Below are 47,963 nucleotides of genomic sequence, written 5' to 3'. Positions count from 1 at the left end.
TACAAGAACCTAAACCAGAGGCAGGTGAACTTTTAAATCTTTCTAATTGAAGTTCATCAAGTTCTGAAAGATTTATTATTTTTTTATTTAAAATACCTTCTATTCCGTTTAATCCACCATAAACATTTTCATATAAATTAAGTTTTTTATTTGCTTTAACTAGACCATAAACACTAGCATTTATTACTGAAGTAGGTCCACCAGATTGAGCTATAATACAATTCATTTAAAAAATCTCTCCTTTATATTGATCACATTAATACAAAAGTGACTAAATATGCTATACTATTAAACTTAATGTAATACTCTATTTATTAATATACACTATATTAAATAAAAAATAAAGAGTAAATTTTAAAAAAATATATCTTTTGAAAAAGAAAACAATAGCAAAAGTTTTTATATTGCTTGAAATTACTAAGTTTGTTTTAGATGTAAATTTATCTTTGAATATGATATGCTAATTATAAATAGAGTATTCTAAATGAAAATGTTTTCGTGAAGTGTGAGGTGAGTAAAAGATTTTACAAATATATTTTTGTTGAAGTTTTTTTATGTGATATAATTTATATTAATGATTTAAATATTTGTTTAGGAGATTGGTATGGAAGTAAAAGAAATATTTAAAGCTAATGGTGTGAAAGTTACCAAAGCTAGATTATTGATATATGATTTATTAAAGGAAAGTGATAGAAGTGTTACTGCCGATTATATATATAGTAAATGTAAAGAGATAAATTTATCTACTGTTTATAGAACTCTAGAAGTGTTTTTAGAGAAGGATTTAGTAGATAAGTTTGAATTAGGAGATGGAAAAAGTTCTTATAAATTAAAAAATAGAAATATTCATAAACATATTTTAGAATGTGATTTATGTCATAAAGAAATAGAAGTTCCATGTCCTATGCAACAGATTGAGGAGCTTTTAAGAAATCAAACAGGATTTAAAGTTAAAGAGCATAATCTTACTTTAAAAGGTATATGTGAAGAGTGTATAAATAATAAGAAAGAATAGTTTTTAATAAGACTATAAGCTATGAATTAGTGAATAAAAATATTCATTATTTTATAGCTTTTTTTATTAAATTGTATGAACTCACAAAAAAGAAACTATAAAGAAAATCTTAATAAAAACTGAAATTTATTCATTGTTTAAAGTAATTAGATTACTTAAAATGAGGTAAAAAGGAGTTGGTATTATATGATAAAATTTGAGAAAAAAAAGAAAAATAATATTACTATAGTAAATATATATAATTTTATAAGAAAAACTGTTTATCCAAGTGGAGAGTTTGTTGAAGATGATTTTCAGACAGTAATTCAAGAAGTTGAATTAATAAAACAATATGGTTTTCCTGCAACATATGCATTGAAATATGATGCTTTAATGGAGGAAAGATTTGTGAAATTTATAAAAGAATCTATAGATGAATATGATGAAGTCGGAGCTTGGTGGGAAATAACTGAGGAGTTAGCAAAGAAGGCTGGGGTTAAATGGAAGGGTGAAACTCCTATTGATGATCATGTTGATAAGGGATATTCACTTGGTTACAGTCCTGAGGATAGATTTAAAATGGCTGATATTTATATGGCTGATTTTAAGGACATATTTGGATATTATCCTAAGACAGTTGGTTCTTGGGTCATAGATATAAGAACCTTAACATATTTAAATGAGAATTATGGAGTAATAGGAGGAGCTATTTGTAGAGATCAGATTGGAACTGATGGATTTACTCTTTGGGGAGGATATTTTAATCAAGCTTATTATCCAAGTAGGTTAAACGAATATATTCCAGCTCAAAGTAAAGAAATGCAACTTAATTTACCTTTGTTTAGGCTTTTAGGCCCAGATCCAATTTATAATTTTGAAGAGGGATTACGCAAAGAGTTAAAAGGTGTTCATACTTTAGAGCCAGCATGGATAATTGGACAAAATAAAGAATGGGTTTATTGGTTTTTTGAATGTTTAAATGAAGAAGAGACCTTAGGATTTTCTTATGCTCAGGTAGGTCAGGAAAATACATTTTTATGGAACACCATGTATAAGGGGTATGAAGTTCAAATAGAACATATATCTAATTTGGAAAAGGAAAAAAAGCTTAGGGTTGAAACTTTAGCTGAAAGTGCCCTTTGGTATAAGAAGAAATATAGGTTAACTCCGCCTACTACTTTTGGAGCTAAAAAAGATTGGAACACTTATAATATGAAAACTTTATGGTATAACAGTAGGTTTTATAGAAGTAGTTTTTTATTTGAGAATAATGTTTTAAGTATAAGAGATATTCATTTATTTAATGAAAATTATAAATCACGATATTATGATAACTATTTAAATAGCAATGAAAGTGTATTTGACGCTTTGCCTTTAATGAGACCTCATTATTGGAAAAATGAAATAGATGAAAGACCAGAAATAAGCTTTGTTAAATTAAAAAGAATTGGTGTATATGAAAAAATTAAAGGAGATAGTATAGATTTTAAAGCAATTAATGATATTGGATGCGAAATAATATGGGATTTAAATAATGAAGAAAGTATAAAAATACTTTGTGATGAGGATAAGATAAATATTAAATTTAATGTGAAAAATTCTAAAGAATATATGCTTTGTTTAAATACCTTACCAGTTCTTAAGGAATTAAATTTAAATACGATTTTATGTAAGCACAATGATTTTAAATATAAAATTTCCCTAATTAAGGGAGAATTTTCAGTAGATGAAGAAGCTAGGATATTAATAATTCCAGAGGAGAGAGAAATAGTTTTAGATTTAAATACCATCTGTAAAAGACCTAAGGAAAAAGATTTCTTTACTGAAGAATATCTAAAAAATAGAGAGGATATAGATGGATATATACCAGAATATAAAAGATATAAGAAAAGTAGCAAGGTTAAACTTAGAGCTTTTAGACCAATTGTAAACATAGATACTTTACTTATGAATAAACCATTTTCTCAAGAAATTCTTTTAGGAAAAAGAGATAAAAAGGGAGAGATTAGATATACCTTAGATGGAAGTGAGCCAAATGAAAAATCCTTATTATATAAAAATCCAATAGTTGTTAATGATAGAGCTTTTATAAAAGCTAAGGTTTTTAAAGAAGGATACAATCCTAGTAATACTGTGGAAAGTAGAATATATGTAACTTTACCAATAGCTGATATTAAAGGATTAACTAAGCCGACGGATCATTATATGTATAATAAAAGAGGAGTTTATGATTTAATAGATGGTGAAAAGGGAAGTTTACATTATACTGATGGAAAATGGCTTGGATATACAGAGGATATGGAAGTAATAGTTGACTTAGGAGAAGTAAAAGAAATAAAAGAGATAATGGTTGGATTTTTACAAGACACAAGAGCTTGGATTTATTATCCTAAGTTTGTAGAGTTTTATTCTTCAATAGATGGAGAGGAATTTACTTTAGTAACAAGAGAAGAAAAGAATAAATATAAAAAAAGAGAGGAAGTAGGTAAAAAGGATATTACATCACAAAGAGAAATTAAGGCTAGGTATATTAAAATATTTGCAAAAAATGAAGAGGTATGTCCAGCTTGGAGTATAATGCCAGGAGAGGGACCTACTTTTATGTTTGTTGATCAAATTACTGTTATATAAAATATGAATTATAATATGTGAGAATAATTTTTTAGATATACAGGGGGAAAAATGGACAAGCGAATTGATTTAACTGAAGGAAAAATAACAAGCAACCTTATAAAACTTTCGATACCTATTATGGCTACCTCTTTTATACAAATGGCTTATAACATGGCAGATATGATATGGGTTGGAAGGATAGGAAGTAGTGCAGTGGCAGCTGTTGGTACTGCAGGATTCTTCCCTTGGCTTGCTATGGCCTTTATAATGATTTCTAAGGTGGGAGCTGAGATAAAAGTAGCACAAAGCTTAGGAAGAAATGATATAGAGAGTACAAAGGACTATATAAAAAGTGCCTTTCAACTAAATATTATATTAGCTATTTTTTATTCAATGATATTACTTTTATTTAATAGTCAGTTAATAGGATTCTTTGACTTAGGTGATATTGAAGTTATAAAAATGGCTAAGACATATTTAATTGTAGTTGCTTTAGGAATGGTATTTAACTTTTTAAATCCAATATTTACAGCTGTCTTTACTGGATCAGGAGATAGTAGAACACCTTTTATAGCTAATACTATAGGATTAATTTTTAATATAGTTTTTGATCCAATATTAATCTTTGGTATAGGAGTATTCCCAGAGATGGGGATACTAGGAGCTGCTTTAGCTACAGTTTTAGCGCAGGTTATAGTTACAGGTACATTTCTATATATAATGATAAGAAGCAATGCTGAATACTTAAAAATAAATATTTTAAGTGGAATTAAAATAAATTATATGAAAACTTTATTTCATATTGGATTACCTGCAGCTTTGCAAAGTGGATTATTTACTATTTTTTCAATGTTTATAGGAAAAATAGTCGCAGTATTCGGTCCAGTGCCTATAGCTGTTCAAAAGGTAGGTTCACAGGTTGAAGCCATTTCATGGATGACATCAGGTGGAATATCTACTGCCTTAAGTACATTTGTGGGACAAAACTATGGAGCGGGAAAGCTAAAGAGAATAGTAAAGGGGTTTAATATAACTATGATAATTTCTATTATAGTAGGAGTATTTGCTTCATTATTATTAATTGTATTTGGAGAAGATATATTTAGGGTATTTATACCAGAGGTGAAAGCTATAGAGCAAGGAACGGTTTATTTAAGGATACTTGGTTATTGTCAGATTTTTGTTTGCATAGAAATAACAACAACAGGAGCATTTAATGGATTAGGAAGAACGTATATACCATCATTAATAAGTATATTATTAACAGGAGCAAGAATACCAATGGCTTATATTATGTGTAAGCCTGAGTTCTTAGGATTAGAGGGTATTTGGTGGGCAATAAGTATAACAGGAGCTTTAAAAGGTATATTGGTATATTCAATATATAGATATTTATATAATAAAAACAAACTCTTTAAAGTTTATAAGAATGAAAATGGAGAGGAATGTATAAATATATAACTTTTAAGTTATATATTTACTACTCTGTTTTAAAAATAAGGGGTTGTATAAAAAGGTTAATAATAAAACTTACAAACGATATGAAGAGAATATCTAGATGAAATTTAAAATTTAAATTATTAGTGAAATCTAGTAATTCTCAGAATATGTTTGTAAGTTTTATTATCTTTTTATACAACCTATTTATATTAGTATTATAATTTTTTTCTATTTAAAATTAATGATAATATAAGTACTATTACTGATGTTAAAGATATAGTTCCTCCTGGAGCTAAATCAAATAGAGAAGCTAGAAGTAGCCCGCTTAAGACATCTATAACTCCTATTACCATTGAAATAATAAGTGATTTAGTAAATCCTTTTTTAAATTGCATAGCAGTAGCTGCTGGTATAACAATTATTGATGAAATAACAAGTATTCCCATAACTCTAATTGAAACAGAAATAGTAGCTCCTACTATAATTGTAAAAATATAATTTATAAGTTTTGTATTTATTCCAGAAACTTTAGCACCCTCTTCATCAAAGGTAGTATAAACTAATTTATCATATAATGAAAAGATACATATAAAACACAATAGAGAGACTAAAGCTATTATTATTAAGTCAGTTTTTGAAACTGTTAATATACTTCCAAATAAAAAAGAATTAACTGTTGTACTAGATTTGCCGCTACTAACTAATATTAGTGCTAAACCTAAACTAAAGGTAAGTATAATAGACATAGATAATTCTGCATATTTTTTATAATAATTTCTTAATAACTCTATAAGTAATGCACAAATAGTAGTAAATAAAAAGGCTGTTAAAAGAGGGTTAAATCCAAATACTAGTCCAATTGCAACTCCTGCAAAGGAAGAGTGAGAAAGGGTATCCCCTATCATTGAGTATCTCTTTAACACAAGAAAAAGTCCTATACAGGGACATAAAAGAGATATTATAAAACCGGCCATAAATGCATTACGCATAAATTCAAATTGAAACATATTTTGTATAATAGACATTTTTAAAAATAGCCCTTTCTATATAAATTCATTATTTATTTCATCTAATTTTTTTAAGTATTCATTATTTTTAAATAAAGTAGCTTTAGAATCTTTTAATTCAAGAATATATGATGAATACTTAAGAGATTTTCTTATATTATGTTCAACACATATAATAGTCATTTTCTTATCTTTATTTAACTTATAAATAAGTTCATATATATCTTTTTGAGTCTTTTCATCTATTCCTGTAGAAGGTTCATCTAATATTAATATATTAGGGTGGCCTATTAAAGCTCTTGCAATAAAAACTCTTTGTTGTTGACCTCCAGAAAGAGAACCTATTAATCTATCTTTAAATTCTAGCATATTAACAGCTGAAAGAACCCTGTCTATTTCACCTTTATCCTTTATTTTTAATGTTTTTAAATGTATTTTTAATATTTCATAAACCGTAATTGAAAATTGGGAGTTAAAGTTATCAACTTTTTGAGGAACATACCCGACGCTATTTAAGTTTATCTCTATGCTTCCTTTAATAGGTTTCAAGTATCCTAAAAGAAGTTTTAAAAGAGTAGTTTTAGAACTTCCATTTTCTCCTACTATAGATATAAATTCATTTTTAGGTAAGGTTAAACTTATATCATTTAATTGATAGGGTTTTTTACCACTGTAGGAAAAGGAAAGATTATTTATCTTTATCAAATCGTATCACTCCTAGTATAATTCTAAATAAATTATACATTGATTTTAAGTCAAGTGCAAATAATTTGCATTTTAAGTTAGCTTTTCTATTTCTTTTAAGTCCCAGACTGAATTTTTCTTTTTTTCAAAATAAGCTTTACAAAAAATAGATTGATGAGGTTTATCATAACTAAGCCCATTAATTTCAACTACAGCAATATCATCATCTAAAAATGATAATTCAAAATTTTTAATTGTTAAAAGGCTATTTTCAAAAGTTCCTCTTGTTGTTAAATATTCAGTTGCAAAGTATAAATCCTTACATTTTTGCTTAATATAAATTTTATTAATAATAAAAGCACTTGAAAATATAATAATAAAAAATAGGGATACTCCCAAAATAAGTCTTCTTAACACAAATTTATTCATGAAAATCACCTCTATTACATAATGTTATACAAAATATATTACCATAATTTTACAAGTGTATAAAGATAAATAGAAAGACTTTATTTATATATGCACTTGCAAATATAAAAAGAAATTTTATAATTAGTATATATATATTAAAAGAAGAAAGGATGATATAAGATGGATTTTTCTTCATTAGTTATAATGGAAAAAGATAAAGAGAATGGAGTTATAAAGGGTGAATTAGGAAGTTATTCAGTTTTAGAAGGAACTAATTTTGTTAAAAAGTTATATTGCATAGATGGAGATGTAAGTCTTTTTTTTGATACAGATAAGGATGTTTTAGAATGGGAATTTTCAGCAATATATGATTTGTTCAATGTAGAGGCCTTTACTTCATTAGGATATATAGTAGAAGAGTTTGATGAAGAATATAATCCAACTTGGGTGGTTAAATTTAAATTTGACGAAGAGCATGAGGAAATGAGAGCAGTTTTAAACGAAGTTTGCTCTATTATAGATAAACAAATGAAAAAGGTTTTTGAGGATATAAAGGGTAAAGAAGAAGATTATAAATAATATTTGAAAGGAGAATTAAAATGAATGAGGTTAAAAAACTTAGAAGAAGAGATGAAATTCTAGAATGTGATAAGTGGAGAATTGATAAAATTTATGAAACTCCCGCTAAATGGAGTGAAGAATTAAATAAGTTAAAAGAGGAGGCTCCAAAATTAAAAGATTTTGAGGGGAAGTTAGCAAATAAGGAAGAGTTAAAAGCTTTTCTTGTATTAAATGAAAAATTAAGTAGAAAACTTGGTAAACTATATGTTTATGCTCACATGAGAAGTCATGAGGATACATCTAATCCTGAAATGCAAGCTTTAGTGAATAAAATAGATCCATATTCAGCAGAGTTTTCAAGCTATACAGCATATTTCGTTCCAGAAATACTAAGCTTAAAAGAAGGAACAATAGAAAATTTCATAAATGATGATAAGGATTTAGAAAAGTATAAAATATATTTTGAAATGATATTAAATGAAAAGCCACATGTATTATCAAAGGAAGTTGAGGCTATTTTAGCTTCTGTATCAGATTGTTTAGGAGCTCCAGAGAGTATATATTCAATGCTTACTAATTCAGATATAACTTTTGGAGAGATACTAGATGAAAATGGTTTAAAAGTAGAATTAACTGAAGGGAACTATAGTTCTTTTATAAAGAGCAAAGATAGAAAGGTAAGAGAGGCTGCCTTTAAACTTTTATTTGGAACATATAAGAAGTATGAAAATACTTTAGCAACAAGCTTATCAAGCTCTATTAAAAACTTTGTTTTTGAAAGTAAAACAAGAAAATATAACAGTTCTTTAGAGGCTTCTTTAAAACCTAATAATATTCCAGTAGAAGTTTACTATAATGCTTTAAAAACTGTAGATGAAAATATAGAGGCTCTTCATAGATATGTTAGAATTAAGAAAAAACTTCTTAACTTAGATGAAATTCATATGTATGATTTATATGTTCCAGTTATAGAAAGTAAAAAAGAACATTTAGAATATAAGGATGCCATAAGTTTAGTTAAAGAAGGATTAAATCCTTTAGGAAAAGAATATTTAGATATATTCAATGAAGGAATAAATGAAGGTTGGATAGATGTATATGAAAATAAAGGAAAGAGAAGTGGAGCTTATTCATGGGGATCCTATGATACTATGCCATATGTATTATTAAACTATAATTATGAGTTAAATGATGCTTCAACTTTGGCTCATGAAATGGGTCATTCAATACATTCTTATTATACTAGAAAGACTCAACCTTATATTTATGGAGATTATAGTCTTTTCTGTGCAGAGGTTGCTTCAACAACTAATGAAATTTTACTTATACATCATTTAATAGAGAAAGAAACTGATAAAAATAAAAAGTTATATCTAATAAATCAAGAACTAGAGCAAATAAGAACAACTGTCTTTAGACAATTAATGTTTGCAGACTTTGAACTAAAAACTCATGAAGCTATTGAAAAGGGAGAATCTCTTACATCAGAAATTTTATGTAAAATGTGGAAAGATATAAATATTAAATATTTTGGTGAAGATATGAATGTAGATGAAGAAATATCTATAGAATGGGCTAGAATACCTCATTTTTATTCTGACTTCTATGTATATCAATATGCTACAGGATATTCAGCAGCAGCTTCATTTGCAAATTCAATTCTTACAAAAGGAGAAGAAGCTGTTGAAAAGTATAAAGGTTTCCTAAAGGCTGGAGGGTCAATGTATCCTATAGATACATTAAAAATGGCTGGGGTAGATATGACAACTTCTAAGCCTCTTAAAGATACATTAGATAGATTTAATGAACTTTTGGATATGTTAGAAGAAATTATTTAGAAAATTAAGGAGAGGCGATGAGTAAATTTGAGCAAGATTATTTTAACTTACTTATAAATAATTATGGTTTTTATGTAGAAGACTTAAAAGGAAAACAGGATAAAGAATTATGGATAGCTTTAAAAACAGTTAAAGATGATGGGAAATATGCAGTTATAATATCAAAGTCTTATGAAGAGGAAGAAAATTTAAAAATTGCAGAAGATTATTTAAGAAGTTTAGATAAACCATATTCTCTTCATAATATAATTCTTTATAAAAGCTATGATAGCACTGAAAAAAGTGATGAAGACTTTTCTATAGATGAGAATTGTCATAGAATAGTTGTAGATGTTCAGAAAAAAGAGGTTTTAAATAGTGATAGGAACTCTGAGCCTCTAACAAAAATATTAGAATTTTTATTGAAAAAGAAAGAAGAACCAAAGGTTCCTTGGTATAAGAAACTAAGATGTGGAAAAGTTACAGGAATATTGATTGGTTTAAATATTTTAGCCTTTTTAGTTTGTCTTATAATAGCTACTGCTTTAGGAGCTGGATTCTTTAGAAATATAGTAGCGGTAAATCCACAAATTTTATACTGGATGGGTGCTAAGCATAATAATGCAATAATATTCCATGAAGAATATTATAGATTAGTAACATCTATGTTTTTGCATGGTGGAATAGCCCATCTTTTATTTAATATGTATGCCTTATATATATTAGGAGATTTCATAGAAAGAGTTTATGGAGCGAAAAAATATTTAGCTATCTATTTTGTTTCAGGTATAGTAGCGAGTATATTTAGCTTATATTTTTCACCAGTTATGGGAGTTGGAGCATCAGGAGCTATATTTGGACTTTTAGGAGCAGCTTTAGTTTTTGCTTATAATGAAAAAGATAGGATTGGTAAAGGGTTAGTAACTAACATAATAGTTATTATATTGTTAAATGTATTTATCGGTCTAGCAATGTCTAATATAGATATATATGCTCATTTTGGTGGATTTATAGCAGGAGCTATTTTAGGGCTTTTCTTCCATAATTATAAAATAATAAGAAAATAAAAACAAAAACTCTTCTGTTTTAATAAGTGCAGAGGAGTTTTTTTATTTATTTAACAGGAATTTTAATATATATATAATTAATATTTAGCTTAATTTTTTTAGAGTTTATATTATTTATTCCCTAATAGAAATTCCATAGTATAATTTACCTTCAAAATTAAAAGTAAATACTATATACTAAAAGATGAATAATTATTAAATAATAAGGGGAGAATTATTTTGCAAATTTCAAATTTAGATATAAAATTAACTTCAGATGACTTAATGAGCTTTATTAATGATTTTGTAAAAATTAAAGGTTTAGAAATAAAGAGTTTAAAAATAAATAATAGCATAGAAGTAGAAGGCGTATTCAAAAAGGTTCTTGCTTTAGGATTTAAGGCAACTTTGGATGTTTTAGGAGTAGAAGGAGATAATCTTGTTGTAGGATTTTCAAAAGCTAAACTTATGAGTGTTGGAATTTTAAAGCCTTTTAGAAGAATAGGTTTAAAAATAGCTTTAAAAGGTTTTAAAAATCAGGGAATCTTAGTTAAAGAGGATAAAATACTTGTAGGTTATAAAACAATATTAGGTAAGATATCTTTCTTAAATTTAAATTTTAAGGACTTGAAAATTGAAGGAGATATTTTAGATATTGGATTAGAAAAAATAGATTTAGAGCTTTCAAAGATTAAAGAACCTGTTTTAGAAATAGAAGTAAGAGGTGATATTGAAGAAGAGCAAAAGAGTGATGATTACATAATGAGCATAGATGTGCAAAAAGTTCAGGATATGTACACAAGTAGCAGAGAATATGTGGTTAATTATATTCCAGAGAAAGCTAAAGATTATAAGGATTATATTATGTTTTTACCTGATATAGTAGCTTTAATATTTAGACTTTTAAAAGATAGTAGGGTTCCTATTAAGACTAAGGCTGTAGTAGGTGCTTCTTTAGGGTATGTAGCTTGTCCTTTTGATATATTACCAGATAAAATACCTTTCATTGGTGCATTAGATGATTTAAGTGTAGTTTTCTTTGCTTTAAATAGAATAATAAATGATGTGGATATAAATGTTATATTAGAAAATTGGCAAGGGGAAAATGAATTTGTAGTTATTTTAAGAAAGACTGTAGAATTCCTTAGTGGATTTACAGGTGCTAATAATTTGGATAATATATATGAAGTTATAGATGTAATAACTAATTAAGAAGAGGTGAAATAATGGCTAAAAAATATTATGCTATAGCAAAAGGAAAATCAGGTATTCCTAAGATTGTTGAAACTTGGCCAGAATGTCAAAAAGAAGTAATAGGCTTTAAGGGAGCTAAGTATAAGAGTTTTACTTCAAAGGAAGAAGCAAATCAATTTATTGCTATTAATGAAAATGGAGGAAGCTTTACAGAAGTTAAAGGAAATGAAGAAGTTAAGGACGATTTAATTTATATTTATGTAGATGGTAGCTTTATGGTTCATAAAGAAAATTATTCTTATGGCTTTTTAGTAGTAAAAAATGATGAAATTTTATATGAAGATAATGGAGTTGGATCTGATAAAGTAGCAATAGCCTTAAGAAATGTATCAGGAGAAGTTGAAGGAGCTATGAAAGCAATTGAATATGCAATAGAAAATGGATATAAGGATATAGTCCTTTGCTATGATTATCAGGGAATAGAGAGCTGGGCTTTAGGAACTTGGAAAAGAAATAATATAATAACTCAAAATTATCATGAGTTTATGCAAGAAAAATTTAAAGTTATAAAGGTTAGATTTAAAAAAATAAAGGGACACAGTGGAAATAAATTCAATGATAGAGCAGATATACTTGCCAAAAAAGCATTAGAAAGTCTTTAATTCTATGAATTACCTCTAATAAAAATGATTTAATTAGACAAACTAGATATGAAATCATTATTAAAAGAGGTGATTATTATGGCAAATAAATTAATGACTACTTTAGCCATAGGTGCTGTTGGAGCAGCTGTTGGTATGATGGTAACTCCAAATTTAGACAGAAAAACTCAAAGAGCTATTAAAAAGGCTTCAAGAAGAATGATTGATGCAGCCGGCGAAAGTATGGGATGGATGGAATAACTTATAAAAAAAGCAGCTTTAAGGCTGCTTTTTTTATTTATAGAATTTTTTATTGTGTAGAGAAATTTTTGATTATAATATATAATATTTTAAAGAATAATTGTATATATTAAAAAAATAAAAAATATAATTTATTAAAATTAAAGTATGTAATTAAAAATGTTAAAAAATGCACAAACACATAGATTTTTTTACAAAAATACTGAATAATTGACATTGAAACCTAAATTTATGATATAATTTAATTGGTTATGAATGTTAAAATAATAACAGTAAGAGGATGATTTAAGCTATGGAAATATTATCATTGGGAGAAAAAATAAAAAGAAGAAGAAAAGAATTAAATATGACTCTTAAGGAATTAGCTGGAGAGAGAATAACACCAGGACAAATAAGTTTAGTAGAGTCAGGAAGATCTAATCCTTCAATGGATCTGTTAGAGTATATTGCAATCACATTAAATACTTCTGTTGAATATCTAATGGAAACAGAAAAAACACAAGCGGAGAAGATATGTTTATATTACGAGCAAATAGCAGAAAGTGCTATTTTAAATGATGATATAAAAAAAGGTGATAAATTTATAGAATATGCAATATATTATGCTGATAAGTATGATTTAATATATAGAAAAGCTAAAAACTTAGCATTAAAGGCTGAGATGTATTTAAAAAGCGAAGAATATGTTTTAGCACAACAATATTTCTTATCTGCAAATATGTTATTTTTACAAATAAATAGTAATATAGATATGGTAAAAACATATTTAAATATAGCAAAAATAAGCTTACATTCAAAAGCATATTATTCAGCTAATTCATATTTAAAAGAAGCTGAAAAGATATATATAAATAATAAATTAACTGAAGATTTGCTTTTAGGAGAAATATATTATTTAATATCAAAAACATACTTTTTTATTGAAAATTTACCGAAGGCAATAAATTTTGCGTTTTTATCAAAAAGTGAATTTGAAAAAGTTTACAATAGGAAAGCTTATGCTAAGAGTTTAGAATTACTAGCAGAAGAGCATGCTAAAGTTGGTGATTTAGAAAGTGCAATAGCATATTCAAAACAAAGTCTTAACGTTTATAAAGAATTAGAACAATTAGATAAAATAAGTTCAATAGAAGATTCTTTAGGAAAATTATTTTTTGAATTTGACAATATAGAAGAATCATTTGAGCATTATAATAGAGCTATGAAAATAAGAGAAGAAAATACTGATTCTAAACTTTTAGATACTTTATTTAATTTATGTGAAAATCATATTAAGACAAAAAATATGGTTAAATGCATAGAGATTCTTAATGAAATAAAAAATAAATTAAATGTAAGTGATGTTAATAGATTAATAGAATATAAGATTCTGACTTTTAGAATAGAAGTCTTACAAAATAATATAAAAGAAGCAGAAAATATTTTATTAGATACACTTGAAATTGCTAAGAGAAATGATATGAAAAAGAAAGAGGCAGACATATCTATAAGACTAGGTAAATTTTATTTAGAGCTTAAAAGAGATTATGAAGCGGCTAAGTACTTAGAAAAGGGTATAAATAATCTGAAAAATTTGGGTGTAATTAAAAGTTAAGGTACAGGTGAGAGTGATGGATTTTTTATCTACTGGAGAGAAAATAAAAAGAGCTAGAATATATAAAGGTTTAACATTAAGACAACTTTGTGAAGATGATGTATCTATATCTAGAATGAGTTGTATAGAAAATGGAAAAGTAAAAGCAGATAAATGGGTGCTAGAGTTAGTTTCTAAAAGATTAGATTTAGAGCTTGATTATCTTTTATGTGATGATATAACACAATTAAATAAGTCTATTGATAAATATATTGATAAGAAAGTTTTAACTGAAAGTGAAGCTGATGAACTAAAAGATTACTTAGAATATTCTTTAAGTAAAGAATATGAAGATATTTCTGTAAAACTTATGCATATTTTATTTATAAATTATACTAATATTAGGGAATTTAAAAAAGCAAAGGATTTATTAAATGAGTATTCAAACATATACGAAAGTAATAAAGATAGTAAAAGATTATATTATGAGGATTTAGCTTTATACTTTACAGTAAGAAAGAATTTTGCAGATGCAATAACATATTATAACATGCTTTTAGATTTCTTATTAAAAGATGGAATAGAAAAAAATAATGAAATTTATATAAAAAATGCTACAGCGTTAGCAATATGTAATTATAGAGTTGGAAATATAGAGAAGTGTAGAGAAATAATAAAAGATATTTTCTGTATTGAGGGGATTGATCTTAATAGTAAGTATTTAGGAGAAGCTCAAGGTATTTTAGCTATTTTAGAATTGTTACAAAAAAATAGTGAAGAGTTTGAAAGAAATTATAGTTATTATAAAAAAAAGATAGATTGCAATTCTTACAATTGGAAAAGAATAAATAGTCTTATTATTGATGCTTTCTTAAAATGTGGAAAATATGAAGAAGCCCAAAAGCTTACTGAAGAATCTATAGAAAAGATTAATAAAGAAGATAAAATAGGATATATAGAGCTTTTATTATTCATAATAAATGTATATAATGCTAATGGATGTATAGAAAGTGTTAAGGAATATTGTGAATTATCACTAGAGCTATCAATAAATAAAAATAATATGTTCTTTATAGAGAGAAGTTATTACTTTAAAGCAGAATTAAGTAAAAATGAGAGAAATGATATGCAATGGGAAATGTATATGAATTTAGCAACAGATCTTTTACTTAAGTTTGGTACATATGAAGAGAAGAGAGAAAGATATTTAGAAATGGCTGATCTTTATCACTATTTAGATGACACTAATGAAGCTTTAAAATATTTAAGTTTTTCCATAAAAGAAGTAGAGAATTTATATTAATATATAATTAAGTAGTTGTATTAAAATTATCAATATACTTTAAAAAGTTAATTTGATACAACTTCTTAATTTTATTTTAAAATGAAAGAAGAGCTAGAATATTAAATTCTAGCTCTTTTAATATATATTTAATCTCTATAAAATAAGTCCATTGTTTGTTGTAAAAAACTTAATTTGCAATTAAAACAATTTAAATTAATCGGTCTAAAAAATTTTTTTAGCCTTGCCATAAAAATACCTTCTTTCATATATTCTCTTTTCTTTTATATTTATATTATATATCTATTTTCTTAATAAAATAATTTGCATTTATGTTTAAAAAAATGTACAAATGTAAGAAAAGTTTTTAAGGAAAATATTTGAAAAAGGCAAAAAAGTACTCTTTTTTCATGGTTATTATACAATATTAAACTTTTTTTAGTATAAATAGTTCTGCACAATATCCTTGAAGTGTTGTTTGGATATTTAAAATAGTATTTTTTTTTGCGTACTTAAACTCTATTTTAGGATATGAAGCTTGGAATAATATATCCTTTTCTGCTTTTTTTAATCTTTTAGGTTTTCCCATGGAAAGCCAGTAATTAAATGAAGAGCCAAAGTTTTCCCCAATGGTGTATTTAGTTATTCTAACATCATTATCTAAATCAAGTAAGTTTAAGGAAAGTTTTTTATCTACTAAGTCTTTAACTCCTCTTAACTTAGTAAAGTTTTTAAAATCTATAAGAGAGTCAATTTCATCGTTATAGGTATATATAAGAAGTTGATATTCATCCTCTGACTTAGTTAGTATATATCCATCTCCTTTATAAAGAAGAGTATTTCCTAATTTGCTTAAAAAATAGTAAGCATAATAAGATGGTTTTTTAATTCCTTTATCATTTACCATTGCTGGATAGCCAAAGAAAACTTCATTTGTAATATCAATTTGTCTATCTAAGGCATCAAAGGCTTTTATAAAATTCAATTTGCTTCCTGAACTTATAGTATTGTGAATTATAAATGGAAGCATATAAGCAGTATCATATATTAAATCTATTTTATTGTTTGGAGTATATAGTTCATTTACTAAAGATAAATCTTTAGATTGAAATAAGCCAATTAAAGAATTTTTTAGCTCTTCATTAAATGTAGAGGTGAATTGGAATTTTAAATCTGTCAATTCAAAACTTTCTACCTCACTGAAAAAGTCTATGAAGGATTTTATAACATCTAAAAAATTATCATTAGAATATCCAGAATCATCTAGAACTATTAAAGGTATTAAATCTAATGAAGATATATATTCAAAAATATCAAAGGTCCTAGTCCAGTTAAAGAATTTTGAGCCAGGGAATATTCCCATGTCTGATGAGAATACATTTAGAAGTCTTATATAGTTATAACCTATATGATCTTGAATGTCTTCAACAATATCTTGGTTATCTTCTAATAATAAATCAAAGGCATCTCCTACATTAAGAACCTCTTTAAAGTACTTATTAAATTCAGTGCCTTCAGTATTCATGTTAAAAGTAAGTTTATGAATCTTATCTTCATAATTAAATCTTGGATAATCATCTAAATAATAAGAAAGTTCTTCAAGACTATCAGATAATGGATAGTATGTTATTTCTTTTTGTTTGTTATATTCCTTTTCGCTTATTTTATGTTTTTTTCTAAATTGAAGAGGAGTGCAATTATAATAAGCCTTAAAATGTTTATTAAAATAACGAGTATGAGAAAAGCCTATTTCATAGGAAATTTCAGATAATGATTTATCAGTATCTAAAAGAAGTTTTACTGATTCTTCAACTCTAGTTAAGTTTAGAAGGTCTGTAAAGCTTAGTCCGGTTGCATATTTTATTTCATGGGAAAGGTAGTGAGTACTAAGAAACTCAGTATTAGCAATATCTTTTAAAGTTATATTTTTATTATAGTTATTATATATATATTTAGAAATTCTATGATATCTTTCTAGTAGCATATTATTCTCATGAATTTCATCATTATCATATAAAAGATAGTGGAAATTATTTAAAAGGTGAAATAAAAGCTCTACTAGGGATTTCTCTATATATTTATCATAGTCATCTACTTTTTGAGCTTCTTCACATAATATAATGGATAAAAATACTCTAAGTTTATCGTAAGATTCATCACTTTGAGCACCTTCATCAGAGGTGTTAGTATAGAAAAACATATTTTCTATATCACTATAGTATTTTTCAAAAAAGTGTGGATCTATTTTAAATATTAAAACTCTATTATCCTCATTAGAATAAATTCTATGAGTTTGTTCTGTGTTTACTATTTCAATTTCATCTTCTTGTAGCTCATAACTGTCAGTATCTATATCTACTTTTATGCTACCTTTAAGAACATAAATTATTTCTATTGCATCATGCCAATGCAATGGGTAGTTTTTTATGTTTACATAAGATATGGTTACAGGTATGTCTGAAGGAAAATTAACATATTCTTTTCTCACTAAAAAAACTCCTTTATATAATGGGATTAAACCAAATTCTAAATAATATTTGTTTATATAAATTTAGTTGAATTTACTTAACAGAATTAATTTTTTAAAAGATTTTTATACTAATAATCTAATCAATTAGTGTAAAATTAAATAAAATCTTTTTTATTAATATTATATCTTAATAAATTTTAAAAATAAAATTTGTTAAATAATTTTATAGAGTCAGTTGATAAAAATATTAGTATGATTTAATATTAAAAATGGTGATTACTTTGAATTATGTTTATATTTTAAAATGCAAAGATGAATCTTTATATACTGGATGGACTAATAATTTAGAAAAAAGAATACAAGCACATAACAATGGGGCTGGAGCTAAATATACTAGAGGAAGAGGACCAGTAAAACTTGTTTATTTTGAATCTTTTGACAATAAGAGAGAGGCTCAAAGTAGAGAATATTATATAAAGAAACTTACAAGAAATCAAAAGTTAAAACTAATAAGTAGTAAGAGTATTAAGGAGGAAAATTATGAAAAAGAAATTAACCTATGATATTTATTTTGAAATTATTTTTTATATTTTACTTTTAGGGTATTTAATATATGGAATAATAAATAAAGATTTGATTTTATTATACTCAACAGGTTTAACATTTATAACCTTAATTTTACCTAGACTTTTATGTAAAGTTGCAAAAATAAAATTATCTCCATTTTTAAATTTTATAATTATAGGCTTTATATTTATTTCAATGTTTTTAGCTAAGGTAAATAACTTTTATGCTATACGACATTGGGATACATTTTTACATACAGTATCTGGAATATTGACCTTTATACTTGGATATATGTTATTTTTATATCTTAATAATTATAAAACTGATAATGTAAATTCTTTGGTTATAGCTATTTTTTCTATGATATTTGGAATTGCTTGCACAGCAATATGGGAAACATGGGAGTTCTTTACTGATCAAACCTTTGGATTAACTGCTCAAATAAGTTTATTTGATACTATGAAAGATATAATAACAGGAAGTGTATTTCCTATAATTTTAGCTCCATCTTTAAATAAGTTTTTAAAGGGAAAACAAAATAGATTATTTCAAGATTTAACAGACTTTATGAGAGAAAACAATAAAAGAAAATAGATTAAACAAGAAAATGATGTATCAAAATAATTAGATTATAAGTTTTAGTTTTGGTACATCATATTTTTATATAAAAAAATATTGATTTATTAATTAATTTCTATTATTTAATTAAGTTTTGTGTTAAATTAGATTATATTGTTTTTGAATACTAAGATTTTTATAGAGTGGGAGATATTATGAAAACATTAAGTATTGATAAATTAAAAGGTATAAGTTTCTTTTCTGAACTTAATGATGAAACTTTGAAATATATAGAGAAAAATTCTAAAGTTTTAAAAAAGAAAAAGGGAGAGCATATTTTTAGAGATAAAGATAAGGTTCAAGAGATTTTTATTATTTTAAAAGGAAAAGTAACACTATATAAAATGAATGAATACGGGCAAAAAAGAATAGTTTATATACTTGGAGAGGAAAGCTTTTTAAACGAAGTAATAGTTGATGATTTGTCTTCATCAATAAATGGAGAAGCTTTTGAAAACTCAATAATACTAAGTATAGATAAAAATAAATTATTGAATATAATGAGCCAAGATTTTGAACTTACAAAGATTGTCTTAAATGAAATGAGCAAAAAGGTAAGAAGATTATATAGACAAATGAAAAATGTAACTCCAATAAAATTAGAAAAAAGAGTAGCAGCAAAGCTTTGGAAATTAAGTAAGGATTATGGAAAAGAAGTGTCAAGTGGTACACTTATTGATTTAGATATAAGTATAACTTACTTAGCAGATATGTTTGGTTCTCCACGGGAAAGTGTATCTAGAGCTATTAAAACTTTAAGAGATGAAAATTTAATAATAAAAGAAAATAAAAAGATAATAGTACCTGATAGAGAGAGAATTGCTACCTATTTTAAATCATTAACATAAATAATATTTTAAAAATTAAATGTTATTAGTGTTTACTTATTTTTTTGTTTTGTAATTTAAGAATTTTTATAGTGTAACAAAAATCACATACTCAATAAAACTTTATTCTTATAATAGACTTTGTTAAATTCTTAATTATCAAAATGTTATAAACAAATGAGAGAAAAATCTTTCATTAGTATAATCTATTAGAATTTATTTAATTTCAAAATAAAGTTAAATTTAAGAGGTGTTTTATTATGGGTTTAAGGCTTACAAAAGACAATTTTGATAAGATAATAGACTGTTTAAAAAAAGAATATAAGATATACGCTCCTAAAGTTATGGAAGGTAAAGGTAGATTTTCAGATACTGACATGACAAGATATGGAGAAATAGATTCTATAAATGATATTGAGTTTTCAAAGAAGTCAGATTTCTCATATAAAGAAGTTTTACTTCCGATAACTCAAACTTTATTCTTCTTTACTGAAGATAAGTTTATGGAAGCAAGTGTAGAGGAAAAGAATATATTAATTTTCTTAAGAAGCTGTGATATGCATTCATTAAGAAGAATTGATGATATATATTTAAGAAATGGTTTTGAAGATCCTTATTATAAAAAACTAAGAGAAAAAGCTAAATTTATAGTAATGGGATGTGAAAACAGCTTTGATAATTGTTTCTGTGTAAGCATGGGAACTAATAAAACAGATGAATATTCAGCATATATAGGATTAGATAATGATGAAATTTTATTAGATATAAAAGATGAAGAATTATTAAAAATCTTTGAAGCAGTAGAAAGTAATAAAGAAGAAGTTTCGCCAAAGTTTGTAGAAGAAAATGAAACTAAGGTTGAAGTTCCAGAAGGAATTGATTTAAACATAATCAAATCAACTGTATGGAATGAATACTCAGAAAGATGTATAGCTTGTGGAAGATGTAATTTTGTATGTCCAACATGTACTTGTTTCACAATGCAAGATGTATTCTACAAAGATAATGAAAATGCAGGTGAAAGAAGAAGAGTTTGGGCTTCATGTCAAGTAGATGGATATACAGATATGGCTGGTGGACATAGCTTTAGAAAAGATAAAGGTCAAAGAATGAGATTTAAAGTTATGCACAAAGTATATGACTACAAAAAGAGATGGGGATACCATATGTGTGTTGGATGTGGCAGATGTGATGATATCTGTCCAGAATACATATCTTTTTCAGAATGTGTAAATAAACTTAAAGATGCTGTAGAAGAGGTGAAAGATAATGCATAATGAATATACTCCTTTTATATCAAAAATATTAAACGTAAAAAAACATACTGATATAGAATATACTTTTAGAATGGAATTTAAAGGCGATGTTAAACCAGGACAATTCTTTGAAGTTTCTCTTCCAAAGTTTGGAGAGGCTCCAATATCAGTAAGTGGTATAGGAGAAGACTATGTGGAACTTACAATAAGAAGAGTTGGAGTAGTAACAAATGAAATATTTGAAAAATACGAAGGAGATAAACTTTTCTTAAGAGGACCTTATGGTAATGGGTTTGATGTTAATAACTATAAAGGAAAAGAAGTTATAGTTGTTGCTGGAGGAACTGGTCTTTCACCAGTTAAAGGAATAGTAGATTATTTCTCACAAAATCCACAAGATGCAGAAAGTTTTACTCTTATAAGTGGATTTAAAGGACCAAATGATATTCTTTTCAAAGATGACATGAAAGAATGGGAAAAGAATATGAATATGATCATAACTGTTGATGTAGCTAAAGAAGGTTATGAAGGAAATACAGGACTTGTAACTAAGTACATTCCTGAACTAGAAATAAAAGATATAGATAACGTTCAAGTTATAGTTGTTGGTCCTCCAATGATGATGAAGTTTACAGTTTTAGAATTCTTAAAAAGAGGAATTAAAGAGGAAAATATTTGGATATCTCAAGAAAGAAAAATGTGTTGTGGATTAGGTAAATGTGGACACTGCAAAATTGATGATACATACATATGCTTAGATGGACCAGTATTCAACTACACTAAGGGTAAACTTTTAATAGATTAGGAGGAAAAGGACTATGTCTTTAGATATAAATACTAAAAAACTTAAGAAGAACGCTTTTAGGGTAACTAAAAGAAGAGGATATACAGCATCAAGAATAAGAGTTCCAGGTGGACATTTAGATGCTAAGTTATTACTTAACATTCAAGAAATAGCTGATACTTATGGAGATGGTACAGTTCATATCACTACTAGACAAGGTTTTGAAATACCAGGAATAGATATGAAAGATATACCAGAAGTAAATAAAAAGCTTCAACCTATTATAGAAGCTTTAGAAATAAATCAAGAAAATCCAGGAGAGGGATACAATGCAGCAGGAACAAGAAACGTTTCAGCATGTATAGGAAATAATGTTTGTCCATTTGCTAATTACAATACAACAAATTTTGCTAAGAAAATAGAAAAAGCAATATTTCCAAATGATTTACACTTCAAAATAGCTTTAACTGGATGTCCAAATGATTGTATTAAAGCTAGAATGCATGACTTTGGTATTATAGGTATGACAGAGCCACAATATGAAAGAAATAGATGTGTATCTTGTGGAGCATGTGTTAGAGCTTGTAAAAAGAAAGCTACAGGAGCTTTAAGTTTTGAAAACTTTAAAGTAGTTAGAGATGGAAGCAAATGTATTGGTTGTGGAGAATGTGTTATGAATTGCCCAACAAATGCATGGACAAGAAGCAAAGAAAAATACTACAGATTAGCTATAATGGGTAGAACAGGAAAGAAAAATCCAAGATTAGCAGAAGATTTTATCCTTTGGGTAGATGAGAATAGTATAATAAAAATTATTTTAAACACTTATAAATATGTTACAGAATATATTGATAAAAATGCTCCAGGTGGCAAAGAGCACATTGGATACATAATAGATAGAACTGGATTCATGGAATTTAAAAAGTGGGCTTTAGAAGGAGTAACTTTATCTGAAAAAGCATTAATGAAAAACAATATTTATTGGAGCGGAATACATTATACAAATGGGTTTTAATAAAAGTTTAGACTTTTATTTAGCTAGATATTGATTTAAATGGCATCTAATAAAAAGCACTCTATGATTATAGAGTGCTTTTATTTATATAAGTTATCAATTATAATAAATATGTATTTTTAATATAACTAATATAATTATTTCATTGGGCATATATAATTTTTATGATATTATAAAATAAAGTGTTTTAATAAAATTTTAACAGATGATATAGAAACTTAGGAGGCAGTTCATGATAGGAGTTATAGGGGTTAAAAGGAATGTAGAAATAGAAATAAGAGAAAAATTAGCCTTATATCCTAAAAAACATAAGAAATACGTAGAGGAATTATTAAATTCATTTAAAGAGGTTGTAATATTAAATACTTGTAATAGAACAGAGATTTATTTTAATTGCACTGAAAAGGTTTCAGAGGATGAAATTTTTAAAAAGATTTTTAGTGTGTTTAATTGGAATGATGATTTGAAAAAATATATGTTTTTATCAAAAGAAAAGAGAGCAGTAACCCATCTTATGGAGGTTATTTGTGGCTTCCATTCAAGAATTTTAGGGGAAGATCAAATTCTAGGGCAAATTAAAGATGCGTATAAAGTAGCTATTTCAGATAATAGTATTTCATCAGAATTACAAAAAATGTTTGAAATAGCTATTGGTTGTGGTAAAAAATTCAAAACAGAGTGTAAAATGTTTGAAGTTCCAGTTTCATCAGTATCAATATCCATAAATAGTGCTTTATTAAAAGGATGCAAAAAATTTATGGTATTAGGATATGGAGAGATTGGTAAATTAGCAATTAAGCATCTTTTAAGCCATAAAGTAGAGTGTATTTATTTAATAGTAAGGGATAAGAGTAAGGCAAGGGATTTAGATGGTAAATTTGTAGAAGTTTTAGATTTTAATGAAAAGAATCAAGTTATAAATGATGTTGATTGTATAGTTTCTTGTACAGCATCACCTCATACAGTGGTGAGAAATGAAGATATAGAAACTGAAGGTGAGGCAATACATATATATGATTTAGCTGTTCCAAGAGATGTTGATAAAGAATTATCAGAAAAAGAGAGAGTAATTCTTAAGGATATAGATGAAATAAGTAAGATTGATGATAAGAATAAAAAAATAAGAAAAGAAAGAATGGAAGAATATAAGAATATAGTTGAAGAAAGCGTGGAGGAGTTTTTAAACTGGCTTAAAATAAGAGAAGTTTCAAGTAGAATAAGAAGTATAAAATTAAGAGAAAATGAAATTTGTAATGAAAGAATAAAGACTTTTTCTAATAAAGGAAATGGAGAAAATGCTAAATTAGCAGAAAAAATGATAAAAAGTACAGCTGATGCTTATGTTAATAGGGCTATAGAACTTTTAAAAAGTGAAGCTTTAAAGGGAAGTGATAGTTCTTGTGTAGAAATAATAGAGAAGATATTTTTAACTTAGTACCAATAAATATTATAAGTAGTAAATTTCATGTTAAGGTAATAGGTGGAGGGAAAGCGGCCACCATAAAAGTTAAAGGATTATTAGAAAAAGGTTGTTATGTACATATTTTATCTAAGGATTTTTCAAAAGAAATTTTAAACATTGAAAATAAAAATTTGAAACTTGAAAAGGGAACCTATTATAAAGAGTTTATAAAAGAGGCTCATCTTATAATAATAGCTGTAGATGAAAGTTCGTTGGTAAATAAAATAAGCAAGGATTGTGATGATGAGTATAAACTATATTTAAATGCAGCCAATTATAAAGATGGTATGGTAGCTATTCCTTACAGTAGATGTTATGAAAATCTAGGCTTTAGCATAAGTAGCAAATTAGGATCACCTAGGATAACTAGAGCTATAGGAGAACAAGTATCAAATATTATTAAGGAAAATGACATATATTCAATTAAGGCGGCTATTATTAGAGAGAAAGCTAAAAAAGAAGAATTAAAAGATAATATAATAGAGGTTATTTCAAGTGAAGAATTTAAAAATGCTATTTTAGAAAAAAGAGAATATGAATACTTAAGAAATGTTTTAGGAGAAAAATTAGCTAATTCATTAACTGAGGATTAAAGTAAATATAACACTATGATGTATGAAAATATAAAAATAATCAATGTGAGGGTTGGATTAATGGAATTAATAATAGCGACTAGAAAAAGTAAGTTAGCACAAGTGCAAACTGAAAAAGTTATGGAACTTTTAAAAGAAAAAGAAAATGTAGATAGTAAGAAGCTTTTAGTTATGACAGAAGGTGATAGAAGACTAGATGTTTCATTAAATAAAATAGGTGGTAAGGGTCTATTTGTAAAGGAGATAGAACTAGCTCTTTTAAATAAAGAAGCCCATGGGGCAGTTCATAGTATGAAAGATGTTCCTTTTGAACTTCCTAGTGAATTTGAGCTTGTTGCAATGCCTGAAAGAGAAGATATAAGAGATGCCTTTGTCTCTTTAAATGGATCAACTTTATCTAACTTAAGAAAAGGAGCTAGAATTGGAACTAGTAGTATAAGACGTGCAGAGCAATTGAAGTTATTTAGAAACGATTTAGAGATTGTTCCAATTAGAGGTAATGTTCAAACTAGAATAAAAAAAATAACTGAAGAAAACTTAGATGGAATAATTTTAGCGGCAGCAGGATTAAAAAGACTTGGTATGGAAGATATAATAAGTGATTATTTTGATCCAAAGGTATTTTTACCTGCTATTGGTCAAGGCGCTTTAGGAATAGAGTGCTTAAAAGGTGGAGAATTTAATAATTATTTTAAAGAATTAGATAGCAAAGAGGTTAGAACTACTGTTGAAGCTGAAAGAAGCTTTATGAAGGTATTAAACGGAGGATGTCACAGTCTTATAGGTGCTTATTCAGAAGTTAAAGATAGTGACTTATATATGATAGGTACATTTACTGTAAATAATAAAATAGTCAAAAAAGATATATTAGGAAATAAAGAAGATAATATATTATTAGGAAAAAAACTTGCAGAAAAAATATTAGGAGAGATCTAGGAGGAAATATGAGTAAAAAAGCATATATAATAGGAGCAGGTCCAGGAGATGAAGAGTTATTAACAATTAAGGCAATAAATGCATTACAAAAATGTACAGCTGTCTTATATGATAGATTAGTTGGAAACAATATACTTAATTATTTAAATGATGACTGTGAGATTTATTATTGTGGAAAAGAGCCAGGATGTCATTATAAAACACAGGAAGAGATAAATGAAAGTATAGTTGAACTTGCTAAAAAAGGCCATGTTGTTGGTAGAGTAAAAGGCGGAGATCCATATGTTTTTGGAAGAGGTGGAGAGGAAGTATTAGCCTTAGTAGAAGAAAACATACCTTTTGAAGTTATTTCAGGTGTTACTTCGCCTATTTCTGTTTTAAATTATGCTGGTATACCAATAACACATAGAGGATTAGCACAGAGTTTTCATATTGTGACAGGTATGTCAGCAAGAACTTTAAATGTAAATTGGAAAGCACTAGCAAAAGAAAATGGAACATTAGTATTTATGATGGGACTTTCAAATTTAGAGACAATTGTTGAAAAACTTTTAGAAAATGGTAAAGATATAGAAACTCCTTGTGGAGTAGTAATGAGAGGAACAACTTCAAATCAAAGAAAGGTTATTGGAACATTAGAAAATATTTGCAAAAAGGTTAGAGAAGCTAAGTTGGAATCACCTTGTATAATAGTTGTTGGAGATGTCGTTTCGTTAAATGAAAAACTTTCATGGTATGAAAATTCACCTCTATTTGGAGCTAATATTTGCTTAACAAGATCTAAGGAACAATCTAAAGAGATTAAATGGAAACTAAAAGAGTTAGGTGCAGAAGTAACAGAAATAAACTCTATAAAAATAAAAGAAACTGCTAAGAATTTAGATGAATATATTAATACTTTAGAAAAATATGATCGCATAGTATTTACTTCAGTAAATGCTGTTAATGTATTCTTTAATTATTTAGTAAAAAATCAAGTTGATATAAGAAAAATAAAAGCAGATTTTGCTGTTCTAGGAAAAGCAACTAAAAAAGCTTTAGTAGCTAGAGGAATTGTCCCAACTATAGTAGCACGTTCATTTACAGCAGAAGGTTTATTTGAAGTTTTAAAAGATGATATTAAAGAAGGAGAAGAAGTATTAATTCCATGCTCTTCTCTAAGTAGAGAATATTTGTTTGATAATTTAGCTACTTTAGGAGCAAAATGTCATAGAGTTAATATTTACGATACTATATGTGGAGATATTAAAAATCCAAGAGCTTTCAATGAAGTGGATATTGTATTATATACAAGTCCTTCAACTGTTAAAAACATGATTAATATGATTGGACTTGAAAATCTTAAAGAAAAAATAAGTGTAGCTATAGGACCTGTAACATTAAAAGCTTTAAATGAAAGTGGAATAGAAGGGAAAATGTGTAAAATACATACCGGAGATGGATTTTTAAGTGAGATTGAGGAGATATGGCAAGAGGTTAAAAAATAAATTTGTGGTAAAATTAATTTTATAGGCAAATTACAAACAAATTAGGAGGAAAGATTATGATAAAGAGAGGAAGAAGACTTAGAATAAACAAGGAAATGAGAGATCTTGTTAGAGAAAATATTTTAACAGCAAATGACTTTATATTTCCTGTATTTGTAGTTGAAGGAAGTAACATAAAAAAGGAGATAAGTTCTCTGCCAGGAAACTATCATGTATCTTTAGATAGATTAAATGAAATAATTGATGAAGTGGTGGATTTAAATATAAAAGGTATTATTATATTTGGGCTTCCAGATCATAAAGATGCTTGTGGATCAGAGGCATATTCTGATAATGGAATTGTTCAAAAAGCTATTAGAAAATTAAGAGAAGATTATAAAAACTTATTAGTAATAACTGATGTTTGTATGTGTGAATATACTAGTCATGGTCATTGTGGAATAATAGAAGGAAAAGATGTAGATAATGACAAGACTTTAAGTTTCTTAAATAAAATAGCAGTTTCACATGCTAAGGCTGGTGCTCATATGGTAGCTCCTTCAGATATGATGGATGGAAGAATATTGTCTATGAGAAATGCTTTAGATGAAGCTGGATTTTTTAACGTTGGAATAATGAGTTATTCTGCAAAATATTGCTCAGCTTTCTATGGACCTTTTAGAGAAGCTGCTAATTCAGCACCACAATTTGGGGATAGAAAAACTTATCAAATGGATCCTGCAAACTCAAGAGAAGCTATAAAAGAAGTAGAGCAAGACATAGAAGAGGGTGCAGATATAGTTATGGTTAAACCTGCCTTATCATATTTAGATATTGTTAAGGAAGTAAGAAATAAAGTAGATGTACCAGTTTGTGTTTATAATGTAAGTGGTGAATTTGCTATGGTTAAGGCAGCAGCTAAACTTGGACTTATAAATGAAAAGCAAGTGGCTTTAGAAATGCTTTTATCAATGAAGAGAGCTGGTGCAGATATGATAATAACTTACTATGCTATAGAAGCTGCTAAATGGTTACAAGAATAGTTTAAGACTATAGTATAATCAAAAATATATTTGGTTAACAATCTTATAGTTAGGAGAATGAATATGGACAGAAATAAAGAAATATTTGAAGAATCAAAAAAATACATGCCAGGTGGAGTTAATAGTCCTGTAAGATCTTTTGGAAGTGTTGGAATAAATCCTCCAGTAATAAAAAGTGGTAAAGGAGTTATTATAAAGGACGAGAATGGAAATGAATATATTGACTTTGTTTTAGCTTGGGGACCAATGATATTAGGCCATTGTGATGAAGATGTGGTAGAAGCAATAAAGAAAACATCAGAGGAAAGTATAGCTTTTGGTGCTTCAACAAAATTAGAATTAGATTTAGCTAAATTTTTATGTGAAACACTGGACAATGTTGATATGATAAGAATGGTAAACTCAGGTACAGAAGCTACTATGAGTGCTGTAAAGTTAGCAAGAGGATACACAAAGAAAGATAAAATAATTAAATTTGCAGGATGCTATCATGGACATTTTGACGGATTCTTAATAGAAGCTGGGTCAGGAGTATTAACAGAAGGAATTCCAGGGTGTTTAGGTGTTCCAGAAGAAAGTATAAAGAATACTTTAATAGGAATATACAATGATGAAAAGCAAGTTGAAGAACTATTTGAAAAGTACGGAAATGATATTGCTGGAATAATAATAGAGCCAGTTGCTGGAAATATGGGAGTTGTTAAATGTGATCCTAAGTTTATGAGAAAACTTAGAGAATTATGTGATAAATATGGAGCGCTTCTTATATTTGATGAAGTTATGTGTGGATTTAGAGTAGCTTATAAAGGAGCACAAACTTTATTTGATGTTAAGCCTGATTTAGTAACTTATGCTAAAATAATGGGTGGTGGTCTACCTTGTGGAGCATATGGTGGAAGAAGAGAGATAATGGAAAACTTATCACCACTAGGTGGAGTTTATCAAGCTGGAACAATGTCAGGAAACCCAATAGTAATGAGCGCAGGACTTACAACAGTTAAAAAACTTTATGAAAATCCATCATACTATGATCATATTGAAAAAATAGGATTAAAACTTGAGCAGGGTGTTCTTGAAATAGCAAAGAAAAAAGGCATAGGCCTTGTTGTTAATAGACAAGGTGGAATGATAACTTTATTCTTTACTGATTTAAAAGAAGTTAAATGTTACGATGATGTAAAAACTTGTGATGGAGAAAGATTTAAAAGATACTTCTTGCATATGTTAAACAAAGGATTTAACATACCACCATCACAATTTGAAGCAATGTTCTTAAGTGTAAAACATACAGAAGAGCATATAGATAAATTCTTAGAAGCTTTTCAAAGCTTTGAAGGATAATAAATTTTAAAAAATTTTAAATGAATGCTGATTTTTAGGTATATGTTTAAGGAAAGAACTTAATTTAATAGGGAGCTTTATTACAAATCAATATATTTATAGGTTTGTAGTAAAAATTTTCTTTTTAATTAATCTATTTACATACCTATAAATCAGCTTTAATTTTATAAAGAAACTTTAATTAAATTGGGTTTTTATGATAGAAAAAATGAAATTAAAAAAAGACAAATAATATGATGTTTTTGTAATATGAGCTAGAATTGTAGGGATTATGTCAGCAATATAAGCCTCTAATAATGGTCAAAAGGTAAGTGTATCGTTTAAAGAAAGTTAATTTGATATATTCTTTTAGTTACGGCTATGTTTTAATTATAATTAATAATAGTTTAAAATAGAGAGTTAATATAAATTAAAAATTTATAATTTAATATATAAAAAGTTTATCAGTCTAAAAATTTTTATATATTAGACTGATAAACTAAAAATATTATCTTATATATATTTGTTCTAAAAGTTCATTTATGTTGATAGTACAATTTTCAGGGGTAGATGCTAAAAGTTTTATTCCTTTATAGCTTATTCTAAGTTTAGATTTGCTATTTTTAAGTTCACTAGCAAATTCTAATATTGAATTTTTATCCAAATCCATATTAAAGGAACTTAATATAGTAATATAAAGATATTCTGTATAAAGATATTTATGGCTTTCATAATTTTCGTAAGAATCTATACCTTCACATAAAAATTTAACATAATCATCTATATGACTAAATATTTCAGAAAGTTTATCTCTATAAATAAATTTTATAGAGTTAATTTCTAAGAATGCTTTATTTAAAGAGAATAAAATATGATCTTTTATTGTTGATACTTCTTCAGCTGAAAAGGTTAAATAAAGGTTTAAATAGGAATCCCTATTAGAAAAAATAGTTTCTAAGTATCTTATAAATGAATAAAAATCTTCTCTATTGTTACCAGGCTCTATTTGAAATAGTATTTTAAAAAATAAGTTCCAATGAAAATCATAATTCATAGCATGAGCTAGTTTATTTCCAATTGAATTAGAAAATTCTGAGTCAAAGAATAAAGGTTCAACACCTATAGATAATTTGTTTTTAAAAGATATGGAATCCTTAAAAACTTCGTTTAATCTTACTGAAGTATTTACGAAAGTATTGTAATATTCTTGAGAAGTATTACAATTGTTTTTAGTAAATATATAATCTATTATTATGTCGCAAGCATTTCTAAAATCAACAGATATACCTAAATCGTGTTTTACTTTAGAAGAGTATATATCATATATCATTTTAGAAAGTAGAATTTCAATACCTTCTTTTTTTAACCCAACGCCATTAGAATTATCCATGTGAGAATTAACATGGTTGAATATAGTTAGAAGTTGATTATCGATTAAACATAAATTATTTTTTATAGAATTAAGGATATTTTTATAAAATTTATCTCCTAAAATCATATTATAGTTTTTATATATTATTTTATGTTCAATTTCACCCCAAAAATTATTTACCATAGATTTTATTTGAAGTTCAAAATTAAATTTTTTTTCTTCATTTAGAATAAAACCGTCTATTCTATATAATTCAAAACCATTTTTTTGTTTCAAAGGTTGATTTTCTCTAAGGTCTAAAAATATATTTGGATTTTGTGTTGAATAAGAAAATCCATCTTCATTATTACAATTAAATATTGTTTTTATAAATTTAAATATATGCTCCTCATCTTCTATAAATCTACATTCTATTCTTACACCTATTAAATCAGATAGGTTTTTAAATAGATCATTAGGTGATTCATATTTTATATAATAATTGTGTCTTATGATTTTCTCTTTTAGACTAGAAGATGATTTTACTCTAGTCGATATATTAAAAAATCCTTCACAAGAGTTCTCTAGCAGGGAATAGAAAAAATCATCAAGCAAATTTGCACTGTATGCTAAATCTTTTTTCATCTCCTTAAGTAATTCTAAAGTACCTTTTGTGAATTCAAAAACTTTTAATTCCAAATTTAAAACACCGTCCTTGTTAGTTTATAAGTAAAGTCAGCATAGTTTAATAATACCAACATATAATAAGTATAACAATAGAGTGATTTTAAATAATATTATATTTGAATACTTTTGTAAAAATGGACAATTTGTTAATTAAATAAGCTTATAATTAAATATTAATCATATAAATGATTAATTAATAACAATTTGTAATAAAAGAATAGTATTAATTAATAAATTCTGAAAATTTAAAATAGACTTTGACTTTCTTTGACTTTTATAGTATTATAATTACATAAGATAGAAAAAAGAGAATATTGAGGTGATAAAATGAATGCAGATAAAATGACATTAAGAGTACAACAAAGCTTAAACGATGCTTATGAAATAGCAGTTAAATATAACAATCAACAATTAGATATAATTCACTTATTTTCAGCATTAGTAAATCAAAAAGATGGTTTAATTCCTAATATATTTGAAAAAATGGGTGTTAACATAGATTCATTAAAGAGAGACATTCATGTACAGATAGATAGAATGCCTAAGGTTTTAGGAGAGGCGGCACAATCATCAGGGGTTACTGCTACAAGAAGAATAAATGAAGTATTAATAAAAGCAGAAGAAATTTCAAAACAATTTGAAGATTCATATATAAGCGTTGAGCATGTAATGCTTGCAATAATGGATATAGATAAAAATGGAGCTGTAGGAGAAATCTTAAGAAAAAATAATATAACTAAAGATGGATTCCTAAAAGTTTTAAATGAAGTTAGAGGAAGTCAAAGAGTTGATTCACAAGATCCAGAAGGAACTTATGAGGCTTTAGATAAATACGGTACTAATTTAATAGAACTTGTAAAACAACACAAATTAGATCCTGTTATAGGAAGAGATGAAGAAATAAGAAGAGCTGTTAGAATTCTTTCAAGAAAAACTAAAAATAATCCAATACTAATAGGAGAACCTGGAGTTGGTAAAACTGCTATAGTTGAAGGATTAGCAGAAAGAATTGTAAGAGGAGATGTACCAGAAGGATTAAAAGATAAAGTAATTATCTCATTAGATATGGGTGCATTAATAGCTGGTGCTAAATATAGAGGAGAATTTGAAGAGAGATTAAAAGCTGTATTAAAAGAAGTTCAAAGTTCAGAAGGAAAAATAATTTTATTTATAGATGAAATTCATACAATTGTAGGTGCTGGTAAAACAGATGGTGCAATGGATGCAGGAAACTTAATTAAACCTATGCTTGCAAGAGGTGAGTTACACTGTATAGGAGCTACAACTTTTGATGAATATAGACAATATATAGAAAAGGATAAAGCTTTAGAAAGAAGATTCCAACCTGTAATAGTTGAAGAACCAACAGTTGAAGAAACTATATCAATTTTAAGAGGACTAAAAGAAAGATTTGAAATTCACCATGGAATTAGAATACATGATTCAGCAATAGTAGCTGCTGCAAAACTTTCTCATAGATATATTCAAGATAGATATCTACCAGATAAGGCTATAGATTTAATAGATGAAGCTGGTGCTATGATAAGAAGTGAAATAGATTCTCTTCCAACTGAATTAGATATCATAAGAAGAAAGATTTTAATGCTTGAAACTGAAAAAGAAGCTTTATCAAAAGAAAATGATGATGCATCTAAGGAAAGATTAGTTGCTTTAGAAAAAGAGCTTGCTGACCTTCAAGATAAAAATGATGAAATGACAATTAAATATGAAAAAGAAAAAGCTCATATTTCAGCAGTTAGGGATTTAAAGGCTGAGTTAGACGAAACAAGAGGATTAGCTGAAAAATATGAAAGAGAATATGATTTAAATAAAGTTGCAGAACTTAAATATGGAAAAATTCCAGAACTTGAGAGTAAAATAAAAGAACAAGAAGAAAGTATGGAAAAAGATAATGAAAATGCTTTATTAAAAGAAGAAGTTACTGAAAATGAAATTTCAGAAATAATTTCAAAATGGACTGGAATTCCTGTTACAAAACTAGTTGAAAGTGAAAGAGAAAAACTTTTAAGATTAGAAGAAGAATTAAGAGAAAGAGTAATAGGTCAAGATGAAGCTACAACTGCAGTTGCTAATGCTGTAATAAGAGCTAGAGCAGGTCTTAAAGATGAAAGAAAACCAATAGGATCATTTATATTCTTAGGACCTACTGGAGTTGGTAAAACAGAGCTTGCAAAAACTTTAGCTAGAAATTTATTTGATAGTGAAGACAATATAGTAAGAATAGATATGTCTGAATACATGGAAAAACATGCGGTATCTAGATTAATAGGACCTCCTCCAGGATATGTAGGATATGAAGAAGGAGGACAATTAACAGAAGCTGTTAGAAGAAACCCATATTCAGTAATATTATTTGATGAAATAGAAAAAGCACATGATGATGTATTTAACTTATTCCTTCAAATATTAGATGATGGTAGATTAACAGATAATAAAGGTAAAACTGTTGATTTCAAAAATACTATAATAATTATGACTTCTAATATAGGTAGTGGATATTTATTGGAAAACAAATCCAATGAAGGTATAGAAGAAGATATTAGAGAAAATGTTATGAATGAAATGAAGTTAAGATTCAAACCAGAATTCTTAAACAGAGTAGATGATATCATAATGTTTAGACCTTTAAGCAGTGAAGGAATTAAGAAAATAATAGATATATTCTTAAGAGATGTTGAAAATAGATTAAGAGAAAGAAATATAACTCTTGAAGTTACTGATGGAGCTAAGGAAATATTAGCTGAAGAAGGATATGATCCAGTATATGGAGCTAGACCATTAAAGAGATATATAAGCAATGTTTTAGAAACTGAAATAGCTAAGAAAATAATTGCTGGAGAAATTTATGATGGATCTGTTGCTTTAATAGATGGAGTAGATGGAAAAGTTATAGTTTCTAGAAAATAAAGTATTATAAATTTATAAAGATCATAGATTAAATTAAATCTATGGTCTTTATTTTTATGTAATTTTAAATATATTTTCAATAAAATGATAATAAAAAAATAAATTGGCAATAAAAATATTTTAAATTTATAAAAAATTAATAAAAAACTGTAGAAAATTGCAAGATTTATGGTTATAATATTTTTAAAATGCGAAAATAAAAAAACTAAAATTATAATTTGAAAAGGAGAGATAAGAGTGGCACTGATAGGAATAGTAATAGTAATATTAGGATTTGCACTTAAATTTGATACTATAGCAGTTGTGTTAGTAGCGGGATTATCAACTGGATTAGTATCACATATGAGTTTGTATGAAATATTAGAAAAATTAGGATCAACTTTTGTAAGTCAGAGACACATGACATTATTTATGTTAACTTTACCTGTAATAGGTATATGTGAAAGATTTGGTTTAAAAGAAAGAGCTATAACCTTAATAAAGAGTATGAAAAATATGTCGACTGGAAAACTTTTAAGTTGCTATTTATTTATTAGAGAAGTTGGAGCTGCGGTTTCATTAAGACTAAGTGGACAAGCACAATTTGTAAGACCACTTATAAATCCAATGGCTCAAGGAGCAGCTGTGAGTAAATATGGAGAGTTAGATGATAAAGATGAAGATTTAATAAAAGGAACAGCTGCTGCTATGGACAACTATGGAAATTTCTTTGGACAAAATGTATTCTTAGCAAGTTCAGGAGTTCTTTTAATAGCAGGAACATTACAAGAGTTAGGATATGGAGTTAATGCTTTAGAGATAGCAAAAGCCTCAGTTCCAATAGCTATAATAGCTTTAATACTAGGAATATTGCAAAATAAATTATTAGATAGAAAATTAAGTAAGAACTTATCGAGGAACAAAGAAGAAATAAAGTAGGGGTGACAATTAATGGATATAAAAATGATTTCTAACATATTGCTTGAAATTTTTTATATAATAGTAGGACTTTTAATGTTAAATACTGCAATTTACACATTAAAAGATAAGGAGCATAAAACTAGAATAGGAACAGCAGTTTTTTGGACTATATTATCAATTATATTTATAGCTGGTGGAGCTATTCCACCAGTTGTAGTAGGAGTTTTGCTTTTACTTATAGGAGTATTAACTGCAAGTAAACAAGTAAATATAGGAAATATAAAGATGCCTAGTGTAAATTTTGCAGAAATGCAAGCTAAAAAGCTAAAAAATAAAGTTTTTTTACCTTCAATTGTAATAGCAATTGGATCTTTGGTTATTGCACAGTTTACGAGTTTAGCAGGAACTGTTGCTATAGGAATAGCTTCTGTGGCTGCCGTAATAACTACTTTCTTAGTATTAAAAGCAAAACCAAAGCATTTAGTAGAAGATAGTAATAGAATGGTTCAATCAGTAGGGTCTACAAGTATATTGCCTCAACTTTTAGCAGCTTTAGGAACAGTATTTACTGCGGCAGGAGTAGGAGATGTTATAGCATCTGGAATATCTAATTTTATTACAGAAGGAAACATATTAGCAGGTGTAATAGCTTACTGTGTAGGAATGGCTATATTCACTATGATAATGGGAAATGCTTTTGCGGCATTTTCAGTTATAACAGTTGGAATAGGATTACCATTTGTGTTTGCACAAGGAGCTAATGTAGCTATAGCTGGGGCTTTAGCATTAACTGCAGGATATTGTGGAACATTATTAACCCCAATGGCAGCAAATTTTAATGTCATGCCAGCAGCTTTATTAGAAACAAAAGATAATAATGTGGTTATGAAATGCCAAAGCTTATTTGCTATAATTTTATTAGTTATACATATAGCTTTAATGTATTTCTTAGCATTTTAATTAACTATATATTAAAAATTAAGGAGTGTATAAGGATGAAAGTATTAATTACAGGATTCGATCCTTTTGGAGGAGAAAGTATAAATCCAGCTTTAGAAGCTGTTAAGATGATACCAGAAAATATAGAAGGAGCTGAGGTTGTTAAATTAGAAATACCTACAGTTTTTAGAAAATCTCTTGAAAAAATAGAAGAAAAAATAGAGGAAATTAATCCAGATGTAGTTATTTCTATAGGACAAGCTGGTGGAAGATTTGGTATAACTCCAGAAAGAGTAGCTATAAATATGGATGATGCAAGAATAGAGGATAATGAAGGGAATCAACCAATAGATATTACTATATATGAAGATGGAGAAAGTGCATATTTTAGTAGTTTACCTATAAAAGCAATGGTTAAGGAAATGGTTGATAATGGAATACCTGCATCAGTTTCTAATACAGCTGGTACTTTTGTTTGTAACCATGTTATGTATGGAGTTTTATATTTAGTAAATAAAAAGTATAAAAATATAAGAGCTGGATTTATACATGTACCTTATATTCCAGCCCAAGTTGTAAATAAACCTAATACACCTTCTATGTCTATTAATGATATAGCAAAAGGATTAGAGCTTAGTATAAAGGCTATAGTTTTAAATAATAATGATATCAAAACTGTAGGAGGGGCTGTTTGTTAATGTTAGAACCTAGGATAAAAAGAAGAATCTTTGTTTATGGAAGTTTAAGAACAGGATTTTTTAATTATGAAAAATATTTAAAAGGGAAAGTTATAAAAAGTGAATTAGGAAGAGTAAAAGGAACTTTATATCATATGCCTAAAAAAGGATATCCTGCTTTAGTTGAAGGGGATGGATTTGTATATGGAGAAGTTATGACTATTCTTGATTATGAAAATGTTATAAATGCTATGGATCTTATGGAAGGATATTTAGGAGTTAACAATAAAAGTAATGAATATAATAGGATTGAGATGGATGTTGAAATTTTAGGAAAGAAATCTCCTGAAAAGTGTTATGTTTATTACTATGGAATGAATGATAAAGAGGATTTTGAGAATAATAGTATATTAATACAGGATGGAAATTGGAGAAATTTTATGCTTGAAAAAATTTCTCAAAAATAAGAGGTAAGAATTTTCTTACCTCTTATTTTGTGTTATTATTTCATTGATTGTTCGTATTTTTCTACCATTCTTTTAACCATTTCTCCACCAACGCTTCCACATTGTTTTGAGCTAAGGTCTCCGTTGTAATCTGAGAATGGTACTCCCATTTCATTTGCTACCTCATTTTTGAATTTTGCTAATCCATTTTTTGCTTCTGGAACTAATTGTGCCATTTTGAATTCCTCCTTTTAAGTTAAATGAAATTTTTTGAAAGGTTAAGTTTTCTTTTCCTTTCACTATTATGGTGTGCAGAATTAGATTTAATAATCTATAAATTTATATCCAATATAGGATTAAAAATCACCTTATGGAATAAAATTCTAAATGACATTAATTTATCTTACAAAAACAAAATGTAATGTAATTTTGAAAAAATCACAAATATAATTAGTATATGATTTATAGTTTTTTTTATTATACATTAAATTTTAAGTCTTTATATGATAAGAAGCCATATGAAGTATCAGCTTCTTTAACAGCTTTTATAATAGCTTTCTCCATAACTTGAGCTGCTAAAAGACCAACTACATTTATGTCTGCATTGACTTTGTTTGAAGAAAGAGTAAATATTGTATCACCATCAAACATAGTGTGAGCAGGTCTTATAGTTCTTCCAAAACCATTTTGAGCCATAGATGCAATTTTATTAGCTTGAGCTTTAGAAAAAGAACCATTAGTTACTATACACCCAATAGTAGTATTTCCTTTAAAAACATTTTTAGGATTTTGATAAGCACTTATTAAGCTTTTTTCTATGTTTATAAATGAATTCATATTTGGGTTTAATCCACCAGCTATTATTTTATTGTTATTATTAGGGTCAACAATGTCACCTAGGCTATTAACTCCTACAATAGCACCAACTTTTAAATCACCAACTTGTACAGCATAGCTTCCAAAGCCACCTTTCATTGCAAGCTTTTGATTTAAGGCTTTACCTACTGTGGCACCTGTTCCACAACCTATATTCCCGTTTTTTGAGTCAAAGTAGTTTTCAGAGTTTTTACAGGCTTCTAATCCCATTTCTTTATTAGGCCTTGCTTTAGGATTTCCACAGGCTAAGTCAAATAAAACAGCACCACATACTATAGGAACTTTAGCTACGCCTACATCAAATCCAATATTTTTATTTTCTAGATATTCCATAACCCCTGAGCAAGCGTCAAGTCCAAAGGCAGATCCACCAGATAATACTACAGCATGGACTTTATCAACCATTTCCATAGGATTTAATAAATCAGTTTCTCTAGTTCCAGGAGCTCCACCACGAACATCAACTCCTCCAGAAGCGCCTTCTTCACATAGTAAAACTGTACAGCCTGTAGCACCTTCAAAATCTTGGGCATGTCCTAGTTTAAAGCCTTCAATATCTGTAATTTTTATTTCAAACATTATGATTATACCTCCATTAAATTGTTTTATATGATTTAAATTGTATATTTTAAGAATAACAATCTGTTTTAAATAAGTGTGTTTTACAGAACTTAAATTAATATAAAGTTTAATAAAATTTAAATATTTACTACTAAACAAATAAAGTTTTAGCGTATAACTTTAAGTAAAGCTATACGCTAAAATATATTTATAATCTTAATTTATCTTAAAATTTTTCTAACTCCTAATATAACAGGAATTGATATTAGAGCTGATATAAATGCCTCAGGAATTCCATTTGTAATTCCTATTCCAGCTAAGGTTAATTTTGCAGCTTGTTCAGATATTCCTAAAGCAGAAGCATATCTTTCTAAATAAAAAATATATGTTAATCCAAGAACACCTATGGTATTTATTAAAGTTCCAATTACGGAAGCTGTACCTATAGATAGGGCTTCTTCTTTGTTTTTATGTTTAAATTTAAACATGATAATTATTCCTGCTAAAAAGAATAAAACACCAATTATAGATGATATAATTAAAGAATTTGTTAAAGCTTTAGAACTTACAAATAGAAGAACTCCAAGAATAAGAGAACTTATAATTGCTGTAACTTTTAAATTTTTTTTAGATCCTTTAATCATAGCTGAATATACATAGTAACTTACTACACCTATAAGAATTCTGGGAACTAAAGCTATAATAGGGTTCCAGAACATAAAGCTAGTTGGTGTTGGTGTCATAAAAGCTTGATACATAGAAAATAATCCAAAAACTAGTCCTATTAAGCCTCCTACAACAGGACCTTCAATAATAGCTCCTATTATAACAGGAATATGCATAATAGTAGCTTTAACAGGTGGAACATTTATAAATCCTAATCCTGTTAATCCTAGAAATATTGATATACCAGATAGCATACCAATAACTACTAGTTTTCTTGTTTTTTGTCTAGTTTGATAGACTGAATTCATTGACTCTCCTCCGTTCTTATTCCCAATGGGATATAATTCGGTTGTTAAATTTTTAACCGTATAAAATAGTTCAGCTTCTAATATAGAATACCGACAGTGATATTTTAACATTAATTTTTTAAGAAATTCAATATAAAAAGGAAATTTGGTGCAAATTTATAAATGTCGTAAAAGGCAGAATGACTTACTTACAGGGATTAAAAATATAAAGTAGTAATTTTCTGACAATTCATAAAAGAATTAATTTAAGTTATTAGTGGTAAAATATAATTAAGATAAATTAAAAATAAATTTTAATTATTGAAAGTTTAGGAGTTTTTATATGAATGATAGAGAATTATTTAAAATTTTAGAAAAGCATATTTTAGAGGATAAGAACCCATCAGAATTTTTAAGTTTTTTAAAGAAAAAGAAGTTTTTAGAAGGTTCTTTTTTAGAAATATTAATGGATTTAGAAGAGGTTAAGCAGGAGAAAACGCATCATCCAGAAGGAAATGTATGGATTCATACAATGCAAGTTTTAGATGAGGCAGCAAGTTTAAGGAGTCTTGCTAATAATAAAAGAGAATTTATGTGGGCAGCTTTGCTTCATGATATTGGGAAGAGAGACACTACTAAAATGAGAAATGGCAGGTGGACTTCTTACGACCATGATAGAGTAGGAGCGAAACTTTCAAAAGAAATATTAGAGAGTATTACAAATCAAGGTGAATTTGTAAGTAAAGTAAGCAATTTAGTTAGATATCATATGTCTTATCTTTATATAGATAAAAATTTACTCTTTGTAAAACCAGAAGATATGGTTGAAAATTCAGATCTTCATGATATAGCTTTATTGACTTATTGTGATAGAGTTGGAAGAGGAAAAAAGACTTTAGAAGATAAGAAAAAAATATTAGATTCAATAAATGATTTTATAGTTAAAGTTAATGAGAAAACTAATGAAAATTATGATAAATTATATGTCTTAGAAAAATAAGTAATTGATTTTTGTAATGATTACTTATATAATGTCTATTATAAATTAAAATTCAATATGTTCGGATGAAGGTAATGGGAGAGTGATATTTTAAATATCCACCGAAGAGGGAAATCTTTCAGGTATTAGGACCGTTACTGGACGAGCCTCTGGAGAGACTCTTGAAAAAGAGCACCGAAGGAGCAAGGTCAAAATTTTTGATTGAAACTCTCAGGTAAAAGGACAGAGGATAAGGTTAGTTACTTAAATTTTTTAAGTATCCTTATTCTCCTCCGCAAATTTAAATTTAAGGAGGATTTTTTTATGGAAAACTTATTAAATCAAATCGACAATTTAGTATGGGGAGTACCACTTCTTATGCTACTTGTAGGAACAGGAATATATCTTACTATAAGACTAAAACTATTACAAATATTAAAATTACCATTAGCTTTAAAGTATGTATTTAAAAAAGATGATGAATCTTCTTGTGAAGATGTAGAAGGAGATGTCTCAAGTTTTGGAGCCTTATGTACAGCTCTTTCAGCTACCATAGGTACTGGAAATATAGTTGGAGTTGCTACTGCTATAAAGGCAGGAGGACCAGGAGCATTATTCTGGATGTGGGTAGCTGCTTTCTTTGGAATGGCAACTAAATATGCAGAAGGTGTACTTGCTATAAAGTATAGGGTTGTAGATGAAAATGGTCAAATGGCAGGAGGACCAATGTACTATATAAAAAATGGACTTGGTCTAAATTGGTTAGCTAATATTTTTGCTTTCTTTGGAATTGGTGTAGCCTTATTAGGAATAGGAACTTTTGGACAAGTTAAGTCTATAACTGATGCAGCAAGTATTACATTTAATGTTCCAACGATTGTTACAGCAGGAATAGTAACTTTATTAGTTGCTTTAGTAATTTTAGGTGGAATAAAAAGAATATCTAGTGTATCAGAAAAGGTAGTTCCTTTAATGGCAGGTCTTTATGTCTTAGGAGTTTTAATAGTTATAGCTTTTAATTTAGATAAAGTTCCACATGCAGTATCAATAATTATTGAAAGTGCCTTTAATCCTAAGGCTGCTCTAGGAGGAGCTGTAGGAGTTAGCATAATAGCTGTAATGAAAAGCGGAGTAGCTAGAGGGGTTTTCTCTAATGAAGCTGGTCTTGGAAGTGCTCCAATAGCAGCAGCGGCAGCTAAAACTAAGTCTCCAGTTAAGCAAGGACTTATTTCAATGACAGGTACATTCTTTGATACAATCCTTATTTGTACAATGACAGGTATAGTAATAATTCTTACTGGTGCTTATAATGGAAGTTTAGAGGGAGCAGCACTTACAACACAGGCTTTTGAAATAGGGCTTCCTATAAGTAATATAGGAACATATATAGTTAATATAGGACTTATGTTCTTTGCATTTACTACAATATTAGGATGGAACTATTATGGAGAAAGATGTATTGAGTATTTGTTTGGAATAAAAGCTATAAAGCCATATAGAATTTTATATATAACTTTAGTTGCAATAGGATCATTCTTACCATTGACATTAATATTTATAATTGCAGATATTGTTAATGGATTAATGGCAATTCCAAACCTTGTAGGTATTATTGGATTAAGAAAAGTAGTTATAGAAGAAACAGAAGAATTCTTTAGAGAAAAAGCTTTAAGTGAAGAGAATACAGAATTAGAAGGAACTGTTTTAAATTAGTATAAATAAAAAAATCCATGAGTAAAATTTACTCATGGATTTTTTTATCTTCCTTTATTAGGAAGTTTACTTCTAACTATATTTTCAACTTTTTCAGGAAGTTCTAGAATTTCTTCCTTTGTAAGTTTATCAGTATAAATTGGTGGATGAATATAAAGATTTACTTTACCAGGTTTTATGAAATAATGATTTCCTTCCATTATTTTATATGTTCCATCAATTGTAAGAGGAACTATAGGAACCTTTGGTTTAGTAGCTAATTTAAAACTACCAGCTTTAAATTCTCTCATTTTACTACATTGACTTCTTGTTCCTTCAGGAAAAACAACCATTGAATATCCTTCTTTTAATTGATTAATTCCTTGCAGAATACCTGCCATAGCTTTTTTTGGGTGTTCTCTGTCAATAAATATTGCCTTTGAAAGTATTATCCAGTTTTTTAATATAGGCATTTTTTCAAGTTCTTTTTTTGCTATGAATCCTTTTGGTCTATCAATAGAGTACATAATTACAGGAATATCCATATTACTTTGATGGTTACAAACAAAAAGAACAGGTCCTTTTGGAATATTCTCTAAACCTTCAACATTAACTTCTATTCCAGCATCCTTAAGAAAAGTATGAGCTATTCTTCTACTACATTGATATATGTATTCATCTCTTTCCTCAAGTTTACCTTCCTCTTCCATTTTATTTATTTTTTTTATATCAGATAAGGATTTTATTAATGTCCAGGCATATCCTTTTCCATACCAATATATAGATCTAAACATATATTTCGCCCCTTTAATATTACTAGTACTAAGTAATATTATAACAGTTTTTAAAAAATATCAAATATGGAATTCGCTTTGAAGAGCGTAAAAATAAAAAGCTTAGATATTTACTATTTCTTTTTTTTGGACTATAATTTACCAAAATAGAATGTTGTTTTATGTGAGATAATTTAAATAGAAAATAAAGCATTATAATTTATTTTAGAATATAAATTACTTTGATTGGAGAATACATTAAAATGAAAAAATTAGATTTGAAGAATGGGATAATAATAGCAGATGGAGCTATGGGGACTAGATTAATGGAATTAGGAGTAAACTTAAAAGAGATTCCATCAGAACTTTTAAATATTAAAAAGCCTGAATTAATAGAAAAAGTTCATAGAGAGTATATAGATGCTGGAGCGTATTTAATACTTTCAAACACATTTATGTGTAATATTATAAACGCGGAAAGGAATAATTATAATTTAGAAGAGGTTGTTGAGTCAGGACTTGACATTGCTAAGAGGGCATGTGTAAATAAAGGCTTAGTTGCTTTAGATATAGGTCCTCTTTCATATTATGTAGAAGAAAATGATGCTTCATTTAAAGAAATTGTTGAGGAAAATACTGAAAGAATAATTAGTTCTTCAAAAGGTAATTTTGATTTAGTTATTTTTGAAACCTTAGGAAGTCTAAAGGAAGGAGAATTTGCAGTTAAAAAGGCAAAAGCATTAACAGATAAGCCTGTTATATGTTCATTTACTTTAGCTTGGAAAAAGGATATTACTAATTTTATAAAAAATATTATTTCAACTTTAGAGCCTTTAGGAGTAGATGCTTTAGGAATAAATTGTACAGGGTACGAAGATATACTAAAGGCATTAGATATAATTAATCAAAATACAAATCTTCCTATAATGATAAAGGCTAATTTAGGAATACCAAAAAAAGTAGGGGAAGAGCTTATATATGGTAAGACTCAGGAAGAATTTAAAAACTTATCTAAAAGAGCTCTTGAAAAGGGAGTAAATATAATAGGAGGGTGTTGTGGAACAACTCCAGTATATATAAGAGCTATTTCTAATTTGAAATAGAGCATAAAGTTATAACAATAATATGGAGAAATTATTTTTTTATAAAAATTAAATAATCTATAAAAAGTCCACTAAACATATAAGATTGAAAATTGAATGAATGCTTTGTAAACGTATATAATCTAGGTATAGGTTAATGAACTTTAGATAAGGAGAGGTTAGACATGAAAAAAGTACATGTAGTTTCACATAGTCATTGGGATAGAGAGTGGTATATACCATTTCAAAAACATAGAGTTAAATTAGTACATTTTATGGATTCATTAATAGATACTTTAGAGAATAATGAGCATTTTAAATATTTTCATTTAGATGGACAAACTATAGCTTTAGATGATTATTTAGAAATAAAGCCGTATATGTTTGATAGATTAAAGAAACTTATAGAAGAGGGAAAACTTCATGTAGGACCATGGTATGTTCTTCAAGATGAATATTTAATAAGTGCAGAAGCAAATGTAAGAAATATGCTTTTAGGAATGAGATTTGCAAAAAGATTTGGAAACCCAGTAAAAATAGGTTATTTTCCAGATTCTTTTGGTAACATATCTCAAGCACCTCAAATATTAAGAGGATTTGGAATAGATAATGCAGTATTTGGTAGAGGAATAACTCCAATAGCTTTTGATAATCAAAAGATTGAAGAAGCAGGTGAAAATGAATATCATTCAGAAGTATTATGGAAATCACCAGATGGATCAGAAGTTTTAGGAATACTTATGGCTAATTGGTATAGCAATGGTAATGAAATTCCTGAAAATAAAAAAGAAGCCATTGAATTTTTAAATGATAGAGTTAATAAAGCAGATATGTATGCTACAACAGATCAAATATTATTAATGAATGGATGTGATCATCAACCAGTTCAAATAAATGTTGGTGACATAATAGATAATGTAAAAGAAGATGTTGATTTTGAATTAATTCATAGTAATTTAGTTGATTATATAAAAGATGTTAAGAAAGAAGTTAAAGACTTAAAAGAAGTTACAGGAGAATTAAATGGTCAATATACAGATGGATGGTGGACTCTATGTAACACAGCTTCATCAAGACTTTACTTAAAGCAAATGAATAATAAATCTCAAGTTCTTTTAGAAAGATATGTTGAACCTTTAGGAGTTATGGCTTCATTAGAAGGAAAGAAGTACGAAAGTGATTTCATACTTCAATCATGGAAATACTTAATTCAAAACCATCCTCATGATTCAATTTGTGGATGTAGTATTGATGAAGTTCATCAAGATATGGTAACAAGATTTAAGTCTAGTATGCAAATATCAGAGGAAATGATAGATAGAAGTACTAATCATATGTTAAATTTAGTAAATGGAACTACTACAGATAGAGAAAGCATTGTTGTATTTAATACATTAGGATGGGATAGAAGTGAAGTAGTAGAAGCTACAGTTGATGTAAATAAAGAGTCAGGTATAGAAAACTTTAAGGTTGTTACAGAAAATGGAGAGGAAGTTCCATCAGTAGTTGAAGCCTTAGGAGAAACATTTAAATATACTCTTCCAAACAATAGATTTAGACAGCCTGAGTATGTAAATAGATTTAAGGTTAAATTCTTAGCTAATAATATAAAAGCTTTAGGATTAAAATCATTTAAAATAGTTCCATGTGAAAAGGTAGAAGAAAAAGAAGTTTCTCAAGACTTAACTTTTGAAAATAAATTCTTCTCATTAAAGTTTAATGAAAATGGTACATTTGATTTACTTCATAAAGGAACAAATAAAGAGTATAAGAATTTAAATGCCTTTGAAGATTGTGGAGATATAGGAGATGAATACATCTTTAGAGCTCCAGAGAAAGATTTAGTAGTAAATACTTTAGGAAATAAGGCTTGTATTAATGTATTAAAAGATAATGAAGTAGAAAAAGTAATAGAAGTTAAAAATACTTTGGAAGTACCAGTAAAAGCTATTAAGAAAGAAAGTAGAAGAGTAGAAGAAATTACTGAAATTAAGTTGGTTTCTACTATAATTTTAAGTGAAGTTTCTAAGAGAGTTGATATTAAAGTTGAAATAGAAAATACTGCAAAGGATCATAGAGTAAGAGCATTATTCCCAACTAGAATAGAAGCAAGCACTCATTTTGCAGAGGGACATTTTGATGTTATAGAAAGAGAAACAACTCCATGGGAAGGATGGCAAAATCCATCCAACTGTCAAAAACAAACAAACTTTGTTGATGTAAATGACGGAAAAGTTGGACTTATGGTTGCTAACAGAGGATTGCCTGAATATGAAGTATTAAGAGATGGTCAAAATACTATAGCCTTAACAATATTAAGATCTGTTGGAGAGTTAGGAGATTGGGGAGTATTTCCTACACCAGAGGCTCAATGCTTAGGAAAGAATGTTGCTAACTACTCAATAATAGCTCATGAAGGAGATTATACTGGAGAAAGAGCTTACGAAGAAGCATATAACTTAAATACTCCAATGTTATCTCTTCAAGGAGATTTTAAAGCAGAGGATTCTTTAGTTTCAATTAAGGGAGAAAATTTAGTTCTATCAGCCTTTAAGAAAGCTGAAGAGGGAGATTCTATAATAGTAAGAATATTTAACATTTCTGATAAGGAAGAAAACTTCCAAATAAAAGTTAATAGAGATGTTAAAGAAATAAATGAAGTTAACTTAAATGAAGAATTTATAGAAAAATTAGAGGTAAAAGAAAATACTATTAATGGAATTATTTCAAAGAAACAAATAAAAACTTTTGAAATAGTGCTTTAATAAGTAATTAATTAAGAGGATATATCTTTTGATATGTCCTTTTTATTAATTTTAATGTGTCTTTTATTAGAGAACAGTTGTGTTTTAAGAAGTGGGGTGATATACTTTATATATGTATATGATTAAAGCTTAAAACCTTGATTTTATAATATATAGAATATTTAAAAATTATATATAATTATATTAAGTAAATATAATAAAAATATTTTAATTAATCCTTTTATTTTAGTGTTAAAGTATTTTAAAATTTAATTTATAAATGAGGTTTTTTATTGAAAATATTAATTATAGATGGTATTTTAATAAGTAGCAAATAAAAAAAGGTTATTATTTATTTGGATTTTTTATATTTTATAGATGTGAAGAGGTGAATAGTTCCAATGGAAGGAAATTTATTAGTTATAGATAAAAGAGTATTGCCAGAAGTTTTTGAAAAGGTAATAAACGCTAAAAGACTTTTAAAAGAAGGAAAA

The 47,963-nt window shown here is 27.2% G+C and carries 41 protein-coding genes, 2 pseudogenes and 2 riboswitches; of the genes and pseudogenes, 33 read left to right on the top strand and 10 right to left on the bottom strand.

The window, feature by feature from the left end:
- Positions 1-226 (bottom strand): annotated as a pseudogene (locus Q1J60_RS02255) (6-phosphofructokinase); the annotation flags it as partial.
- 378 nt (positions 227-604) lie between these two features.
- On the opposite strand from Q1J60_RS02255, the gene Q1J60_RS02250 reads away from it, so the two are divergent.
- From Q1J60_RS02250 to Q1J60_RS02240, 3 genes are all read left to right on the top strand, one after another.
- The gene (locus Q1J60_RS02250; protein WP_300257906.1) at positions 605-1,015 is read left to right on the top strand and encodes a Fur family transcriptional regulator; all 411 of its coding nucleotides are present in this window, start codon (positions 605-607) and stop codon (positions 1,013-1,015) included.
- Between the two features lie 186 nt (positions 1,016-1,201).
- Positions 1,202-3,625, top strand: a complete 2,424-nt coding sequence (locus Q1J60_RS02245) for an FN3 associated domain-containing protein (protein ID WP_300257903.1) — start codon at positions 1,202-1,204, stop codon at positions 3,623-3,625.
- A gap of 51 nt (positions 3,626-3,676) precedes the next feature.
- Positions 3,677-5,068 carry an MATE family efflux transporter gene (locus Q1J60_RS02240; RefSeq protein WP_300257900.1) on the top strand — a complete coding sequence of 464 codons (1,392 nt, stop codon included), beginning with the start codon at positions 3,677-3,679 and terminating at the stop codon, positions 5,066-5,068.
- Between the two features lie 194 nt (positions 5,069-5,262).
- On the opposite strand, the gene Q1J60_RS02235 is transcribed toward Q1J60_RS02240, so the two are convergent.
- From Q1J60_RS02235 to Q1J60_RS02225, 3 genes are all read right to left on the bottom strand, one after another.
- Positions 5,263-6,072 (bottom strand): metal ABC transporter permease, encoded by an 810-nt coding sequence (locus Q1J60_RS02235; protein WP_300257898.1) that lies wholly within the window; start codon positions 6,070-6,072, stop codon positions 5,263-5,265.
- 18 nt (positions 6,073-6,090) lie between these two features.
- Positions 6,091-6,759: a metal ABC transporter ATP-binding protein gene (locus Q1J60_RS02230; protein ID WP_300257895.1), complete on the bottom strand. Its 669-nt coding sequence runs from the start codon at positions 6,757-6,759 to the stop codon at positions 6,091-6,093.
- A 72-nt stretch (positions 6,760-6,831) separates the two neighbouring features.
- Positions 6,832-7,167, bottom strand: a complete 336-nt coding sequence (locus Q1J60_RS02225) for a hypothetical protein (protein WP_300257893.1) — start codon at positions 7,165-7,167, stop codon at positions 6,832-6,834.
- Positions 7,168-7,329: 162 nt separating this feature from the next.
- Here Q1J60_RS02225 and Q1J60_RS02220 point away from each other — a divergent pair, with 162 nt between their 5' ends.
- The 8 genes from Q1J60_RS02220 (at position 7,330) to Q1J60_RS02185 (ending at position 15,545) form a co-directional block, all read left to right on the top strand.
- Complete coding sequence (locus Q1J60_RS02220) at positions 7,330-7,728, top strand: DUF6762 family protein (RefSeq protein WP_300257890.1); 399 nt, start codon at positions 7,330-7,332, stop codon at positions 7,726-7,728.
- Positions 7,729-7,748: 20 nt separating this feature from the next.
- The gene (gene pepF / locus Q1J60_RS02215) at positions 7,749-9,548 is read left to right on the top strand and encodes an oligoendopeptidase F (RefSeq protein WP_300257887.1); all 1,800 of its coding nucleotides are present in this window, start codon (positions 7,749-7,751) and stop codon (positions 9,546-9,548) included.
- A gap of 17 nt (positions 9,549-9,565) precedes the next feature.
- Entirely contained in the window at positions 9,566-10,594 is a 1,029-nt protein-coding gene (locus Q1J60_RS02210) for a rhomboid family intramembrane serine protease (RefSeq protein ID WP_300257884.1), read from the top strand.
- 219 nt (positions 10,595-10,813) lie between these two features.
- Positions 10,814-11,785: a YkvA family protein gene (locus Q1J60_RS02205; RefSeq protein WP_300257881.1), complete on the top strand. Its 972-nt coding sequence runs from the start codon at positions 10,814-10,816 to the stop codon at positions 11,783-11,785.
- A gap of 14 nt (positions 11,786-11,799) precedes the next feature.
- Positions 11,800-12,429 carry a ribonuclease H1 domain-containing protein gene (locus tag Q1J60_RS02200; RefSeq protein WP_300257878.1) on the top strand — a complete coding sequence of 210 codons (630 nt, stop codon included), beginning with the start codon at positions 11,800-11,802 and terminating at the stop codon, positions 12,427-12,429.
- A gap of 78 nt (positions 12,430-12,507) precedes the next feature.
- Entirely contained in the window at positions 12,508-12,669 is a 162-nt protein-coding gene (locus Q1J60_RS02195) for a YtxH domain-containing protein (protein WP_300257876.1), read from the top strand.
- A gap of 292 nt (positions 12,670-12,961) precedes the next feature.
- Complete coding sequence (locus Q1J60_RS02190; protein WP_300257873.1) at positions 12,962-14,263, top strand: helix-turn-helix domain-containing protein; 1,302 nt, start codon at positions 12,962-12,964, stop codon at positions 14,261-14,263.
- Between the two features lie 16 nt (positions 14,264-14,279).
- A complete protein-coding gene (locus Q1J60_RS02185) occupies positions 14,280-15,545 on the top strand; it encodes a helix-turn-helix domain-containing protein (protein ID WP_300257870.1) in 1,266 nt (421 codons plus the stop codon).
- Positions 15,546-15,951: 406 nt separating this feature from the next.
- Here the strand turns inward: Q1J60_RS02185 and Q1J60_RS02180 are convergent, their stop codons facing one another.
- Positions 15,952-18,012, bottom strand: coding sequence for a helix-turn-helix domain-containing protein (locus Q1J60_RS02180; protein WP_300257867.1), 2,061 nt, complete (start codon positions 18,010-18,012; stop codon positions 15,952-15,954).
- 263 nt (positions 18,013-18,275) lie between these two features.
- On the opposite strand from Q1J60_RS02180, the gene Q1J60_RS02175 reads away from it, so the two are divergent.
- The 12 genes from Q1J60_RS02175 to hemL all read left to right on the top strand — a co-directional run bounded on the left by Q1J60_RS02175 (position 18,276) and on the right by hemL (position 29,902).
- Entirely contained in the window at positions 18,276-18,557 is a 282-nt protein-coding gene (locus tag Q1J60_RS02175) for a GIY-YIG nuclease family protein (RefSeq protein ID WP_300257865.1), read from the top strand.
- Positions 18,535-19,155 carry a DUF2238 domain-containing protein gene (locus Q1J60_RS02170; protein ID WP_300257862.1) on the top strand — a complete coding sequence of 207 codons (621 nt, stop codon included), beginning with the start codon at positions 18,535-18,537 and terminating at the stop codon, positions 19,153-19,155. The genes Q1J60_RS02175 and Q1J60_RS02170 overlap by 23 nt, the downstream gene beginning before the upstream one ends.
- A gap of 179 nt (positions 19,156-19,334) precedes the next feature.
- Complete coding sequence (locus Q1J60_RS02165; protein WP_300257860.1) at positions 19,335-20,027, top strand: Crp/Fnr family transcriptional regulator; 693 nt, start codon at positions 19,335-19,337, stop codon at positions 20,025-20,027.
- Between the two features lie 239 nt (positions 20,028-20,266).
- Positions 20,267-21,283 (top strand): anaerobic sulfite reductase subunit AsrA, encoded by a 1,017-nt coding sequence (gene asrA / locus Q1J60_RS02160; protein ID WP_300257857.1) that lies wholly within the window; start codon positions 20,267-20,269, stop codon positions 21,281-21,283.
- Positions 21,276-22,067: an anaerobic sulfite reductase subunit AsrB gene (gene asrB / locus Q1J60_RS02155; protein WP_300257855.1), complete on the top strand. Its 792-nt coding sequence runs from the start codon at positions 21,276-21,278 to the stop codon at positions 22,065-22,067. Before asrA ends, asrB begins: the two co-directional genes overlap by 8 nt.
- 13 nt (positions 22,068-22,080) lie before the next feature.
- On the top strand, positions 22,081-23,061 hold the full coding sequence (gene asrC, locus Q1J60_RS02150; RefSeq protein WP_300257852.1) for a sulfite reductase subunit C: 981 nt from the start codon (positions 22,081-22,083) through the stop codon (positions 23,059-23,061).
- A gap of 232 nt (positions 23,062-23,293) precedes the next feature.
- The gene (hemA, locus tag Q1J60_RS02145; protein ID WP_300257849.1) at positions 23,294-24,496 is read left to right on the top strand and encodes a glutamyl-tRNA reductase; all 1,203 of its coding nucleotides are present in this window, start codon (positions 23,294-23,296) and stop codon (positions 24,494-24,496) included.
- The gene (locus tag Q1J60_RS02140; protein ID WP_300257846.1) at positions 24,460-25,116 is read left to right on the top strand and encodes an NAD(P)-dependent oxidoreductase; all 657 of its coding nucleotides are present in this window, start codon (positions 24,460-24,462) and stop codon (positions 25,114-25,116) included. Before hemA ends, Q1J60_RS02140 begins: the two co-directional genes overlap by 37 nt.
- A 60-nt stretch (positions 25,117-25,176) precedes the next feature.
- The gene (gene hemC, locus Q1J60_RS02135; RefSeq protein ID WP_300257843.1) at positions 25,177-26,052 is read left to right on the top strand and encodes a hydroxymethylbilane synthase; all 876 of its coding nucleotides are present in this window, start codon (positions 25,177-25,179) and stop codon (positions 26,050-26,052) included.
- 8 nt (positions 26,053-26,060) lie between these two features.
- Positions 26,061-27,539, top strand: a complete 1,479-nt coding sequence (gene cobA, locus Q1J60_RS02130) for a uroporphyrinogen-III C-methyltransferase (RefSeq protein WP_300257840.1) — start codon at positions 26,061-26,063, stop codon at positions 27,537-27,539.
- 56 nt (positions 27,540-27,595) lie between these two features.
- Positions 27,596-28,561, top strand: coding sequence for a porphobilinogen synthase (gene hemB, locus Q1J60_RS02125; protein WP_300257838.1), 966 nt, complete (start codon positions 27,596-27,598; stop codon positions 28,559-28,561).
- Between the two features lie 63 nt (positions 28,562-28,624).
- Positions 28,625-29,902, top strand: coding sequence for a glutamate-1-semialdehyde 2,1-aminomutase (hemL, locus tag Q1J60_RS02120; protein ID WP_423249103.1), 1,278 nt, complete (start codon positions 28,625-28,627; stop codon positions 29,900-29,902).
- 487 nt (positions 29,903-30,389) lie between these two features.
- Here hemL and Q1J60_RS02115 read toward each other — a convergent pair whose 3' ends face one another.
- Positions 30,390-31,931: a GTP pyrophosphokinase gene (locus Q1J60_RS02115; protein ID WP_300257833.1), complete on the bottom strand. Its 1,542-nt coding sequence runs from the start codon at positions 31,929-31,931 to the stop codon at positions 30,390-30,392.
- 315 nt (positions 31,932-32,246) lie between these two features.
- Here Q1J60_RS02115 and clpB point away from each other — a divergent pair, with 315 nt between their 5' ends.
- The 5 genes from clpB (at position 32,247) to Q1J60_RS02090 (ending at position 37,830) form a co-directional block, all read left to right on the top strand.
- Positions 32,247-34,847 (top strand): ATP-dependent chaperone ClpB, encoded by a 2,601-nt coding sequence (clpB, locus tag Q1J60_RS02110; RefSeq protein ID WP_300257830.1) that lies wholly within the window; start codon positions 32,247-32,249, stop codon positions 34,845-34,847.
- A 237-nt stretch (positions 34,848-35,084) separates the two neighbouring features.
- Positions 35,085-35,765: a DUF969 domain-containing protein gene (locus tag Q1J60_RS02105; protein ID WP_300257828.1), complete on the top strand. Its 681-nt coding sequence runs from the start codon at positions 35,085-35,087 to the stop codon at positions 35,763-35,765.
- 12 nt (positions 35,766-35,777) lie between these two features.
- Entirely contained in the window at positions 35,778-36,707 is a 930-nt protein-coding gene (locus tag Q1J60_RS02100) for a DUF979 domain-containing protein (RefSeq protein WP_300257825.1), read from the top strand.
- 35 nt (positions 36,708-36,742) lie between these two features.
- Positions 36,743-37,384, top strand: coding sequence for a pyroglutamyl-peptidase I (gene pcp, locus Q1J60_RS02095; protein ID WP_300257823.1), 642 nt, complete (start codon positions 36,743-36,745; stop codon positions 37,382-37,384).
- Positions 37,384-37,830, top strand: coding sequence for a gamma-glutamylcyclotransferase family protein (locus tag Q1J60_RS02090; protein ID WP_300257909.1), 447 nt, complete (start codon positions 37,384-37,386; stop codon positions 37,828-37,830). Before pcp ends, Q1J60_RS02090 begins: the two co-directional genes overlap by 1 nt.
- A gap of 35 nt (positions 37,831-37,865) precedes the next feature.
- On the opposite strand, the gene Q1J60_RS02085 is transcribed toward Q1J60_RS02090, so the two are convergent.
- The 3 genes from Q1J60_RS02085 to Q1J60_RS02075 all read right to left on the bottom strand — a co-directional run bounded on the left by Q1J60_RS02085 (position 37,866) and on the right by Q1J60_RS02075 (position 40,220).
- Positions 37,866-38,045, bottom strand: a complete 180-nt coding sequence (locus Q1J60_RS02085) for an alpha/beta-type small acid-soluble spore protein (protein ID WP_060795835.1) — start codon at positions 38,043-38,045, stop codon at positions 37,866-37,868.
- Between the two features lie 241 nt (positions 38,046-38,286).
- Positions 38,287-39,264: a P1 family peptidase gene (locus tag Q1J60_RS02080; protein ID WP_300257820.1), complete on the bottom strand. Its 978-nt coding sequence runs from the start codon at positions 39,262-39,264 to the stop codon at positions 38,287-38,289.
- A gap of 203 nt (positions 39,265-39,467) precedes the next feature.
- Positions 39,468-40,220 carry an ECF transporter S component gene (locus Q1J60_RS02075; RefSeq protein WP_300257818.1) on the bottom strand — a complete coding sequence of 251 codons (753 nt, stop codon included), beginning with the start codon at positions 40,218-40,220 and terminating at the stop codon, positions 39,468-39,470.
- 322 nt (positions 40,221-40,542) lie between these two features.
- Here Q1J60_RS02075 and Q1J60_RS02070 point away from each other — a divergent pair, with 322 nt between their 5' ends.
- Entirely contained in the window at positions 40,543-41,199 is a 657-nt protein-coding gene (locus Q1J60_RS02070; protein ID WP_300257815.1) for an HDIG domain-containing metalloprotein, read from the top strand.
- 65 nt (positions 41,200-41,264) lie between these two features.
- Positions 41,265-41,343, top strand: a riboswitch (glycine riboswitch).
- Positions 41,344-41,345: 2 nt separating this feature from the next.
- A riboswitch (glycine riboswitch) is annotated at positions 41,346-41,428 on the top strand.
- A 74-nt stretch (positions 41,429-41,502) separates the two neighbouring features.
- A complete protein-coding gene (locus tag Q1J60_RS02065) occupies positions 41,503-42,891 on the top strand; it encodes an alanine/glycine:cation symporter family protein (RefSeq protein ID WP_300257812.1) in 1,389 nt (462 codons plus the stop codon).
- Between the two features lie 44 nt (positions 42,892-42,935).
- Here the strand turns inward: Q1J60_RS02065 and Q1J60_RS02060 are convergent, their stop codons facing one another.
- Positions 42,936-43,664 carry a lysophospholipid acyltransferase family protein gene (locus Q1J60_RS02060; RefSeq protein ID WP_300257809.1) on the bottom strand — a complete coding sequence of 243 codons (729 nt, stop codon included), beginning with the start codon at positions 43,662-43,664 and terminating at the stop codon, positions 42,936-42,938.
- A 242-nt stretch (positions 43,665-43,906) separates the two neighbouring features.
- On the opposite strand from Q1J60_RS02060, the gene Q1J60_RS02055 reads away from it, so the two are divergent.
- From Q1J60_RS02055 to Q1J60_RS13085, 3 genes and pseudogenes are all read left to right on the top strand, one after another.
- Complete coding sequence (locus tag Q1J60_RS02055) at positions 43,907-44,746, top strand: homocysteine S-methyltransferase family protein (RefSeq protein ID WP_300257805.1); 840 nt, start codon at positions 43,907-43,909, stop codon at positions 44,744-44,746.
- A gap of 164 nt (positions 44,747-44,910) precedes the next feature.
- The gene (locus Q1J60_RS02050; RefSeq protein WP_300257802.1) at positions 44,911-47,490 is read left to right on the top strand and encodes an alpha-mannosidase; all 2,580 of its coding nucleotides are present in this window, start codon (positions 44,911-44,913) and stop codon (positions 47,488-47,490) included.
- 380 nt (positions 47,491-47,870) lie between these two features.
- Positions 47,871-47,963, top strand: a pseudogene (locus Q1J60_RS13085) (ACT domain-containing protein); the annotation flags it as partial.

It is taken from the genome of Clostridium sp., assembly GCF_029258205.1.
Lineage (GTDB): Bacteria > Bacillota > Clostridia > Clostridiales > Clostridiaceae > Sarcina.
This window is presented reverse-complemented; position numbering and strand designations above follow the sequence as displayed.

Bases quoted from the DNA above. Each gene is read 5' to 3' on its own strand.
- hemA (WP_300257849.1), top strand. From the start codon at position 23,294: ATGATAGGAGTTATAGGGGTTAAAAGGAATGTAGAAATAGAAATAAGA.
- Q1J60_RS02250 (WP_300257906.1), top strand. From the start codon at position 605: ATGGAAGTAAAAGAAATATTTAAAGCTAATGGTGTGAAAGTTACCAAA.
- Q1J60_RS02055 (WP_300257805.1), top strand. From the start codon at position 43,907: ATGAAAAAATTAGATTTGAAGAATGGGATAATAATAGCAGATGGAGCT.
- Q1J60_RS02185 (WP_300257870.1), top strand. From the start codon at position 14,280: ATGGATTTTTTATCTACTGGAGAGAAAATAAAAAGAGCTAGAATATAT.
- Q1J60_RS02085 (WP_060795835.1), bottom strand. From the start codon at position 38,045: ATGGCACAATTAGTTCCAGAAGCAAAAAATGGATTAGCAAAATTCAAA.
- asrC (WP_300257852.1), top strand. From the start codon at position 22,081: ATGTCTTTAGATATAAATACTAAAAAACTTAAGAAGAACGCTTTTAGG.
- Q1J60_RS02090 (WP_300257909.1), top strand. From the start codon at position 37,384: ATGTTAGAACCTAGGATAAAAAGAAGAATCTTTGTTTATGGAAGTTTA.
- Q1J60_RS02165 (WP_300257860.1), top strand. From the start codon at position 19,335: ATGAAAACATTAAGTATTGATAAATTAAAAGGTATAAGTTTCTTTTCT.
- Q1J60_RS02225 (WP_300257893.1), bottom strand. From the start codon at position 7,167: ATGAATAAATTTGTGTTAAGAAGACTTATTTTGGGAGTATCCCTATTT.
- Q1J60_RS02190 (WP_300257873.1), top strand. From the start codon at position 12,962: ATGGAAATATTATCATTGGGAGAAAAAATAAAAAGAAGAAGAAAAGAA.
- Q1J60_RS02240 (WP_300257900.1), top strand. From the start codon at position 3,677: ATGGACAAGCGAATTGATTTAACTGAAGGAAAAATAACAAGCAACCTT.
- Q1J60_RS02245 (WP_300257903.1), top strand. From the start codon at position 1,202: ATGATAAAATTTGAGAAAAAAAAGAAAAATAATATTACTATAGTAAAT.
- Q1J60_RS02065 (WP_300257812.1), top strand. From the start codon at position 41,503: ATGGAAAACTTATTAAATCAAATCGACAATTTAGTATGGGGAGTACCA.
- Q1J60_RS02220 (WP_300257890.1), top strand. From the start codon at position 7,330: ATGGATTTTTCTTCATTAGTTATAATGGAAAAAGATAAAGAGAATGGA.
- cobA (WP_300257840.1), top strand. From the start codon at position 26,061: ATGAGTAAAAAAGCATATATAATAGGAGCAGGTCCAGGAGATGAAGAG.
- asrB (WP_300257855.1), top strand. From the start codon at position 21,276: ATGCATAATGAATATACTCCTTTTATATCAAAAATATTAAACGTAAAA.
- pepF (WP_300257887.1), top strand. From the start codon at position 7,749: ATGAATGAGGTTAAAAAACTTAGAAGAAGAGATGAAATTCTAGAATGT.
- Q1J60_RS02170 (WP_300257862.1), top strand. From the start codon at position 18,535: ATGAAAAAGAAATTAACCTATGATATTTATTTTGAAATTATTTTTTAT.
- clpB (WP_300257830.1), top strand. From the start codon at position 32,247: ATGAATGCAGATAAAATGACATTAAGAGTACAACAAAGCTTAAACGAT.
- pcp (WP_300257823.1), top strand. From the start codon at position 36,743: ATGAAAGTATTAATTACAGGATTCGATCCTTTTGGAGGAGAAAGTATA.
- Q1J60_RS02210 (WP_300257884.1), top strand. From the start codon at position 9,566: ATGAGTAAATTTGAGCAAGATTATTTTAACTTACTTATAAATAATTAT.
- asrA (WP_300257857.1), top strand. From the start codon at position 20,267: ATGGGTTTAAGGCTTACAAAAGACAATTTTGATAAGATAATAGACTGT.
- Q1J60_RS02070 (WP_300257815.1), top strand. From the start codon at position 40,543: ATGAATGATAGAGAATTATTTAAAATTTTAGAAAAGCATATTTTAGAG.
- Q1J60_RS02060 (WP_300257809.1), bottom strand. From the start codon at position 43,664: ATGTTTAGATCTATATATTGGTATGGAAAAGGATATGCCTGGACATTA.
- Q1J60_RS02195 (WP_300257876.1), top strand. From the start codon at position 12,508: ATGGCAAATAAATTAATGACTACTTTAGCCATAGGTGCTGTTGGAGCA.
- Q1J60_RS02050 (WP_300257802.1), top strand. From the start codon at position 44,911: ATGAAAAAAGTACATGTAGTTTCACATAGTCATTGGGATAGAGAGTGG.
- hemL (WP_423249103.1), top strand. From the start codon at position 28,625: ATGGACAGAAATAAAGAAATATTTGAAGAATCAAAAAAATACATGCCA.
- Q1J60_RS02100 (WP_300257825.1), top strand. From the start codon at position 35,778: ATGGATATAAAAATGATTTCTAACATATTGCTTGAAATTTTTTATATA.
- hemC (WP_300257843.1), top strand. From the start codon at position 25,177: ATGGAATTAATAATAGCGACTAGAAAAAGTAAGTTAGCACAAGTGCAA.
- Q1J60_RS02080 (WP_300257820.1), bottom strand. From the start codon at position 39,264: ATGTTTGAAATAAAAATTACAGATATTGAAGGCTTTAAACTAGGACAT.
- Q1J60_RS02075 (WP_300257818.1), bottom strand. From the start codon at position 40,220: ATGAATTCAGTCTATCAAACTAGACAAAAAACAAGAAAACTAGTAGTT.
- Q1J60_RS02235 (WP_300257898.1), bottom strand. From the start codon at position 6,072: ATGTCTATTATACAAAATATGTTTCAATTTGAATTTATGCGTAATGCA.
- hemB (WP_300257838.1), top strand. From the start codon at position 27,596: ATGATAAAGAGAGGAAGAAGACTTAGAATAAACAAGGAAATGAGAGAT.
- Q1J60_RS02200 (WP_300257878.1), top strand. From the start codon at position 11,800: ATGGCTAAAAAATATTATGCTATAGCAAAAGGAAAATCAGGTATTCCT.